Here is a 57,671-nt window from a genome sequence, read left to right as displayed (position 1 = left end):
TTTTACTGACAAAAGGAATTAAAAAATTCATGCCTAGACTGGCTTTATCTTTTACTCGGACATTCGATAAATAACTAATCTGCTCAACCAGTACTTGATAATTTAAATCTGTTTTAGGTAAACCTAATTTTTGTCCATTGGCATCGACGAGTTTATTGCTATCGTAATTTTGAAAGTAGGTTTGAGCATACCAGCCAGGTCCTGCGGGTAATCCGCCATCGAGAAAGCTGGTCATACCTAAGTTTACGGTCGGTAAATCATAGGCATGTGTAACCAAAGGCAAACCCAACAATGTCCCTGCTAAAAAGCCATGTTTAATTAAAGTGCTTTTCATCTTCTTATTTCCTATAAAAAAAATCACGACCGGATTGATCGTGATTGTGGTGAATTAATGTGCTAATTCTGGATGTTCAGTGGCAATGCGATATTTTCCTGCGTGGAATACCAAAGGCTCACCTTGACGTTGTTGGTACTGTTCAATTTGTCCAATAAAAATCAGATGATCTCCGCCTTCATACTGATTGATATTACGACAAACCAAGGTTGCGAGTGCATCGGTCAAAATTGGAACGCCCGCATTACATTGCTGATGTGCAACGCCGGCAAATTTGTCTTCAGCACCTCGAGCGAAATGTCCGGATAACTGATGATGCTCTTGTGCCAACATGTGAATAGCAAAATATTCAGCTTCTACAAAATCAGACAAACTTGGCGCTGTTTTTGAAAGGCTCCACAAAATTAATGGTGGATCTAAAGACAATGAGGAAAAAGAGTTTGCTGTCATTCCTATTTTCCGACCATCTTTACCACGGGTTGTAATCACTGTAACCCCAGTTGCAAACTGACCAAGTAAATTACGAATCTCTCTTGGGTTTTCAGCATTAATCGCTTGTAAGCCTTGAGTTTCAATTGTGTCCATTTCTAAATCTCCCTTTAATGTTTTGCCCTTAAGCCACTTTTGCTGTGGTTTTTGAAGCCAAGAATGCTTGAGCCTGATTTGCATCAAACCACCAAGGAGCAAAAGCACGTGGGTCATCAAAGTTATTGGCCATAATGGAAGCAATGCTCTGGTTTTGGCTTGCGGCTGCTAATAGCTCAACCACATGCGGCTCTGGAGGTACTAACAGACTATTGGTCCAAGCCACCACTTTTTCTGCATAAGCCCAATAACGCTCAAAAGTTTGAACCATCCATTCTTCGTTAAAGCTTTGATTATCATTAGCTAAAATGGCATCGAAATAGATTTTGCTACATTTGGCAGCGTTGTTTGAGCCTTGACCAGTAATTGGATCATTAACAACTAAGGCATCTGCCATACCAAAAATTTGCTTGCCAGAGGGTAATGTCAAAATTGGTTTGCGTACGGTCGGTGGGAAACGTCCTGCCAAATACCCACCTGTATCGGTTAACTCAACATTTGCGCAACGTTCATATTCCCAAGGCACAAATTTCTTCAGTAAGTCCAAACTACATTGCAGGTGCTGTTCAGGTGTTTTGACATCTTGCCAGCAGTCCATTGGCCCGTTTGGAATGCCTTCAAAAACCATGATGTCGCAAGGACCATTCACGGTGAGTGCCGGAAATGAAAAGTATTCACCGACTTCGGGAATAATGTTAAAAGTCACACGAGAGTATGGAGAAATTGGCTTCATATTTTTGACATAGGTCAATGCCAAAGCACGTTGAGGTTTATCAAAAACACTACGTGCATCATCACGCTCAAACTGTTTAACGACTTCACCTTTACCAGCTGCTAGCAGTACAAGTTCATACTCATTTGCGAGTTGTTCTAATTCTTCAATACCCACATCTTGAATGACTAATCGACCGCCACGGCGTTCAAACTCTTCCATCCAATATGGCATTTTGACGCGTTGATCGACCGATTGAGCGTAGCGCTCAAGACGAGCACTCCATTCAAATGCTTTACCACCATTTTCAGGGTTAACTAAAGCTAACCCAATGCCTTCCACCGCTGGACATTGTTCTTCCCAAAAATTTAAACCTAAGTCACGTTCAGTTTGTAAAGCGCTATGAAACATACACTGGCTTGACATGACTTTACCTTGACGGATTTCATCGGCAGTTCGGTTGGTGATCATTGTCACGTCGTAACCTGTATCTAGTAAGCCCAAACCAAGCTGTAAACCAGACTGTCCTGCTCCAACAATTGCAATACGGCGCATAATCTTCTCCATAATTTTCTAAATGTGCTTTTAAAACGCTGAGCTATTCGGCTAAACGTGGAATAGCGGGCTGTGATCCTTCAGGGCCCATTACTGAATATCCGCCATCGACCGCATAATCTGCTCCAGTGACGAAACTCGCAGCGGGTGACAATAAAAACAAAACAACATTGGCGACTTCTTCTGGGTGACCCAAACGGCCTAGCAAGTGATAATCGGCTGCCACGCTATCGGCTTTTTCACGGTTATTGCCACTGACTTCTGCAATCACACGAGACCATGTCCAACCCGGTGAAACTGAATTGACACGAATGCCATCGGCGGCAAAATCCATTGCCATGCTTTGTGTGAGTTGACGTATTGCGGCTTTTGAAACTGGATATAACCAGCGCCCTGTTTGAGCCACTTTGGCAGAAATGGAAGTAAAGTTAACGATTGAACCTTGCTGCTTTTTTAGGTCATTGTAAAAAGCACGGCTCAGTTCAACTGTAGAGACCAAATTAATATCGAGTGCTTGTAACCAGTCCTGACGTGAGGATTTAAAACCGTCATCTAAATATGTACATGCCAAATTGACCAAGTAGCTCACTTCACCTAAATGTTGGTGAATATCCGCTACAGCTTGTTGAATAGCCGCATCACTGGTTAAATCGGTTTGAATAAACATCACATCATGGTTAAAGCTTTCCGCAATCGCTTTGCCTTTGGCATCAATATCTAAAATAGCGACATGAGCACCTGCACTAACTAAGGCTTGCACAACTGCTTTACCGATCAAAGTTGCTCCACCGCTCACCACCGCAACTTTCCCTTTTAAATCTATATTCATTGCAGATACTCCTTAATTGACTGGCTTGCCTTCGCTACTTGACCAAGATGGCATCAAAGTATTTGAAGGAAGATCTTCATCAAGAAGTTTTCGTGCGGTCTCAACGCCTGCAACTGGTAAGCCTGTTGGGTCTAATAAACCAATTTGAACGAGCACTGATGCTTGATCCCAATAAATATGCTCATGGCAAAGCTTTGACCCTCTAAACTGGATCACACCTAGCATTGGAATTTCTACATATTTACCAGTAGGCTTTACACCCGGTAATAACCAGTCAATTTCAGCATCGTGGGTGAAGCTCATAATGAATTCGTCCACCACTTGCGTTGAACCAACCGTACGAGAGATAGACGTGATCTTCATATCTTTCGGGTTTTGATGAACAAAATGGTACTGATAAAAACGGGCAAGCTGGCTGTGGCCTACACCACCCGTTAAGGTAGGAATATGGTTGACATACGGTTCTGCGACCATCGTTGCCATAGTTGCTGGTACGTCACGCGTATCGAACTCATGTCGAATATGTTCTTCCCACAAGGCAACTAAGTCATATTTCGGTCCAATCGTGTCATGTAGTGCTGTTACTGTACGCTCGTGGGCAAAGCGCGCTGAGGGTTTGTGATAATGATTGCTTTTTGGACGTGCAAATGCATGATCGACACCTTCGTAAACAAAGGCTTGTACATTTGAATATTGGCTTGCTGCATCGACAATCGCTTGTCTCGCATCTGGCGGTGTAAATTGGTCCAGTTCTGCAATATGTAAAACCAAACGCCCTTTTACGTTGGCTAACTCATCTAACGCTTTTTCAATGCCTACACCGTAATAACCTACAGCACATGCCACTTCCGAAAGGCGACAGCCTGCAAGATAAGCAAGCTTTCCACCTAAACAATAGCCCACCACACCGAGGCCTGTAGAGGTGTCACATTCTGGTCGCGTTTTTAAAAAAGATAAGCTGTCTTGAATGTCTTCAACACCGGGGTTTTCATCATATTGCTGATAAAGCTCGAAAGCCTTTTGAAAATCTTCTGGTGTGTAACCCAGTTCGATATTAGGTGCTACACGCCAAAATAAATCAGGAACTAAAACGGTATAGCCTTCTTCTGCAAGAAATTCTGCTTTTTCTCGCATGGCTGCATTCACCCCAAAGATTTCCTGACAAAGCACCACTCCAGGTCCTTTTCCTGTTTCTGGTGTTGCTAGATATGCACTGAACTGCTTTCCAGATGCTGTTTTAATTTGAACGGTTTGACCAGCCATAGTGTCAACTCCTGACATTGTTATGGCTTTATCTTCTATCCGAATATTTTTTTAGACTGTCCAAAAGCTGCAAGCACTATCCAATCTGTGCGCAATTATGAAAAAAGATAGCAATGGATAAAACATATAAAAGAATAAAGTTAATTAATTTCAATATCTTAATATAAAAAATAAAAATAATGCTTTTTATCTAATTTGGAAAAAATGGATGAAGATTAGGACTTATTGGATAGTGACTACTGGCTAAAAATAGTTCAATCAAAGTCATGTAATTAGTTTGATTACATAAGAAAAGCTCAGTCATTTTTCTAAATTAAGGCACTTTATTTATGCATCGACCAAAGCCAATTTATGGACACAACAAAACGTTAATGCTCATCAACATTTTATGTTGTAGTGCATTTTCTACTCAGGCTTATTCAGCGGATGAAGAATGGAAATTTACATTAAAAAATGCATATATAGACAGAAATTATGACAACCCAGATGTAAAAAACTCAGGTAGCTGGTCACAATCAGTCTCACTATTTTACAACTCCAATATGCACGACACGCCGTTAGAAATTGGTGGAACTCCGATTCAAATTGGCGCAAATGCTTCAGCACAATATGCGGTTCGCTTAAGCCAAGATAAACACGTTGCAGATACAGTATTACCTTTTGATAAAGCAACTCAGTCCCAAGCACCCGATTATTTAAAATATGGTGCGACATTAAAGTTAGGCTATAACAAGACGCTACTGAGCATTGGTGAATTATGGCTAGATTTACCCGTAACCACTGTAGATGCAAGTCGTCAGCTACTGACCTCTTATTGGGGAACCAATCTTAAGTCTCAATTAAGCGATAAGCTTTTTGCTGAAATTGGTCGAATTGAAAAAGTATCACCACGAAATGAAGAAGATTTTCATAGCTTTTCTTTTACTTCAAAAGGCGTGACTGGCTACTCTGATGGCCTTAACTACATAGACCTGCGCTATCAAATCACTCCTACTTTGAAAGGCGAATATTACTTCGGAAATATGGAGGATTTATATAATAAACATTATGTGGGAATAGACCACATATGGAAAAACTCTAATTTTTCGATCAATTCAAAATTCAAATATTTCAATGCCAAAGATAATGGAAATCTTTTCGACATCGATGCGCAAAATGTAGGTTTATTAGAAACGCTCAAAGTAAAAAATCACAGCTTTGGTTTAGGTTATCAACAAATTATTGGCGAGTCTGCCTACCCACTACCTGATGGTTTCTTGCCTGAAACTTATTTTATTAACTGGAACACGACCGGTTTCTTCAAACAAGATGAAAAGTCTTATCACTTCATCTATGGCTATGACTTTAAAGATCATGTGCCTGGCTTAAATACGACCTTCAAATATGTATATGGCGACCACTTTAAGACAGCAGATGGCTTAAAAAATAAAGAAAGTGAAGCAAACATTATTGTCAATTATGCCCTTCAACAGCCTTTTCTCAAAGGTTTAGCCCTTCAGTACATCTTTATCAATTACGACGTTAAGCATGGAAACGATTTTTCTGAAAACCGTTTCTTTGTTAATTACAGCAGAAAATTTTAATGAGTTAAGGAATACATATGAAAACGATAGATGCAAATTCGGTAATCAACCGCGAAAAACTGTCCCCATTGCAGTGGATGGTTTTTATACTCGGATTTTTTGTCTTCTTCTGTGATGGCTTAGATACAGGAATTATTGGTTTTATTGCTCCCGCATTACTGGATGACTGGGGAATTACCAAACCACAGCTTGCGCCTGTTTTAAGTGCCGCTTTAGTTGGTATGTCAATCGGTGCCATTATTTCAGGGCCATTGTCCGATAAGTTTGGGCGTAAAGGCGTCATTGTTTTTACGAGCCTTTTGTTTTCAATATTTACCATTTTGTGTGGCTTTGCCGACTCGACCCAAGATTTAATGATTTATAGATTTATCACAGGAGTTGGTTTAGGGGCAGCCATGCCAAACATTAGTACCATTGTCTCTGAATATATGCCTGTAAAACGTAAGGCATTCCTAACAGGTCTAGCTGGTTGCGGTTTTATGCTTGGTATTTCTTGTGGCGGTGTGTTGTCAGCTTATCTGTTAGAAAGTTATGGCTGGGCCAAAGTCATTATTATTGGTGGAAGTATTCCCCTCATTTTAGTGGTTGCCTTATTACTTAAATTACCTGAATCAACTCAATACTTAATTACGCGCCAACAACAAGATAAAGCACAACGAATTTTAGAAGATATTCAAGGGCATCCATTCCAAGAACCAGTAAAACTTGTCTTGGCTCAAACAGAAACAGCGTCAGAGGAAAATCCGGTTAAAATCGTTTTAGGAAAATACCTGTGGGGTTCAAGCATGCTTTGGCTGTGCTGCTTTACGAGTCTTTTAGTGTTTTATCTTTTAACAAGCTGGATGCCAACAATTTTAAAAACAGCTGGGTTTACGACGCAACAATTTAGTTTAATTGCAGCTATTTTCCCTTTTGGTGGCGTGATTGGTGCAACCATTATGGGTTGGTACATGGATAAACTGAACCCAACCACAGTGATTAAATACTCTTATTTAATTGCTTTTGGGCTATTCATTGTCGCAGGCTTAGTCAGTTCAAATATTTTCTTATTGGGTATTACCATTTTCTTAATTGGTGCATTACTTGCTGGTGCTCAATCTTCTTTACTACCACTTGCAGCCATTTTCTACCCAGCGGTGTGCCGCGCGGTTGGCGTTTCGTGGATGCATGGTATTGGTCGTATCGGCGCAATTATAGGTGCTTTCTTTGGATCGCTCATTTTCACGTTTAACTTAAGTTTAAGCGGTATTTTCTTTATTCTTGCATTACCAACCTTCATTTCATTTATTGCCCTTAGTCTTAAAGTCATTTATGAAAAATCTAAAAGTAAGCAAGTATTGAATCTTGAAAATAGTATTTAAAATATAGAGATAAATAAAAACCCTGATTGAATTAATTCAATCAGGGTTTTTATTAGTTAAGAGGTTAAATGCTTAAAAAATTTTGCCCTTCGTTTCACTTGGTTTTTCACCAAACTCTTCGCGATATTCTTGAGAAAAACGACTTAAATGATTAAACCCCCAGTCATAAGCAAGCTTAGAAATAGATACTTTTCTATCCGCTCCTGTGGTGCTCAAGATTTTATAAATTTGTTGGAGACGATATTTTTTTAAATACGACATTGGACTGGTGCCGTAGTATTGTTGAAATTCATCATACAATTTTGATTTTGAAACTCCAGCTAGACGTTGCAAGTCTTCTGCACAGATTTCTTCGTGCGCATGTTCAATAATAAAATTCCGCACCTTTCGGATATAGGCTGGTTCATCCTGATGCGAAAGTAACTTTAAACTTTCGGAATAATTATTTTCTTGAGATAAAAGTAAGGCTTTAATTACAAAATTTTCATAGTCTTCAGATAACATCTGCAAACCATAAAAATTGCTATATTGAGATTTTAACTGTAAAAAATTCTGAATATTTTTCCACCATGCACCAATCAGTTGTTCCGAGTCCAGATGCATTTCTGGATTAAAAATGATGGGAGCATCTACCGGTTTGTTCAGTAGATCTGCAAGAACAATTTGCATGCTTCGTTCTGGAATAACCACCTGAAATTTTCGACAATCTTTATCAATAATCAGATCTTGCTGATCGTTATTTGAAACAATAAGTCCTCTGTTTTCATCAGACTGATAATGAGCACCACGAATGTTGAGAGCTTGTCTTCCTTGTATCGGCAAGCTAATGCTATAAGCTTTTAGATTAGAGATGTTAATGGCAACATTTGCACCATAACTGATTGTGCCAATTGCCATTTTTTTATTAGGCAGGCGCATTCCATCATAGTGAAAATCGAGAGTATCTTTGTAAATTGTGTCTAGACGGTGTTCACCACAAATTGTGGACATCAAATTCTGCGCAAATTCGGCTTTGCGTGAATAATGATTGAGTTCCGTCTGTTGGCTGAGTGATATCATATCCTTTTCACCTAGCTAAATAACTTATTGCTTAAAAAGCAACTTGTATGCCAATTAATATCCTTTAATTGACGAATTTTCCTGAAAATATCTAATCAAGAAAGAGAGTAAAGATTACTTTCTCATACTCTATTAGATTTTAAAATTGGAAATAAGTTAAATACCTTTAAAGTATAATTTCATACCTTAACAAACTTATTTTATTGGATTTTTTATAAGCAACTATAGTTGAGATAAATCATTGTTTTGAACACTAAACTTACATATCTTTTTATTCACAAAAAACCGCCTATTAAAAAATAAGCGGCTTTTATAAAACTCTAAATTATTGTGCGGTATAACCACCATCCATAACCACAGCCTGACCCGTTACCCCACCTGCTTTGTCACTCGCAAGGAAAATTGCATAATCAGCAATTTCTTCAACAGATAACAAACGTTTTTGAGGAACCATTGCCAGAATTACATCTTCAAGTGCGCTGTCTAGACTCACATTACGAGTCTTAGCCAAATCTGCAATTTGCCCACGAACCAATGGTGTGTCTACATAACCTGGGCAGAGTGCATTCACTGTAATACCATCTCTTGCACATTCTAATGCGGCAACTTTTGTCAGACCAATTAAACCATGTTTAGCACTGTTATAACCTGCTTTCCCAGCGAAACCAATCAAGCCATTAATTGAAGCCATATTAATAATACGACCCGATTTTTGAGCTTTCATAATTGGAAAAACATGTTTAATGCCAATAAATGAACCAGTGAGCATGACCTGAACTAGCTTTTGAAAAACAGTGGTTGGAAACTCTTCAATAGGTGCAACATGTTGAAAACCAGCATTATTAATTAAGATATCTACAGTGCCAAAGGTCTGTTGAGTGAGTTCAATTGCTTGTTTATAAGCATCTTCGTCAGTTACATCAAATGGTGCAGATAATGCTTCAAAGCCTTGTCCTGTTAACAGTTTTGCCGTTTCTTGGCACTTTTCAGCATTCATATCAGAAATGACAACTTTTGCACCTTCTTGAGCAAATTTCTTGGCAATCTCTAGACCGATACCACTTGCAGAGCCCGTAATAAAGGCTACTTTTCCGTCTAAAAGTTTAGTCATCTATTCACTCCTTAATATTTTTAACTTGTTGGTTTAAACAATACCAGTCACTGTAAAGACCGTAATCACCACAAATACCGCTAACGTTTTAATTACTGTGACTGCAAAAATATCCTTATACGACTGTTTATGGGTTAAACCCGTAACAGCAAGCAAGGTAATGACAGCACCATTATGCGGAAGTGTATCCATACCGCCCGATGCCATTGCAACCACACGGTGCATGACTTCTGGTGGAATACCTGCTGCTAAAATTGCGGCGTTATAGTGTTCAGCCATCGCGCTTAAAGCGATACTCATACCACCAGAAGCTGAACCGGTAATACCTGCTAAAACTGTTGTCGTCACAGCCCCATTCACTAAAGGATTTGTAAAAGTACTGCTCATTGCATGACTAATCAGGGCAAAGCCCGGTAATGACGCAATAATTGCACCGAAACCATATTCAGAAGCTGTATTCATCACTGCTAAAAGTGAGCCACCAATACTGGCATTAATGCCCTCTTTAAAGTTCGTCACTACACGTTGGTAGTCAAATAAAATTGCAGCAATAATTCCGACAATAAGTGCTAAACCAACAGCCCAGATCGCCCCCGTTTTTGCGACATCAACCGCGTAATCGGCTAAACCTACAGTGGCAAAATCAAAGCCATTTGGATACCACTCTTTAATTGCCTTAGACAAATACTTGTTCATTACAGCAACAAGAATGAGAGGTACAAATGCTAAAAACTGACGAGCTGTGCTTCCATTATTTTGCATAGATATATCGGCTTCAATTTCTTGAGACGACGTATTGTCTACTCCAAAACCAGAAAAGCCTTCACCCGCTTTTGCAGCAGCACGACGACGCCACTCCAAATAAGCTAAACCTGCACATAAAACGAAAATAGCGCCAATAATCCCTAAAAATGGGGCGGCATAAATATTGGTACCAAAGAAAGTGGTGGGAATAACGTTCTGGATTTGTGGCGTACCAGGCAATGCATCCATGGTAAATGTGAATGCACCAAGCGCGATAGTTCCAGGAATTAAACGTTTTGGAATATTAGCTTGTCTAAAAAGCTGGTTTGCAAAAGGATAAATTGCAAATACTGCAACAAATAAGCTGACACCGCTATACGTTAAAATTGCACCTAATAACACAACGGTTAAAATCGCTTTTTTTGCCCCAATCCATCTCACAATGGTTCGAGCGATAGATTCGGCAATTCCAGACATTTCAACGACTTTACCGAAAATTGCCCCGAGCAAAAATACAAGAAAGTAATCTTTAATAAAGTTCACCATTTTGGGCATAAAAACACCCGAATAAAATGGTAAAACATTGGCTGGGTTAATGAGTAAAACTGCAAGTAAGGCACAAATTGGTGCCATGAGAATGACAGAAAAGCCCTTGTAAGCTGTGTACATTAACAGCCCAAGCGAAAGTAGAATTACAAATAATTCCCACATATATTCTTTCTCCCTAAAGAATAAATATTAGGTTTAAAATTACCAAAAGATATTTAGGTTATCCCAAACCTATAATGATAAAAATCACAACATCTATACTTGGTAATAGGTAAATGTGCCTAAAATAAAATATCACTAAAATATTTAAAAACAATGTAATTTATTTAAATTTTAAAATATTTATAATTTACATATGGATATGTTGTTTATTTGGTAAAAAGTTATTATTTTTAAAGTTTCATTGTTTTATAAAACTTATTAATTATTGAGTAAATTAAATTAATACCTCTATATTATTTAATAAAGGCAATTAAATAATATATTTTTTAAAATAATTTAATAAATATTTTCGGTGAACTGAGTAATCTATTAGTAAGTAAGAAAAAACCCACTTAATGATGAGTGGGTTCAATTAAAATTTAACATTGCTTGACGGCCTTAGAGGCAGGCTCTTACGCTTTTATTTCATTCGAGTTAGTCTTAAATTAAAGTCAGATGGAAGTAGGATTCGATATTCTATCTCCGCTCCTGGTTTGACTTCCGTTTCTTGAGAAGTGGCAATATTTGGACACATCCCTCCACCTGTTTCTAATCTAAAAATATAATATTTGGGCTCAAGATAAATAGTAGCTATTTCATTTGAACGAATTGAGAATACTTTCTCGTTATTAACATACATATCATGACTACAGCCAGATCCTAAAAAACCTTTATCTCTTAAAAAAGTAACTTTTGCTTGTTCAGGAGTGTGTTTCTTTAAATAGTTCTGATCGTATACTCTCTCATTAGGTACTGGCTTGGCTGTATTTGAACCAACTGGAGCTGTTGAACACCCAATTAAACCCAGAACTAGTCCTAAAAAAATAATCTTTTTCATGAAATTATCCATTTTAATAGTGAGTAAAATTTAACAGTTCAGAAAACGAAAAACCACCCAAAGGTGGCTTTAAACTTAATGATATTTTAGTAGTGAAGAGTAAAAAACTTGGTTAGTGTTAAATTTGTAGTATCACTGATCGGATAAGGCTTACTATTGATTATCAGAGGAAAGAATTTTGCTTTTTTAAGAAATTCATCATTGCCCATAAGTGATTCCTGTAAAAATAAAAATCGGCCTATATAATCAATGGTCTAATGACAATAAATATTAAATCACTATAAGGCGGTTTAATTATTTCCAAAACATTATAAAAAGTGTTTACTCTTCTTCATTTGTTGTCTCTTTTCCTAAGCATGTGTTTTCGATACTGTCACCAAACTTAAGAATCGGAGGTAGTTCATTTTCATCATAAGTTTCTGGAATTGGCCATTCATATGCAAGTTTAGCAATCCGATTCGCTTCTTTCTTATTATAAAAACTCTTTTCAACTTCTATATATCCAAGAAGATCATCGATGAGGTATATCATCTTGCCTAACATGCATAAATGTAAATGCGTAGCGTCTTAATTCCGTACAATATTTTTCATTTTGAGTATATGTAAAGTGCGTATGTAATGCCTCATTTTCAGAAATTGCATAAGCAGCATTTGATAATAATAAACATGTAAGTAATAAAATTAAAATTTTCTTCATCTATTTAATTAACTCTATATCCAATCGTCACTTAACTAAGAAAAGCCCTCTTTAGAGGGCTTATATTTTTAAGTAGAAAAAACTACTCTAATTCAGATCCTATCATTGATTAAATTTGATATTGATCAGCTTTAAGATTTGGTTGATCGACAAGCAATTTAATAAAAGATGGAATTGATGTAGTGTTAAGCAAATACGGGTTAAACTCATCGACATGATGATGAAAAAAGAAATCTTTTATTTTCGTATTTATAGGAGCAAATTTCATACTCCAATGCTTAAACAACCGCTGTTCGGACGGTTCCGAAAAGATGATTTCACAATTCTGATGTCGCGAATCTTTCAAAATTGAATTATAAAATAGTGATTCAACTTGTTCTTTCTCGCCTTCCAAATACTGCAAGAAATATCCATTACCATAGTAAAGTACTCCCGTAATATCATTATAAGAGTTGAATTTGACTGCTTCTGTGAGGATATCAATTAAATCTTGTTTTACTTGACTATGTTCACTATTGGTTTTACTTGCATACATAAACCCTATTAAACTCATAGCGATAACTCGAAGATAGATGTCAGCTAGGCATTCTGACATTTACGCCTATCGCTTACAACCGAACCTATTTAAAACCTTGTATTTCAAGAGTAAAGATTATTATCATTTTGAAAATGACAAACTTTAACAACCAGAAATCTTTTGTAAATTAAAGCCAACTAACAAACTCACAAGAAAGTATCAATTTCAGTAAAATTGAAAATTGTCTTTAATTTGTGGATGTTTAATGGAGAACCATGAAATTATTCTTCAAGACGAACATCATAAACAACTTAAGATTGTCAAAGTTCAGGATGTGCGTTTTGATGTAAATACGCTTAACAATAGTCATCAATGGTTATGGGTATTTGATCATAGTTCAGAGTTTTTCCCATTTGAGTTGTGGGATCAGCTCGACAATGCAACTGTTCATCAAAAGATAAAACTGGGTGAGCAAGTTTTTAAAATTATTAAGATTTTGACAAAGAAAACTAAAGTCAGGCCCTCATGACATATAGCTGTACACATACGATGGAAGCCAAAAAAAGGGTAATTATTCAAGCTTTTTAAATCACTACTTGATTAGCAAGCTAATCATATGGAAATTATTCTTGGAAATGAATTTGTTGATTTTCTTCAGCTATAACAAACCCACTCATTGAGTAGGTTTGTTCAATTAAATTTTGAGACTAAATAGCCTCTATGACGATATATTTTCCTTCATAGAAGACACCTTCGGTACTTGTTTCTTTTAATTTGCAATAAATCGCAATTGGATGTGTCAGTTTTTTATTTTCGTCACTAGGAACATGTGTAATTCCAGATAAAAAATTTGAATTATCATTTTCTAAACTCCACGAGGCACCTCTGTCTTTATGCCATTTGCTATTTGGATATTTAGAATCTAGCCATTCAATACATTGCTTCATTGTTGAAAACTTTTTTGTTTCCTCTTTTTCAATTTTCGATGCTGCACTTACCGAGGCTCCAAATGTTAAGAATAAAGCTCCAATTAAAGTTTTTCTCATAAAATTACCCTTTATCATTAATAATTAAAATTTAAGAGCTTAGGGTATAAAAAAAACCACCCTTAGGTGGATTAGTTTTTGGGAAGAGTTTTGTTAATTTCACTACTGGCAGTTTCTTGAGGTTTTAATAAGTTAAAACTTTCATAGTTCGCTAAAATACAAAAAAGAAGAGCGGCTAGCAAAATTAGGGTTATCTTATTCATTTCATTTTACCTTAGAGATTTTATTTTTTTAATCCCGCAATGGTACATGAAAATACTGTCAAAACCTTAATTGTTAATAATCTACCACAATTTATTACAAAAGTTGTTTGGAATACTTAATTACTTTTCTAAATCACTTGATGGTAATGCAACTGGCGAATAAACAACGATGAGACATAAAAAGCACCCTAGGGTGCTTTTTAAACTTAAATATATTTCAAAGATTTAAATAAAAACTACTGACTTTGCTTAGAAAGCTCAATAATTAACTTTTCCTCGTAGTCATTGAGTACTTTGTCAATATTCTCTACCCATTTCGACTCGTTCGCTACCTGTGCTGATCTAGTTACCTTGCTATAGATTTTAAATGGTGGGCGATTAGGGTGTTTGGCATCTAAAATTTCGGTATCAATTTCAGAATTGATTTTGATTGAGGCAAATCCAGGCTGGAACCATGACCAAAATTTATTAATTTTAATATTGAGTATCAGATCGGCATTGGCTTCATTAGTGGTGTTATTAGCAAGAACTTTATATCCCGACTGCTGCAATGCTTCAGAAACACGTTTATCAACCAAATGCGATACAGTCTCATCCTTTAAAAGGATATCGCCTAAAGCCTTTCCATATCCATTTCTTTTACGAGCAACAGCTCGGGCTTTTTCTTCTACTGTTGCATTAGATTGCTCACCTTTTAAAGATGGAATATCAGCTGATGCGGGTTTATCTTGAAATTTTCGATCATCCTCAACCTTCACTATAATCGATTTGCCTTGTGCTACTATATTTTGGGATTGATTTAGTTTTTGACCTTGAGGTATTTCAATTAAGCCCCTTGATGTTGCACACCCCATTAAACTTAAAGCAATTAAACTTGTAGCCAATATTTTCATCATGAGTTTTTAACCGTTTGTTATAAAGTTCACACAATTTAACAAATTATTTACTAAATGTCACATAAAGAAATACTCAGCTACATGGTTTAAAAATTTATATAATTATTTAAAGACATGTGAATAGCCTTTCCTTCTATTAAACAAATAAATTATTTTTTTATGAAAACTTATTAATATTAGACTAGTTCTCAAGTGTAAATAGCAGAGGTAGAGTTACATCGAAACGAACATGTTTTCCATTTATTTTATAAGGCTTTAATTTAGCTAACTTGACAGCATTCATAGATTTTTCATCAAGCTCTGCTAGCCCACTGCTTCGAGTTAAAACAACCTCTGTAATTACTCCCCATTCATCAGCTTTAACATCTAAAACCACAAGTCTATTTCATCCTGCAAGCTCTGCTCCCGAAATAGTAAGCGATGGAGCTTTTAACCAATAAACTTTAAATGATTCAGGAACCTTATAGTAAGAATTTTTTGAATCAAAATTTGGAGGAGTTTTAACATCTAAATCTAAGTTTCTATTTAACCTTTCTACAGGTTTACTTGCACACCCCAATAAAATAAAGAACAAGCTAGTTAAAATAATCTTTTTCATAAAAGTAACCAATTTAATAATAAGTAAAATTTAAAAGCTCAAAAAAACACTAATGAGTTCTTTATTTTAAATTAATATCAAATAACTATGTTGCCTTAAAGCTAATTGATAAGTTTCTTGCTATTTTTCTAACATCAGTATTTTCAGGCAAAGTAAACGGAATTGATTTTTTAATCGCTCGCTCAATACTTAACTTAAATTCTTTAGAGACTTCATTCAAAAATATTATTTGATTTACCTCACCTTTATCCGTTAATAAAACCCTAACTCTTGCACTAGTTCCCGCTGAGTTAGGAGGAACATCCCAAGCTTTAAAAATTTTTAACTGGTACTCCTTTTTATATCTTTCAGCTTCACTTGAGGTAATAGATGAGGGAAAATTATAAGCAACAGTTTTGCGAATAGGATAAGCTTTTCCATTAACATTTAATGGAAAAAATTTTGCACGTTCACGAAATTCATCAAGCACGAAATTATCTAATTTAATAAGCCCACTACTTTTTTGAATTTCAGATCTAGTTAGAGTTCCGTTCACATCAGCTTCTGTAAAAATAGATACTGATCTATTTTGACCATACAGATCTTCGTCATTTACTTTTATTTCTGGATAGACTTCGAATTCAGGTTCTCTAGATGCTTCTAAGTGGAAGGGTTGTACAAATCTGACTGGATAGAAAACTCCATTTTCTTGATAAGGTGAAAATCTAGCGTTTTCCACTGCGGTTATTAACTTTAAATCTATACTATTAATCCCACTGCTTTGCATCAATTTAATTGCTGTAATTTTACCACTTATATTAGTTTCTGCTGCTATCACAACATTTCTATCATATCCTTGTAGCTCATCATTACTGATGCTAATGCTTGGAGGTTGAATCCACTTAACCTTTTGATATTGCAATTCTCTAAAATTTTCAGCTTCTTGCGCATACGTATTTAGTGCAAAGTAAAATAAAAAGCTTAAGATAAATTTTATTAAAATTTTCATAATAAATTTCATTTAATCCTAATTAATAATCAGCTAATGGAGCTATTCCATACTAAATTTCCATTCGATAAAGACTCGGCCATCCAGACTGCATTCAATCTAGGACAAGAAGACGTATTAACTACATCTTGAGTCTTATGAAAGATATTAAAAGTTAAACAACAGTTTTTTTAGTACGGTGTATTAAATAATGAATCAGAGAACCAAATTGGAGTGTTATTACTAAAGCAAGAAAGCTAGAGAAGATGCTAGTAATATCGTTATTTTTCCTTACAGAAAATAACGCCAGAATGAGTGAAAGAATGATTGATACATAAAGAGCATTTTTATACCTATTTTCAGTTGCTTTAGCCGTGAAAATATAACCTGAAGTAGTCAATGCTACTATTCCAAATAAGGCTATGAAGAAAGGATTCATTATGTTAAGAGCATAGCTTGCACTGAAAGCAACTATCATACCTACAGTACATACACCTAGGAGCATAGCGAAACAATAAAAAAGATATTTTAAGTTCATTTTTTTAAGTTTTAAAGATATTAAAAAATGATTATATAACAATAATATTATACAAATAAAGAGAGTATTAAAATGACATAAAATTTAGATCCAGTCCAATCCCATAATATAAGGAAATATAAAAATATAGTTTTAAATACATTTACTAATAGTTCTCTTAATGAAGTCATTCTAGATAAATTAAGATTATTGATGAAGGTGGACCAGTAGATTATAAAATCACTCTGTCCAAGATGAATGAATATTATACTAGCTTAGCGAAAAGGATTGCTTCAGGTGATTTATCACCTAAAAATTTGATACTATGGCAGAAAATTAGAAAATGGTTTTACAAGTCAATCTGCTTTAATTGGTGAACAGATATCAATAGATGGTGGCCTATATGAAGTAAAATATACACAAGTCACCCCTTCTATTCCTGATGCTTGTGCAATTCCTGGTTACTGGCTAGCTGGGTTATAGATATAATATTATTGATTTGAAGTAAAAACTTTAAAATAAGGAGTTTTTAATATTATTATGAACAATAAATACCCATGCTTATGTTGTAGTTATTTAACCAGAGACGAGCCACCTAATGGTACTTACGATATTTGTCCAGTGTGTTTCTGGGAGGATGATCCAGTTCAGTCAGAAGATCATGAATTTTCAGGTGGCGCAAATGTTCCATCTTTAAACGAATCTCGTAAAAATTTTAAGGAATATGGAGCTATCGATAAACAATTTATTCGATATGTAAGACTACCTTATGAAAATGAAATGATTAAAGAATAAACAATGAAATACGATTTTGAATGCAAATTGAATAGTAGATTTCTCAATAAAGTTCCTATTCCTTATCTCTTTAAATACTATTTCCCCGATAGTTGGCTTCGTCTGCACAGCTTCGCTGATTCAAAAAGATATGCTGATAACTGTACTCAAATGGACATATTGCTTACACATCAAAACCATATTATTGATGACTGTTTAAGTTCTGGATCACCCATTTTTATAGTTTCAGGAAATTCTTTTATAGGTGATTCAAAAATCCCAATCTATGATCAAGTTTCTATGCTTAATTATGATTTTACTGCTGTACCCTCTATAAACTTGCATAAAATTGACCCAGAACATTTTGATGATGGTGAAGATAATGACCTATATTTCACTCCTATGTTCACTGAAACGCTGTGGGAACCTAATATTCATAATGATTTATTAGTCAAAATTGCTAATGATGAAACACGTGCTTTTTTTATTTCTTTTGAGAAGAATGTAATCATCGCGCCTTATGACGGCGGCTTAGATCTTATTATTGAAGATTGCTATTTAAAAAATGAGATAAAAAAGAAATATAGTGAGCTACTTTCAAAACGAGATGATGGGCTTTAAAACTTCTCCGTATACGCATATTTACAATTGTTTTATTTATCCAGTAGCTGAAGATAACTCCCCAAGTTGGAAAATTGCTGAATCCCTAGGGGGAAATTAGTTCCAAAAACTACTAGTAGAAAATTTGAGTTCGTGAGTTATAAAATACCTATCAACTTCTGCACCAGCCTTCCTAACATTTCATCATGTCAACACCTCTGCTAACCTATAAGGTTGTTATCTATAATTTTTTGGCACACTTCAATGACGTTGCCTTTAAGTCATTATCGGCTTTGTAGACCATATTTGAATTGGAGGCACTTAACGTTATTCTAGATTCGAGTATATCTTTGTTTAGAAGCTTCACTTCTAGAGCCATACCATTTTGAATGTAAATCATATTATTTGCATATTTAACTTTGTTGAATACAACATGCCCATTAGTATCGTCACAAAGTATTCCATTGCCATCTGAATCAAGTTTTATTGTTGATATGCTTGGGCCGATCGAAATCGTCCATATACCTGACACTGAAGGTATTGAAGGTTGTACTTCACTAAATTTATTATTAATCATTTGAGTAGCGGGAGTTATACACCCACCTAATAAAACCACCACTCCTAATAAAATTATCTTTTTCATGAAATTATCCATTTTAATAATGAGTAAAATTTAACAGTTCAGAAAATGAAAAACCACCCGAAGGTGGTCTAAGTAATTTATTTAGTATTTATTGCTCTTACATTTCAGTTTTTAAAGTAGGCATTGGCGGTAAAAAATCTGGTTTTATCAGCTGATTCGTATCATAGAGCTCTAAACTCACAGGACCTGCGGCATATGGAGCCAATTCGTAAAGCTGAAAATCAAAGGTCACCCCACCCGACTGGTTGATATAAAAATTTTCACTTACTTTAAAGTCCTCTTTGCTAATAAAGGGCTGCATATCATTTTCTTGGCACCAATATTCGTACTGTTTCCATAAAGCATCTTTAAGCGCATTCATTTTTCCATTCACTACAATATCTTTTAATCCAATGCGTTTTTTGCTTTTCAAGTCAAAAACATAATCTTCAAAAGTTGCTATACCATGTGCTCCGCCAGAATATTCTGAGCTAACTTTTGAAATTTGCACATATTGACCAAACTGTCCATTAAAGCGATAAACCACACTATCTGACCAGTTATTAAGCCCCTCAGCTTGTGTTTGATTTAACTGCTTTTGCTGTTCTGATGCAGGAGTAAGAGCATCTGCATAATTTTTACGGATTTCCTTATCGATTACTTGATCAATCCAGTCAATATTACTTTTAAGTGCAATGGCTTCTTTAGAAGTACATACAATACCCTCGACATCTGGATTAGACCCACAAATTTTGGGTTGTTCAAACTTCACGAGAAAACTGTGCGCTATTATTGCAGGAATTTGATTTTCTTTTGTTTGGGGTTGTTCGGTCGTTTTTATAGTTGAAGCATTTTCTGTTTTTTCTACAGGTTTTTCTTCAGCTTTTTTCACACAGCCACTTAATATGAGTGGCACCAGTACTAAACCAAGAATAGTTTTATTCATTAATTTTACCCTTACATAATCTCATTTATCTTTTAAATTAAGTTTTAATGAATTTAAAATTCACAAATATTTTAATTGAATTAAGACCAGCTTTATATTGAGATATAGTTTTTTTGAAAAACAGTATTTATTTAATCTTTGTTATTCAATAGAATACCCTTATAAAGTCTTGATAAGAAAACAAAATATGATGTGGATTAAATTTGTATTGTACCCTCTGGGCATGTTTCTACTGTGGCAAATTATTTTTATAATCGAACGACTATCTTTAGAATATCTAAAGGTACCACAAGTCATTGTGGGTATACTTTCGCTCATCATAAATTGCGGTATGCAAATTTTGATTGGATATAAAATTCCTCAATTAGCACCAAAATATAAATTTGTAGCGAGTGTTACATACATCATCATCTTCACCTTTCTATTAGCAATTTATTCAACAACTATTTTATTAGAAGGCTTAAAAGTTGCTCCTCAAGTAATTTGGTTAGGTCATTTATTTTTCCATGGAGTTGGAATGGCTCTATTCTTTGCAAACAACAGAGATGAATTTTGTTGGGAAAATTTACTAAAGTAGTTGAGTCGCTTGTCTGCTCATTCCTTTTTCTTAATTTTTTGTCAAAAAACATCTTATTAGACAAATTTTCGTATAAATTACAGCACTAGGCTGGAACTGTAATCTAAAGGAACGAAATGACGCTTAAACAACTAAAAGCTTTTTTGGCCCTTGCTCGTACCCTCAACTATGCCAATGCCTCTTTAGATTTACATCTTAGCCAGTCCGCTTTAAGTCTCACTATCAAAAGTCTAGAAGAAGAATTAGGTGGGAAACTATTTAACCGTAATACACGCCGTGTTGAACTTACTCAGGAAGGTAAATCACTTATTCCCTATGCAAAAAAATTAATTGCCAATTGGGATGAAATGGAAAATGATGTTAAACAAAGGTTTAAGCTTAATCGTGGAACCTTAAGTATTGCCTCTATGCCATTTGTGACTCATGCAATTTTGCCTAAAGTCATTCATGAGTTTTTGAGCCTCCACCCTAATCTTAATTTTTCAATTCATGATATTCCTAATGAAACCATCATTGAAAAAGTACAGGATGGTATTTTTGAACTTGGTATTTGCTTTGAACCAGATCTCACCGAAGGCTTAGAGTTTAAACCGCTTTTTGAAGAAGATTTTTTAGCTCTATTACCAAAGACTCATCCCCTTGCCCAAGCCTCATCAATTACTTGGCAACAGCTTTGTTCTAACCCATTTGTCACTTTGCAAAAACCTTCAATTGTTCGTTATTTGGTTGAGCAAAATTGTTTACGAAATAATATAACGCTCGATTTAAAGGTTGAATGTCACCAAATTTCATCACTTTCAAGTTTTGTTGCTTATGGAATTGGGGTAAGTGCAATTCCAAGACATTTTGCGTCTCACATTGATAAAGAACATAATGTTTTAATTGAGCTACAAGACGAAGCTATTCATAAAACAGTTGGAATTGTCTATAAAAAGAACTTTGAAATTTCAAATATTTCAGCTCAATTTATTGAGGCATTGCTTCAATATAAATTTTAAAAAATTAAATACTGTATTTTAGGATGAACTAAGCTTACGGCTAAGGTGAATTTCTTAATTATTATAAATTTCAATGCTATGAAATGATTTTTTTAAGATTTTTTGCTTTTGTGCTTCTTATCTTTTGTTGTTAATTTGATGCGATTCATTGATTATACTTATTAATCCTTTTAAAAAATTAACTTCTATAACATAAAACTAGATGCTAAAACTAAAACCACTAAGGGATATAGGAAAACAATAGAATGAATAAAGTTTATGCCAATGCAGAGGCAGCACTGAAAGATGTTATTTCAGATAATCAAACACTTGCCGTTGGCGGTTTTGGTTTATGCGGAATTCCTGAAAAACTGATTGTTGCAGTTAAACAAAGTGGTGTAACTGGTCTCACTTGTATTTCTAATAACGCAGGTATAGATGACTTTGGCTTAGGTATTTTGCTTCAAACCAAACAGATTAAAAAAATGATCTCTTCTTATGTTGGAGAAAACAAAGAATTTGAGCGTCAGTATTTAAATGGTGAACTTGATGTAGAGCTTACCCCACAAGGTACTTTAGCTGAAAAGTTACGTGCTGGTGGTGCTGGAATTCCCGCGTTTTATACTCAAACTGGCGTAGGTACACTGATTGCTGAAGGTAAAGAAGAACGTACCTTTAAAGGCAAAAACTACATTTTAGAAGAATCTTTAACAGCCGATATAGCACTTGTCAAAGCATATAAAGCCGATAAAGCGGGTAATTTGGTTTTCCGTAAAACTGCTCAGAACTTTAACCCTGAATGTGCAATGGCTGGAAAAATTACAATTGCTGAAGTTGAACAGGTTGTTGAAATTGGTGAATTGGATCCGGATGAGATCCATTTAGCGGGTATCTATGTAAATCGCATTGTACTTAATGCATCACCTGAAAAACGCATTGAGCATAAAACTTTAAGCACGGAGGCAGTATAAAATGGCTTGGTCACGCAATGAAATGGCACAACGTGCTGCAAAAGAACTTGAAGATGGTTTTTATGTCAATTTGGGTATTGGCTTACCTACCCTAGTTGCCAACTATATTCCTGAAAATATTAATGTTTGGCTTCAGTCTGAGAACGGTTTATTGGGTATTGGCGAGTTTCCAACTGAAGAAACTGTTGATGCCGATTTAATTAATGCAGGCAAACAAACGGTTACTGCTCGCCCTGGCGCTGCTTTTTTCTCAAGCTCAGCGTCATTTGCCATGATCCGTGGCGGCCATGTAAACATTGCAATTTTAGGTGCAATGGAAGTTTCCGAAAATGGTGACTTGGCTAACTGGATGATCCCAGGCAAGAAAGTAAAAGGTATGGGCGGCGCAATGGATTTAGTTGTTGGTGTCCAAAAAGTTGTAGTTCTTATGGAACATTGTGCAAAAGACGGTACACCAAAAATTGTGAAAAACTGTAGTTTACCTTTAACCGGTAAAGGCGTGGTTCACCGCGTAATCACTGACTTAGGTGTAATGGACATTACCCCACAAGGTGTTGAACTGATTGAACTTGCTAAAGATGTCACTCTAGAACAGATTCAAGCTGTTACAGGCGTCGATTTCTATAAAACCTTAGTTGCTTAAATTTTAATTTTTAGTTAGCCAGACAAGACTTAAGTTAGAAAGTGAGCTTAAGTCTTAGCTCTTTTAAGCACCGGATGTGCTGTCAACGAATAAGAACGAGAAGGATTTTTTCAGCTATGGAAAAACAGCAAGGAATTTTTGAAAGATTTGCCCTTCGGATTAGTGACTGGTCTGAAAAGTGGTTTCCAGACTCATATATTTTTGCACTACTCGGCGTCATTATTGTCTCTATTGCCGCTTTGGGTATTGGTGCTCCAATCCAAGATGTAGCGACGTCATTTGGTAATGGTTTTTGGAGTCTTATTCCATTTACTTTGCAAATGACCATGCTAATTATTGTGGGTTATGTCGTTTCCGTATCTAAGCCCGTAAAATTCCTGATTCAAAAAATGGCGCGTATTCCAAATTCTGGACGTGGTGCTATTGTTTTGGTTGCGACCGTCAGCTTGTTAATTTCGCTGGTCAATTGGGCGGTAAGTACCATCCTTACTGCACTTTTGGTGATCGCATTGGCAAAACGTAAAGAACTCAATATGGATTATCGTGCTGCCGCAGCGGCTGCGATTATTGGTATGGGTGCAACTTGGGCGTTGGGAATTAGTTCGTCAGCAGCACAGCTTCAAGCGAATAAAAGCAGTTTGCCTGAGTCGATTTATAATTTGACCGGTGTTATTCCATTTACAGAAACGATCTTTCTTTGGCAATCAATTGCGATGACCATTATTCTGGTGATTGTTTCAATCGCAATCGCGTATTGGTCAGCTCCAAAAGGTGATAACGTTAAAACGATTGATAGTTTTAATGTGCAATTTGAAGAAGAAAAGCCACATGAAGAGAAATCTACCCGTCCGGGTGATTGGTTAGAAAACTCGCCTATTTTAACGATTATTGTGGTGGCTTTAGGTCTAATCTGGATGTTTTTTGAATTTTCAAAAAGTAATCCAATCATTGCCATTTCAAGTCTAAACACCTACAACTTTGTCTTTTTAATGCTAGGTCTAGCATTACATGGAACGCCACGAAACTTTTTAAATGCTGTTGCAAAGGCAGTTCCAGCTGTATCAGGCATTTTAATCCAGTTCCCGTTGTACGGAAGTATCGCTTTTATTATGACGCAAGCTTTAAACAGTCAAGATTTATCGCTGTCGCACTATGTTGCCGAGTTTTTCGTCTCTATCGCTTCAAAAGAAACCTTTGCGATTGTGATGGGAATTTACTCTGCCATACTCGGGTTCTTTGTACCTTCTGGCGGTGGAAAATGGATCATTGAAGCCCCGTATGTGATGCAAGCGGCAAATGATTTAAAAGTTCATTTGGGTTGGTCAGTACAAATTTATAACGCAGCTGAAGCTTTACCAAACTTAATCAATCCATTCTTCATGCTTCCAATGTTGGGCATTTTAAAACTAAAAGCAAAAGATGTGATTGGTTTTACAGTCACTCAGCTCGTCGTGCATTTTCCTTTAGTTTTATTTTTATTGTGGTTCTTTGGAAGAACGCTTAGCTATACCCCACCTACTTTTTAATTTACTGGCGCCTTTAGTTTCGGCTAGAGGCAAATTTAGCAAATACATCAATAAGAGATATTAAGATGAGTTCAATTGTTATAGTTTCGGGTAGTCGTACTGCAATGGGTGGTTTTCAGGGCAGTTTATCTTCTTTAACTGCTCCAGAGCTTGGTGCAGCAGTAATCCGTGAATCGATTAAACGTGCAGGTGTTGCACCAGACCAAGTAGATGAAGTTATTTTTGGTTGCGTACTGAGCGCAGGTATAGGCCAAGGTCCCGCTCGTCAGGCTATGCGTAAAGCTGGTGTGCCCGATCATGTAGGAGCAGTCACCATTAATAAACTGTGTGGCTCTGCAATGAAAGCTGTGTTAATGGCATCAGATACCTTAAAAGCTGGTAGTGCCAACATTATTGTTGCGGGTGGCATGGAATCTATGACCAATGCGCCTTATATTTTGCCGAAAGCTCGCGGTGGTTACCGTATGGGACATGGCGAAATTAAAGACCACATGTTTTTAGATGGCCTTGAAGATGCTGAAACAGGCCGATTAATGGGCTCTTTTGCTCAAGACATGGCAAACACCAAAGGCTTTACACGTGAACAAATGGATAATTTCGCGATTGCTTCACTTAAAAAAGCGCAAACTGCAATTACAGAAGGTTACTTCAAAGAAGAAATTGTTCCTGTTGAAGTAAAAACACGTAAAGGTGTTGAAGTTGTTGATCAAGATGAACAACCATTAAAAGCGAATCTTGAAAAAATCCCAACTTTACGTCCTGCTTTTAGTAAAGACGGTACAATTACAGCGGCTAACTCAAGCTCAATTTCTGATGGCGCTGCTGCATTAGTACTCACCACTGAAGAATATGCTCAGTCTCATGGTTTAAATACTTTAGCAAAAATTGTGGCGACTTCTAGTCATTCACAGCATCCAAGCGAGTTTACAATTGCTCCAATTAGTGCGATTCAAAAAGTACTTGAGCGTGCTGGTTGGTCTGTTGACGAAGTAGATGCTTGGGAAATTAATGAAGCTTTTGCAATGGTCGCAATGGCGCCAATTCATGAGCTAGGCATTGATGAAGCAAAAGTAAACGTACATGGCGGAGCATGTGCTTTAGGACATCCAATTGGCGCAACTGGTTCAAGAATTATCCTTTCTCTTATCTATGCTTTAAAACGCCTAGGTAAAAAGAAAGGTGTTGCTGCGCTATGTATTGGTGGTGGTGAAGCTACAGCGGTCGCAATTGAAATCTAAAAATCAAACCACACAGAAGATGTAGGAGTTTTTCTTACATCTTCTTTTTTTAGACTTTAAAAAGTTCATAACAGGTTTGGCGGAACCATTTATGGCTACTTTTATGATGACAAGACATATGCCAATGTTGTTTAACATCATAAGTTGGGAAGTCGAGAGGTGCCGGTAAAATCTGTAAATTTTCTCTGACTAATAAGACTTGGCTCAAATAATACGGTACGGTTGCGATCGCATCTGTTTCTTGAACGACTAGGCCCACCCCTAGATAACTGGGTAGGCGAATCAAGATATTCCTATCTAATCCTTTGTTCTGTAATTCATTTTTAATGTGGTAGTGACCGATTCCTGCATCAATATCGATATGATATTCCCGCATATAATCATCTAAAGTAAAATTATTTGGATCTAAACGAGGATGGCTCTTAGAGCTAATCACCACATAATGTTGTTTGAAAAACTTTTGTTGATAAAAGCCTTCTTCTAATTGAGGTAAAAAACCAATTGCAAGGTCAATTTCACCATTTGCCATTTGATAACTGGTTTCTGGAGTAATCGGCCGAATATTCAAACGAATTAAAGGAGCTTTCTCTTTTAAATAGTTTGTTAATTGCGGCAATAAGACCAGATGAGATACATCCGTCATCGCAATAGTAAAAAGTTGATCCGAAGTAAGTGGGTCAAAATTCACACTAAAATTATTAATACTTTCAACTTTATCAATCACTTCACTAATGAGTGGAAAGATTTCTTTAGCTAATTCAGTTGGAATCATCTCATTCCCAACACGAATAAAAAGTGGATCATTAAAATGCTGACGGATTTTGTTCAGTCCATTACTAACACTCGGTTGGGTAAGACCAATAGCATCAGCAGCCATTGAAACGCTTTTAAACCGATAAATATGATAAAAAATATTTAGTAATCTACTATCTAGATCAAACAAAATTGTCTCCGTCTGGATCAAATAATCCATTCAAAAGGAATGAAAGCAGGTACAGCATATATAAAAATGCTCACTAGATTTCTGAATTATTGATATATGGTCTAAATTAACAAAGAATCTAGACCATGAGCAATGCTTTATAAAGCCTTTCGTCATAAAGACAAAGGTATGGGCGCTTTAATTGATTACTTTGTATATAACTTTGCTGAATACAGCCCATAATTATAAATTTTAATCAGGCTGAGTTTGGAAGCCCTTCCAGATTTGTTGGACTGCTTTGTTATCACTCAAATTATTTTTAAAAATGTAAATATCTTGAGGAAGACAATATTCATGATGATCCAACATGACCAGTTTTCCGTTAGCAAGATCTTCCTCTACATTAATTTTTGGAATCCATGCCACCCCTAGGCCTTGCAATACCAGCTCTTTCAAATTAGTTGCATTATCAGTCTCGTATAAGGTTTTATAAATTAGTTTACCTTCAATCAGTTGGTCGACCAATTTTCGCAAATAAGCGTGTTTACTGTAAGCAAGCAATGAAAAATTATTTTGAATTGTATGCTTAGGCGTATGGTCGGCTTCAGTAGCTGATACAGGAACAATCTCTGTTTCCGCAATCTTGATCCCGCTTAAAATATCATCACCCACACGATTAATATGAGATCGGTCTGCATAACAAATCATAAAATCACAGGCACCTTCTTTTAAAAGAGATAAACCCTCACCACTATTGGTCGCTACAATTTCGATTTTTAAATCACGCATAAACGTTGGGAATTTTTTCAAAAAAGTCGTTAAAAAACCAGAAGCTAATGAATGAACAACACAAAAACGAATAGTAGATTCGGTTTCATTTTTAATATTTTTAATCAGCTTAGCGGTCTCTTCCACCTGCTTTTCAATATTTTTAGACATAACCAGCATAATCCGCCCAATGTCTGTAAATTCAATATTATTTTTATTATTTCTAATAATAACTTCAGCTCCTATCATCTCTTCTAATTGCTGAATTCTACGCGTAAAAGCAGATTGACTAATAAATCGCTTTTCGGCTGCCTTTGAAATAGAACGCTCACGCTCTAATGTCAAAAGATCTTCTACCCAACGTACTTCTAAGTTCATTTTATGCATTCCCTTTTTATATTTATGTCCTTAATTTGTCTTGTTGGGAAGCTGGATAAATAGCTGAATAGATGAATGAAAAATATAAAACATGGGAGTACCTGCAAAAATGCGATGGAAGAATGGCAAGGCCAAACGATAAAAGTATGTATTTAATAATTCTGACATAGAAAAGAGTGTAAGAGAATAAAAGACTTTGATTTAACTCATCAACTCATACAAATATAAAATTATTGCAGTAAAAATTATTTTAAATCAATAATTAAATTAAACATAACCTAAGTAAATGAACACTTTAATCTTAATAAAAAATAAAAATAATCTTATGTTTTCATCATGTTTTTAATTTTGATAAAAAAAGTCCGTACCTTGGGGAAGAATACGGACTGTAAAACTAAAATGTTACTATTTTGATTATTTCAGGATTTAAGCTTTCTGACCTAATAAAATCATTCAAATCAGAAGATATATTTGCAGTATAATTCAACTAAATAAACCTGACTATTCTACTAAAGTATCTATCCGAGATTGAGCTGAAACAAATTTCTAATATTCACCAATGAGATAATATAGCTTTCTTGAAATTTCAACCATCATATTAGAAGTATATTGAGTGATTTCAAAAACTTGCTTTTTCTGTGGGTTAAACACCATATTATCTTTTTCATCGCTAAAAAAGATATAAGTGGTGTATTTGTCCATTTGATGGATATGCTCTTTTAAGCTTACTTTTTCCCCAGAATTGGGATCATAGGCGATAAACTTCATTCTCATGAATTTTGTCTCTATACATAAGGTCTTTTACCTAAAGTTTAATAAAATTTAGGTAAAACAATATTTTGATGGATAATGTAAAATAGTTAGGCTGAGTAACCGTGGCTATTTATAAGATATTGCTACGATACTATTTGCCTTGTTTACAGAGGTTTCCGCAGAGGCAATAGATTGCTCGGCTTCTTTAAGCAGACGAGAAGTTTTTGACTCTCTCTTCTCTTCACCCTGAAAAAGTACATAGTATGTAAAACTACCCAAAATAATTAATGCAGCTGTGACTTTTAACATAAACTTAAAACTAGGATTTTTTCGTATTATAGTGATTTTTATGTGAAATGCATCACATTTTTATATAAATTTGTTAGATAAACTACACTCTCTGTGCTGTAAACCTTATTAATTTACTTGATATTTCACTTAAATTAATGAATCTATAATTTCGTATTCGGTCATTTTTTAATTACATGGCCATTTTGTTCATCAAAGATTTTTTATTTTTAAATTTAGAAAAGAAGAAAACTGATATGCAAAAAATGCATAATTAACTTGATAAATGCATTAGAAGTGAAGCATTTCGAAATCTAATATGAATTATCTACTCTACTAATTCGAAGTTTAATGATGAACGCTGAAATTACCACCCGTATTGAGAAGGATCTTATTGGTTATAGAGAAATCAACAATAATGATTATTACGGAGTTCAAACATTACGTGCTCTAGAAAACTTTAACTTAACCCAAAGCAAAGTTGGAAATTTCCCTCATTTAATTAAAGCATTAGCAATGGTAAAACTTGCTTGTGCTGAAGCGAATCATAATCTTAAAAGCTTAGATCAAACTAAATTTGAAGCAATTGAATACAGTTGTAATCAACTTATTCGTGGTAATTTTCACGATCAATTCCCAATCGATATGTTGCAAGGTGGTGCTGGTACTTCAACCAATATGAATGCAAATGAAGTATTGGCGAATGTTGCTTTAGAATATATGGGACATGCAAAAGGCCAATATCAATATTTACACCCTAATAATGATATCAACATGTCACAGTCTACAAATGACGTGTACCCTACTGCAATTCGTTTAGGCTTATTATTAAATTTAGACGAATTGAATCTCCCTTTTAATAACTTAATTTTAAGTTTCCGTAACAAGTCTCAAGAGTTTGCTCACATCTTAAAAATGGGTCGTACTCAGTTGCAAGATGCTGTACCAATGACATTGGGTCAAGAGTTCGGTGCTTTCGCTGTAACTTTGCAAAAAGACCTTGAGCAAATTAATACGCTTATTCCAAATGTTTTAGCTTATATGAACCTTGGTGGCACAGCGATTGGTACGGGCATTACCACTGAATATAATTACCGTGAACTTGCGATTCAAGCACTTGCAAAAATCTCTGGTAAAAAAATTAAATCATCTCCTGACTTAATCGAAGCAACTTCAGATATGGGTGATTTCGTTCTTTTATCTGGTTTATTAAAGCGTACCGCAACTAAACTTTCAAAAATTGCTAATGACTTGCGCTTACTTTCAAGTGGTCCACGTACTGGTATCAATGAAATTAATTTAGAAGCACGTCAACCTGGTAGTTCGATCATGCCGGGTAAAGTAAATCCAGTTATTCCTGAAGCAATGAACCTTGCTTGCTTCCAGATTATTGCAAATGATTTGGCTGTAACTTTAGCTGCTGAAGCTGGTCAACTACAGTTGAATGCAATGGAACCACTTATTGCATTCAAACTATTTGAATCTATGGATTTGCTTGGTAACGCGATGGCAATGTTCCAAAGTAAATGTATTGATACGATTACGGCGAACCCTGAGCATTGCAAAGCTTTAGTTGAAAACTCAATTGGGATTGTGACTGCACTTAACCCATATTTAGGTTATGAAACTACAACTCGTATTGCTAAAACTGCAAACGAAACTGGACAAAGTGTATTGGCATTAGTTCAGAACGAAGGCTTATTATCAGCACAAGTGCTTGATGATATCTTGTCGATTAATAATATGGTTAAACCAAAAATGTCGGCTTAATTCCTGAAATAAAAAAGGAGCTTTTATAAGCTCCTTTTTTATTTGTCTTATAAATTTTAAAAATTAAAAGTTGTAGAGAATTGAGCTGTACGAGGATTACCCAAGAATAGATAGTCATCCCCCATGAATGGACCAACGTCACGCCAATATTTCTTATTAAATAAGTTGTCAATATTGAATCTAAACGTCGTGTCATGCCCAGCAAAATTTGTTTTATAGGCAGCACCAATATTAAAGACGCTATATCCACCTACTTTTGCAGTTGCCTCTTTGTTTGCATATTTACTACTACTATATTGCATGCCACTTAACAGTCTTAAACCTTCAACTGAAGGTACTTTATAAGATAACTGAGCAGTTGCCCGTAATTTTGGTACATTTTGAGTTTGGTGGCCTCTATAACTGTCAGTATCAACATCAACAAGGCGAGATTTGGTATAGGTGATTCCTGAGCTTACGTCAACTGTATCAGTTAAGGCACCAGTCAAGCCTAATTCAATACCTTGATTGTGTTGTTTACCTTGTTCAACAAAATCGAAAGATCCATCGGCATTGACTTTACTGTATTGATTATCCTGTTTTAAATCAAAGATAGCCGCCGTTAGTAAGAAATTTTGAACTTGTTGCTTAACACCAACTTCAAATTGTTCAGAGTTTCTAGGTGCTAAAATTTCAAGAGCATTATTAGCAAACCAAGGTGCTTCACCACCGTCCGATAAACCTTTGGCATATGAAGCATACAAATTAGTCGTAACACTTGGACTATACATGAGTGCTAATTGCGGTAAAAACTTATTTAGGTCTGTATCTCGGCTTTGTTGTCCATCTGAATTATAAGCCTGTTCATCAAGGTGAATAAGTTTTCCACCCAGTAAAGTTGACCATTGCTCGTTAAATTGAACTCGGTCAGATATCGTGAAAGCAGTCTGATCACTTTCTAGAGCTTTGTAACGATCGCCTGGACTTTCCGATGATGGACTGTAGTCAATCGTATCTTGATAGATATTGCCTGTTCCTACCGCTACATTCAGAGGCGTATGGTGCTTTAAGGTCTTATAAGTACGTTGTAGTTCCAAAGCAACTTGATGTTGAATGTTGGCAGTGTTGAATTGTCCATTTAGCCCAGCAGCAAATTGATTAGTAATACGTGTGTCATCTGGGCTACGGAAATCGTAAATATCATAATTACCGTGTTTATCAAAAGTATTACCTAAACCAGTAACTTCACAATTATCGTTATAACATCCCCATGGGAAAGCACTATTATCATCAATCACAACACGGCTTTGCGATGCGCTTAAGCTGCCATTCCACTGATCGTTAAAGGCATATTGATATTTCAAGCTTGCATTTACGCTGTTATTTACAACAGGTTTGCTCCAAGACTGATACCCCAACAAACGGTCTTCATCAACATTTGTTGGTACTTGTCCATCAAGCAGTTGATACCCCGGAACTGAGCGTTGGCTTTGATGCTGAGCTTCAATATCAAACAGTAGTTTAGAGCGATCATTAATTTTCCAATCTAAAGCAACTGAACCAAACTCACGTTTACCATTTGCATGATCGACATTTGGGTGAATACTTTCATGGGCTAAATTAATTCGATATCCAAATTTATCATTCAAAAAGCCGCCTACATCTGTTGCAAGTGTATAACCACCTTCTGAATTTGCATCGACGGTAACACTCTTAACATCGGCAGGTCGTTTGGTTACATAGTTGACAACACCACCTGGAGTCGACATTCCACTTTGAATTGCAGAAATCCCTTTTAAAATTTCTACTCGCTCTTTGTTTTCTAAAGCAACGTTTTGTTCACCACGAATGTTATGGCCGTTAATAAGATAACTTGAACCTAAATCGAGCGAAAAACCACGAGCTACGAAATTAGGGTAATAACCAATTGCAGCATAGCCATCTCCTAACGATGAATCATTCTTAACAACATCAGTCAGTGTTTTTGCGTGCTGATCGGCCATGCGTTCAGATGTAATTGTTGTGATAGATGCAGGAATCTTTTTTATATCGCCTGTTTGAAAACCAGATAAATCAACTTTTTTTGAGGAATATAAATCGTCAGTGTTTTGGGTAGCATTCACGGTAATTGTAGGTAGTTGAGAAACCTCCGCCTCATTTGCATAGACAACAGACGTCATCAGTGCAATAGATGATGCTAATGCTGTTTTAGAACATGTAATGAAGTGAAGATTTAATGAGTGTCTGTCCATTGAATAACTACCTGCCCATACCGTGCATAATATAAGTATGCTAAAAGTCGGAGATCTTCCATATTTTTTAGCCTCGAAAGAATACAGTGACACATATCGAGAAACAACAAATTATGTAATTTTCAGATCAAGTAAATTTTGTGTAATAAAGCGTCATCATTATATGAATTTCATTTATTTTCTTTGAAATTGGTACTATAACTTTTTAAGTATTACCAAATAGTCAAAATAAAACTAAGCTCAAAATAGGCTTAAAACCAAGGAGGAATACAATAAAGAATATGGTTGATAAATTAGATGTCTGATTTTAAATAAAGTTTATGGTGTATTGATCAACTCATTAAATTAAGTAAATGTTCGATAATCGGCAAAAATATCCTTAAATCGAACAAAAGATCATACAATCACTAGAATGGAAATTTAAAATTATAAAAAATGCATGGAGAGGAATTCTAAGGTAAGTACTCAGGATTGAGTGATATTTAAAAACTCTTGCGATTTCCTGCTCAGTACACCTAAAAATTTCTATTTTTTTCTGCTAACTGACGGAATATATATGACATACACTAAGGAAGAAAAACGTAGCAGAATACGCGGTATTGTTGGTGCGGCCTCTGGTAACCTTGTTGAATGGTTTGACTTTTATATCTATGCAGTCTTTGCTACTTATTTTACACAAGCCTTAACTGCACCCGACATGGATAGTTCGACCAAAGCTATTTATGTTTGGGGTGTATTTGCTGCAAGTTTTTTCATGCGTCCTATTGGTAGTTGGATATTCGGGCGCATTGCAGATCGACATGGTCGAAAAAAATCAATGGTCATTTCTATTTGCTTAATGGCCTTGAGTTCCTTCTTATTTGCTGCTCTGCCTACTTACGATCAAGTCGGATTATTTGCTCCTTTTCTTTTACTCGTTGTGCGCTTACTTCAAGGTTTATCAGTCGGTGGTGAATATGGTGCCGTAGCAACCTACATGAGTGAATTAGGCTTAAAAGGTCAACGTGGTTTTTACTCCTCTTTTCAATACGTCACACTCTCTGGTGGTCAATTACTGGCAAGTTTGCTCGGCGTAATTTTATTAGCATTTTTAAGTGAGCAACAATTACATGACGGCGGATGGCGTATTCCGTTTGTTATTGGTGGTTTTGCTGCAATTTTATCTTTACTTGCTCGTAGTCGTTTGGAAGAAACCCTTTCTCATCAAGACAGTGAACGTGAAGAATCTGGTAGCTTAAGAGAACTCTTTAAAAAACATTGGAAGACCTTTTTATTGGTGGTTGGTTATACCTCTGCGGGTTCATTAACTTTCTATGTTGAAACTGTTTATTCAAAAACCTATTTAACTAACTTAGGTATGGATGGAAAAACCGTTGGTTATATTATGACCTTCGCGTTATTTGCCTATATGTGTGCTCAACCTGTATTTGGTTCAATTTCCGACCGCATTGGGCGACGTTCTTCAATGCTGGCATTTAGCTTATTATCTGCAATTTTTATCTATCCAATTATGGCAATTGGAATGCCTAATTATATAGATTCACCGATTATCATTACCTTGCTACTCATTTTTATGATGATGATCTTGAGCTTCTATACATCAATTAGTGGCTTAGTCAAAGCAGAGATGTTCCCTCCTCATGTGCGTGCACTAGGTGTAGGGTTCTCTTATGCGGTAGGTAATGCCATTTTTGGTGGATCGGCCCCTTCAGTTGCACTACAGTTTAAAGCTGCTGGAATTGAAAACACCTTCTTCATCTATGTCATTGTTATGCTCATTATCTGTTTCTTGTGTAGCCTTGCGCTTCCGAAAAAACCAGATTATTTAGAACATGACCATTAATTAAAGGAGATGCCTTTTGTCCCAAGCAAAAGGCATCTTTAACACTTAACAAACTCTTTTAAGAAAACCCAAGGATAAATTCCTTTGTCATGCCCATCACTAAAACAGATTTGGGCACCATACCCTTGATCAAACATTGCGGTAATTTCAACTTCCTGCTGTTCAATTTTTATTTGTTTTATACGTTTTGATCTACAAAAACCGCAAGGACAAATTTCTCTAAGATGTTGGTGGCTCAAGCATAGGCTTGAACCATCATTCCAAATAAAATGAACTTGTTTATTTATAGTATCTACACGGATATCAGGTCTGGTTTGCATACTTCACCTCACCAATTTGATTTAATCCAATACGAATAGCTTTTCGTACTTCAGGATCAGAATCATGTTGATGCTGCTCTAATAGCATTTGAGCTTCTCGTGTGCCAATTTCCCCAAGTGCTAAAGCTACCTCTTTACGTAAATTGCTAATATCATGTTTAAAATTAGCTGCCAAATCTGCAACTGCCAAACTCGATTTTAACAATCCCAAACTGCGTACAGCTGCTATTTGTACTTGCCAGTAAGGATCCACTAATGCCTTAATTAAGGGTGCTTCCAGTTCGGAAATACGTAATTTCCCAATAGTTAATGCAGACTCCACTCTTAACTGCCAACTTTCAGCATTTAGTGAATGATTAAGTGCTTGAATCACATCAATTGATAATTTTTTACTATAAGCCAAACCACCTGTTGCAATACGTCGTACTTCGTCATCTATATCTGTTTCAACAATTTTTGCCAATATTGCAATGGCTTGATCTTGTTGCAACCAGCTTAAAGCACTCACAGCTTCACGGCGTACAAGAGTATTTTGATGCTGGACCAAAGCTGATATTTCTGCAAAGAATTGCTGCGCTCGTAAAGGTTTTAAAGCGCGTAAGATTGCACTTAGTACAAAAGTGTCTTGATGCTGTAAATATGGTGCAAGTACATCAGCTGATGCAGCTTCTTTGATTTCACTCAAACTCTGGCTCGCTGTGAGACGCACATTAAGATCTGAATCACTTAAAGCCTGAGCCAATACCTCCAAGCTGACGTGATCTTCCCAACTTTCTAATTTTTTTGCGGCCTCTTCACGCACTAAGGCTGACGAGTCATGTTGCAGTGCTGTATGTAACCAAGGTAGTAGATCTGGATTTTCTTCGTCACCGATGTTCATTAAAGTAACAAAACGAACCTTCTCATCTGGATGGTTCAACTGACCAAGAAATTCTTGATTATATTCATCTTGGTCATCTAAAGTTTGATAAAAACTCATTCGTATTCCTTGATTTGTGCTTTCTTTCCAAGCCCTAAAGGGTTTAAGCGGCTTAACTCTTCTTGTTGAGTGGCTTCCTTTAAAGTTTGCATGCAATGTTTTTTAATGGTTGTAAATTCCCTACTCGTAACAAGTTCGATATCACGTGGACGTTCAAAATCAAGGTTGATTTCCTCAATAATTCGGCCCGGTCTATGGCTCATAATCAGTACTCGATCTGCCAGAAAAAGTGCTTCATCAATATCATGGGTAATGAATAAAACCGAAGTTTGAATTTCTTGCCAAATGTCGAGCAATAGCATTTGCATCTTCAAACGGGTTTGCGCATCTAACGCACCAAAAGGTTCATCCATTAATAAGATGCGAGGTTCGTTAATAAGTACTCGTGCAATTTCAACTCTTTGCTGCATACCACCTGAAAGTTCAGCTGGAAATTTCTGCTCAAAACCTTTGAGCCCCACCAGATCAACCATTTTCTTTGCCTGATCTATACGGTTTTGTTTACCCACTCCCTTCATTTTTAAGCCGAAAGCAATATTTTCAAGCACACTTTTCCATGGAAATAACGTATGTTGCTGGAACACTAACCCTCTGTCTGGATGCGGTTCCAGAATAGATTCATTATCGACCGTTAAAGCCCCTGAACTAATGGGTAAATGCCCTGCCAAAGCACCTAGTAATGTTGATTTTCCACAACCTGAAGGACCAAGTAGACAAATAAACTCACCAGGTTGTATTTCGAAATTAACCCGATCTAATGCTTGAAAGCGACTTTTGCCTTGTCCTAAATGTAGAGATAGGTTTTGAATGCGCACATGGCCATGTTTAATCGACATTTTAAGACTTCCTCAGTTGATACCAAGGGGTAAATCGGCTTCCAATCACACGAACTAAGGAACTACTGAACATACCCAACGCTCCAATCAGCACCATGCCAACCACAATATTGCTGTAATTTTGCAAGGTGAATGACTCCCATGTGAAGTATCCAATTCCATGTTGACCAGAGATCATTTCAGCGGTGACCAAACAGAACCAACACGTGCCCATTCCAATGGATAAACCAGTAATAATGTTTGGTAATGCCCCTGGAATAACGACTTCATAAATAATGGCAAGATCAGAAGCCCCTAAACTTTTTGCCGATGCAATTAATCTTGGGTCAACTGCGCCAACGCCATGTACGGTGTTTAATAAAATTGGAAATAATGCACCAATAAAAGTAATAAAAATCATGGATGCCTCTGACGATGGAAAAATCAGAATCGCCAAAGGAATCCATGCAACTGCTGGAATCGGGCGTAAAACCTCTAATGGGGGCATTAAAAATGTAGCGAGTTTTTGATAACGCCCTGCCAACAAACCAATGCCTACACCAATTAGAGCAGCCAAAACAGAACCAACCACTACTCGAAAGACACTAGATTCGACATGTTCAAACGCAGTGCTGAGTTGAAAAAAAGACCACAGCGCATGGATGACATCTAAAGGCGTCGGTACATTGCTAAAGTTCACAATACCTAAGTTTATTTTAAGCTGAGCCAGCCCCTGCCAAATTACTATCCAGAAAGCTATAGAGGCAAAAGCGATGACGTAATTTTTAAAATGTGTCTTATATGCTCCCAACTGCTGAAAAAATTTAATCAAAAATGTACTTTGGTTTTTAGGTTTTGTTTGGACTAAACTACTCATTTGTCACCTCCTAATCATTAGCTAAGACAACACATCAGCTCTGTGTTACAAGCTGAATAGCTTTAAAGTCATATACTTTTCCGCCTTGTTGTTTAGCCCATTTTTCAGCATCATCTTTTAATAAAAAGGCCTGAATTTGTCCTGCTTTATCTGTGGCATACCATGCTAGATTGGCAAGCAACTTAATATCGGACTGATGATCTTGGCTATAAACCACACGCACCGTTTTTCCTGCCGCTTGAATTATCTTTAAATCGGAAAAAGCATGCTCAGGTGTTTCATAGCTACGAACCTTTTCCTCACCCTTTACCCAAATTTGAGTCACACGATTAAATGTTTTGATGGGTTGGCCCGTTAAAGCATCATTTGCAACCAAAGGTGATTTTGCATAGTCAGCGAGTTGCTGGCTGTAATTTAGCCCAGAAGCCTGAAATGCATCTTTAATATATTGATCATCAATAAATTTATTTACATCGAGAGTGCCATCGTTTTTGCCTAGAACTTTTAAAGTGTCAACTGCAATTTGAGTTGCTTTTCGATATTCAGGTTTCCAAGTCAAGTCACGGGTTTGTAGACCTAATGGACCATGAAACAGATAGACCACCTCGGCAGGAATACCTGTTTTTTCAGAAATAAATTCACTATATTTTTCAGGTTGTTCTCGAATCAGACGATTTGCTTCAATAGTTGCTTGTAAATAAGCTTTTATGACTTCTGGATGTTGCTCTGCATAATCCTTACTGGCAAGTGAACCATGAAATGTCGGTGATTTTGCTTGTGAACCATCATAGATTTTTTTGGCAAAACCTTGGTAGGCAAATAACTCTCCAAAGGGTACAAAGTCAGCATGCGCAGCAATCTTATGACTTTTTAATGCAGGCCCTGCAACTTCAGGAGCCTGAGCAATCACTTTAATGTCTTTATCAAGTTGCCAGCCCTCAGCTTGAATGGCACGAAGTAACAGTCCATGAGCAGTTGAGGCAAAAGGTACAGAAATAGTCTGTCCCTTTAATTCTTTCAGTGAAGTTACATTTGAGTCAATTGGAACAACAATCGCATTACCGCTACCATTAATACTGCCTGACAATGGCGCTAAAAATATGCTTTCTTTTCCAGCCTTTTTAAAAGCCGCTAAATTATTTACAGCAGGAAAGTCGGCCATTGCTCCCAAATCTAGACGCCCAGCTACCATCTCACTGGTTAGTGGTGCACCAGAGGTAAAGTTTTTCCATTGAATGTCATATTTAACGTGTTTATATTCACCATCTTTGGGTAAATATTTTGGTAATAAATTTAACTCACGAACAAGTAATCCACCCGTTGCACAGTTAATGGTTGTGTCTTGCGTACCAATCGCTACACGAACAGTTTCTGTTTTACTGCCGCACCCCAAAGTGCCAAGTACAATGGCACCAATTAAGCTACTGAGTAATAGTTTTCTATTGATCAATTTATTTTGTCTCATGTTGAGTATTCCAAATTAATTATTTGAGTAGGTATGGGATATTTACTTTGACAGCATCCGTGGGGCAGTCTTTTTCACAAGGCATGCAATACCAACACTCATCAAATTGCATATAAGCTTTTTGAGTTAGAGGATCGATTGCCAATAAGTCCATTGGACAAACATCAACACAGACTGTGCATCCTTTATCTGCAATGCATTTATCTTCATCGATAATGACGGGTGCGACAGTACGGTGCTGAACTTCTTTAAAAATAAAAGCCATGATTTAAATTCCTGATTTATTTAATCTGCAAGTGCAACATCTTTTTGAATGCGTAAACGGTCATAAGACACAGCTTCATCTTGATTAATTGGAACCACATAAGGTTCGATTGTTTTTTTGAAACTGGTCATGTTGCCGTGTTCATCTTTTTTCAAATGTGCGTGACAGAACCAATCCGAGTTATTTTTTTGAGGGAAATCTGCTCGGTAGTGATAAAGTCCCCAACGGCTTTCTTCTCTAAAAAGTGAGGCTCTGGCTGCCATTTCCGCACAATCTCGGATAAAAGAAACTTCGGCAGCGCGCATCAATTCATGGGGGTTTCTTGCAGAGATTCGAGCAATATCCTGTTTGATTTCTTCAAAACGTTTCAGGCCAATTTCCATTTTTTGGCGAGTTTTGGGTGGCTGCAAATAGTCATTTACAAAACGGCGCAGCTTATATTCCACTTGCTCGGCGGGTAAGCCCTCGGAACAGTCAAGTGGCGCAAAGATTCGTGCTTTCTCTGCTTCTATTTCAGTTTGGTTTAATTCGCTATCTTCAATTGCATTCACGTATTGCGCGGCATTTACACCCGCAAACCATCCGTAGGTAAATGCACCAAGCATATAGTTATGAGGTACAGCTGCCATATCGCCAGCGCTATATAAACCTTTAACTGAAGTTTCGGCTTTTTCATTGACCCATACACCAGAAGCACTGTGTCCACTACAAAAACCAATTTCTGAAATATGCATTTCCACCATATCTTGACGATAATTGGTTCCTCGGCCTTCATGAAAACGACCGCGACTTGGGCGCTCATTGGTATGCAAAATCTCTTCAATGGTCTGAATCGTTTCTTCAGCCAGATGATCTACTTTTAAATAAACCGGACCATTACCACTTTCCAGCTCTTGATAAAACTCCCACATCATTTGACCACTCCAGTAGTCGCACTCAATGAAACGTTCACCTTTACTATTGGCGGTATATCCACCCAATGGGCCTGTCACATAGGCACAAGCTGGACCGTTATAATCTTTAATCAGCGGATTAATTTGGAAGCATTCTAAATTGGCAAGTTCTGCACCTGCATGATATGCCATGGCATAACCATCGCCTGCATTGGTTGGGTTTTCATAAGTTCCCATTAAATAGCCTGAAGCTGGTAAACCTAAACGCCCTGCTGCACCACAACATAAAATGGCAGCTTTAGTTTTAATGACATAAAAATCACCACTACGGCAGTCAAAGCCAAGTACACCATTGATTGCACCCTGCTCATTTTTTAAAAGCTTCGTAGTCACAATTCGGTTGTTAATTTTAACTTGAGCACGCTTTAACTGACGATATAAAACCTTTTTTACATCATGGCCTTCCGGCATTGGTAAAACATAGGCACCCATGTGATGTACTTTTTTTACTGCAAATTCACCAGTTTCATCTTTTTCAAATTTAATCCCCCATTGATCGAGCTGTTGAATCGTTTTGAAACTATGCTTTGCATAAGCGTATACAGTGGTCTGGTTAACTACCCCATCATTGGCAATCGTAATTTCTTTAGTGTATTGCTCTGGTGTTGCGTACCCCGGAATGATGGCATTATTAAGCCCATCCATACCCATTGAAATAGCACCGCTACGTTTTACATTCGCTTTTTCGATCAGTAAGACTTTTAAATTAGGGTTTTCTTGTTTTGCTTTAATTGCTGCCATTGGCCCAGCAGTTCCACCACCAATAACCACAATATCAAACTCAAGATATTTAGTTTCCATTGAATATTCCTTATTTTTATTTCTGTTATTAACGATGAATACGTAAACGGTACTGGAAGGTATCGCCTGAAAAATAGAGATATTCATAGTCAATCGGTTGCCCGTTTGCATCGTGAGTCAAACGTTCGACCCGTAATACCGGAGTTCCGAGTTCGACTTGCAGCAAAGCCGATAATTCTTCATCTGCTACGGTTGCATCAATACTTAAATCAGCATGCCCTAAAGGAATGTCACACTCTTCTTCTAGGGCCTTGAAAATATCGGTAGTACGTAAATCAATCGCTTTTTCTTTAAGTTTCAAACCAATGTGTTCTGGTAAATAGGTCAATTCATAAGAAACGGGTTGTCGGTTAAGTAAGCGTACCCGTTGAATTTCATACACATTTGCTTTAACAGGTAACTTTAATTTCGGTACAACATGCATCGGGATCTGCTTAAGCTCAGCCGAGATGACACGGTTTAAAATTTCGTGACCAGCAGATGACATTGCTTCTGCAAAACCCTGCAAACTTGAAATGTTCTGAAAGGTTTTTGGCTTACTTACAAAAGTCCCTTTACCCGGAACTTTAAAAATATAACCTTCTAACTGTAATTGGTTGAGTGCTTGGCGAACTGTAATTCGACTCACACCGAACTGTTCAGCAAACTCATTTTCAGATGGAATTTGGCTAAGAACAGCATATTCACCATTTACAATTTTATTGAGAATGAGTTCCCTTAATTGATCGTAAAGAGGCTTATGATTTTTTTGATCTTGGGGTAGCTGGCTCACGACTTGCAACCTGTTATAACAACTTGAGCAAATAATGTTTAAAATGTTTCCTCTTTGGAAATAATTTAAAGCGATAACTTTAGTTTAAAAAATAATTTCTATTAATTTCAAAGTATTGATATATACAAAAACGTAAGATTGAAGAAATTATCATCAAAAGTACATCTGGCTTTGCTATGCTGTTAAAAATAATTTGGCCTTTCTAAAGCAGATATTTTTATAAATTAAGTTCTATTTTGAAGAGATGGACATGCAAGAAAAAGAACAAATCATCGCAGATGGGCCAGTAAAAAATGTCAGTTTCTGGCAAGCTTTTTTATTTTGGTTGAAGTTAGGTTTTATTAGTTTTGGAGGGCCAGCTGGACAAATTGCTGTGATGCATCAGGAACTAGTTGAACAAAAACGTTGGATTTCTGAGAAAAGATTTTTACACGCGCTTAACTACTGCATGTTATTGCCTGGTCCTGAAGCACAGCAATTGGCAACTTATATTGGTTGGCTTATGCACAGAACGGCTGGAGGATTAGTTGCAGGTATTCTATTTGTATTGCCCTCTTTATTTATCTTAATTGGATTGTCTTGGGTTTATATAAAATTTGGAGATGTTCCGGTTATTGCCGGAATTTTTTATGGGATTAAACCTGCCGTAACTGCAATTGTTTTTCATGCAACTTATCGAATAGGTAGCCGCTCACTTAAAAATAAGTTTTTATGGGGAGTTGCAATTGCTGCTTTCTTTGCCATTTTTGTTTTAAAACTTCCATTCCCTCTTATTGTTTTATCGGCAGGTATTGCAGGCTGTTTAGCGAGTAAAAAATACCCAGAATTTTTTTCTTCAGTAGCTGGACATAAAGCCAGTCAAAAAGATTATGGTCGAGCATTTATTGATGATGATACACCCACACCAGAGCATGCTAAATTCCAATGGTCGCGTTTAGCTAGACTTATTTTTGTGGCTATCGGCTTATGGTTATTACCCATCTTAGCTTTAGGTTCATATTTTGGATGGCACCACTCTTATACTCAAATGGCATGGTTTTTTACTAAAGCTGCACTGCTTACGTTTGGTGGTGCATATGCCGTTTTACCTTATGTGTATCAAGGTGCAGTTAATAGCTTTGGGTGGCTTTCACCTACTCAAATGATTGATGGACTCGCTTTAGGTGAAACCACACCGGGTCCACTGATTATGGTTGTTGCTTTTGTTGGTTTTTTAGGCGGTGTAAATCATGCACTACTTGGCTCTGAGCATCTATTCTTTGCTGGTGCATTAGGTGCTGTCATTGTCACTTGGTTTACTTTTCTCTTTTCATTTGTATTTATTTTTGCTGGTGCGCCCATCATTGAATCTACACACAATGAAATTAAGTTTACGGCGCCACTCACTGCGATTACCGCGGCTGTGGTCGGTGTGATTTTAAATCTAGCATTATTTTTTAGTTACCATGTTTTGTGGCCACACGGTTTTTCTGGTCACTTTGATGTTGTTGCGGCTTTAATTACCATTGCAGCATTTATTGCTTTGTTCCGTTTTGAAATTAATGTGTTATACGTGATTTTTACATCTGCCCTTATTGGCTTGTCGGTTTATCTTTTATAGAAAATTAACCATGAGTCCTTTAACGCAACTGTGAAGGACTCATGCCATAAAACTGTTTAAAACGATGGCTCAAATGGCTTGCTGAACTAAAGCCACATACCAATGCAATGTCTTGTAAAGAAAAGTGTGAAGACTGAATTAGTCCTTTTGCCTTGGTTAAACGTCTTTGCATGACGTATTGGTGAGGTGCCATATTCATGGATTGTTTAAACATATGGGCAAAATGGTATTCGCTTAAATTCACAACATTTGCCAAATCTGACAAAGTCAGAGCTTGATCGAGATGATCTTCAATCCATTCTTGAATATATTTGAGCTTATGAGGCGCAAGTCCGCCTTTAATAGTAGGCTGTTGCCATTTAACATTGCTATATCTTCGAATTAAATGATTTAGCAATAAACTTGCTGTGGTACTCATTTGCAAATGGTTTGACGAGTCTTGCCAGTCACAATCTAACAAGAAGAACTGATATAGCGCTCGAATCCGTTCGTCGTCATTGAATACAACTTCGTTTAGTTCAATTTGATTAGGCTCTTTGTCCCATATTTTTTCAGCAACATCACGCAAATGTTGGTCGGTATAATACAAGTGAACGAATTTGAGCCCACCTCGTATATCCCAAGTCGACTCCTGATGTTCAGGTAATAAACAAAAGCGACCCGGCCCACCGCCATTTTTCCAGCCCACAGGTGTTTTTTGATAGCTTTCATAGCCATCTTGAATATAGAGACTCAAAGTATGATGGTCGCTACAGACACTTACACGATCTTGCTGATTAGACCAAAATGCAAGTTGCATATTTTCATCAAGCACCACGGTTTCGTGAAGCTTGGCTTTAGATTGCTGTAGCTGTTCTAAAGTTTGATAGGCCATGCAAAATTAAAACGAATATCATTGAGCTTAAGTTAAACATATTCAGTAAAATTGAGCTAGTTTAGATCTATAAAAAACGCAAGATCTTGCATGTACAACACAAGAATATATACGTGAAAAATGAAGCATTCCTCGATACTTAAGCTTGGTAATCGAGGATGAAGTTATGAATATTTTACTCTATGTTGCGGTGGTGTTGATTTGGGGAACAACATGGATTGGAATTGCCGTTCAGAGCCATTATGCAACACCCGTTGTCGCAATTTTATGGCGTTTTGCCATTTCAGCCTTATTACTTTGGGTTGTTTTACTATTTTCAGGAAAATTACAGCGAATTGCTTTAAAAGATCACTTGTTCTGTATGTTGCAAGGCCTTTGTGTTTTCGGCCTAAACTTTATTTGTTTTTATACCGCTGTTAAATATGTAAATAGCGGTTTAGAGTCTGTTATTTTTTCGATGGCTGTTTTCTTTAATGCCATTAATGCGCTTATCTTTTTTAAGCAAAAACCTTCCCCAAACTTTGCTCCAGCTGCACTTTTAGGACTTGGTGGTATTGTTTTACTCTTTTGGCATGACCTCATTAATAGCCAGTTTAATGCGCAGTTATTAATGGGAATTGGGTTATGTGCAATAGGTACTTACGGTTTTTCTTTAGGGAATATGATTAGTGTTAGACACCAGAAACGTGGTTTAAATATTTTTTCAACAAACTGTTATGCCATGACCTATGGTGCATTGGTGATGTTAAGTCTGGCTTTATTTACTGGACAAGATCTAATGCCTCCGATGAATTTCCCATTTTTAAGTTCGGCACTTTATTTAGCTGTATTTGGCACGGTAATTGGCTTCTCTGCTTATTTTTCATTGGTTGGGAGAATTGGCGCTTCAAAAGCAGCATATAGCACCTTACTTTTCCCTTTAGTCGCGCTTTCTGTTTCTACCTTCTTTGAAGGATATGTATGGACCCTAAACGCTCTATTCGGAATTTTATTAATCTTACTCGGCAACTACTTAATGTTTAGTAAGTTTGAAATTGGAAAAAAGTTATTTAATACTCAAAAAAGTTGTGAGAAGCAGGCTTAAAAGCCTGCTTTTTTTATAAATCATGATTAATTTTAGCAGCCCGTTTTCAGCATTAGCTCGAGATCTTTTAAAGCCGCGGCTGCTATGGCTAAGGGCGCAGATGCTCCTCCACTTACAACAAGTTCCCCCATTTCTTGCGTTAGCACCCGAATGCATTTATTGGAACCTTGAAGATGGGCAAAAGGATGATTTGCTGGAACTAATCGTAATTCAACACCTGTTTGAATTTGCTGATTTTCAATATGAATAAAACCCACCAGACGAGGAATTAGATCTTCTTTTTTCCAATCATGAATATGATCGACAGTAACATGGCTGATTCCTTGTCTTGGAATATCTTGAATTTTTACATCAGCTCCCAAAACGGTATTTGCCAATATCGTAATTTTAGCAGTGGTATCCCATCCATCTACATCAAAAGAACTATTAGGTTCGGCAATACCTTTTGCTTGAGCTTTTTCAAGAGATTCTGCAAATGTACATTCATGTTGCAACATATCATTTAAAATAAAATTTGTGGTTCCAGTAAAAACACCTTCTATTTCTAAAATCTGACAGCCAGCCAAGTTATATTCAAACAAATCAACTGTTGGTAAAGCCGCAGCCGTCGCACCGCTAAAAAATAATTTTTTATTGTGTTGATGCGCCAAGTTAATTAATTTTTTACCTTCTACGACTAAAGCACCTTTAGATACTGCTATCGCATTCATGTTATGTGTTAGAGCATAATTTAAATAAAATAGGCCCTTTCCACCTGTCACATAGTCACTTGGGCCAGTCTCAATAATGACATCCGCCTGAACCTGTTCTAAAAACCTTTGCTCAGTTAAACCAGCTTGATATTGTGTTTTATCTAGGTACTTTGAAGCTTGTAAACCATGTTGGTCAATTAAACCTGAAGATGAATTACAGACACCCACTAAACGGGTATCAATTTGATATTTTTGTTTATAGTATGTCGATCGATTTAAAAGAAGCTCTGCAATTTGTTGCCCAATCCGTCCAAAACCACAAATTGCCACGTTGACTCGCTTCATATCGTTTTCTCAAAAATTTAAATGGTTTAAATCCAAAAATTTCCAAAGTTAATGTTAAGGCTTCATTTGGAAATTTTGTATTTATAAAGGTAAGTTAAAATACTATATCACTTAGATATTTGTGAGATTAACAATCTTAACTACCATATAAATTGCGACAGCAAAAACCATTAAAGCAAAGACTTTTTGTACAATTGCAGCCGGAATGAAACGAATGGCTCGGCGGCCTAACAACATACCGAATGCACATGCGAGTGCAAACGCACTGGTAATGCCTACTGGATAGTGAAAACCCTCTGCAATATGCATCACAATACTTATTCCACTAATGAGAAAAATAATCATAAGAGAGGTGGCAACAATACTATGCATGTCGAGATTAGTGACTTTTCTAAGTGCAGGTACGATCACAAAACCACCGCCAACGCCTAACATTCCAGTTAAAAGCCCAGCAATAATCCCGATACTCGCAAGAACACTTCCCGTTTTAAAATTCCAGATGAAACGCCCCGTACTTGGGTTAACCTGACACGGTGGGTTGTGGAAATCCGAAACTCGGTTGCTGATGAGTCGATAGCCTACTGTAAACATGACTAAGCTAAACATGAGCATGAGCCAAACAGGAGAAATCGTGTTGGCTATTAAAATTCCGATATGTGCTATAGGTGCGCCAATAATGGCAATCCAGATTGCAGCACGATAACGAACCATCTTTTTAAATAGCCCTTCAATCGTTCCAATCAGTGTAGACAGCGCAACTGCCAATAAACCAATAGGTGCTGCTTGAGCTACACTCCAGCCTTGGCTTGTCATTAGTGCAGGTACAGCAAGAATACCGCCACCAGCGCCAGTTAGACCAAGTAAAAAGCCAATCACAATGCCTTCAACGACAAGTAATAACATATCAGAAGCCTAAAATTTCATGTTTTTCATTTGCAATGAACTACTGTGTTTACTCGAACCTAGTTCTCGCCTTCTTCGAAGCTTTAGCCGCTTCTCAGGAAAAAGCGTTGCTTTTCTTATCCTCTTCCACTCGAACACAGCTTTCGTCTTCTTGCGAAGCTTCAATCGCTTCTCAGGGTAAAGCGTTGCTTTACTTATCCTCTTCCGCTCAAGCACAGCTTTCGCCTTGCGCTCGTACAAAGCGTTGCTTTGTTTAACCTTGCTCAGGTTTGACCATCCATTCGCGGCCTTTGAGCATGCCTTGCCAATAAATCGGTGGCAAAATTCGCTCTTTAAGTAACCAAGCCAAGCGAGATGGTTTCTGCCCATCAATCACCCATTTGGGAAAACTTGGAAGCAGCTTGCCACCGTAGCCAAACTCAGCCAGAACGATTTTTCCACGCTCTACAGTCAGTGGACATGAACCATAACCGTTATACTCACAAAAGTTCTGCTCACCTTTTAGTTTCGCAAGAACATTCACAGCGACTATTGGAGCTTGTGCACGTGCTGCCGCAGCAGTCTTGGCATTAGGCGCATTCATCACGTCGCCTACAGCAAAAATATTGGCATGCTCGGTGTGTTGTAAGGTTTGCGGGTTAACACTCACCCATCCAGCTTCATCTGTTAGAGTACTGGCACGAATGAAATCAGGCGCTTGTTGCGGTGGAACAACATGCAACATGTCAAAATCGCTTTCTACCAGTTCCGCATTTTCATCGTTCACTACCTTAAACCAAGCCTTCTTCGCAGGCCCATCTACTTTGACAAGTTGATGGTTAAAGTGCAGTTCAGAACCATATTTTTCGACATATTGCATCAGTGCAGGTACATATTCTTTCACACCAAATAAAACACCGCCGGTGTTATAAAAATGGATAGAAATATCTTTAAGTTTGCCGTGCTTTAACCAATAGTCGGCTGAAAGATACATTGCTTTTTGAGGAGCACCCGCACATTTAATCGGCATAGGTGGTTGGGTAAAGATCGCCTTTCCACCGTTTAGTTGTTGTACCAGTTCCCATGTATACGGCGCTAAGTCATATCGATAGTTAGAGGTCACCCCATTTTTACCAAGGGTTTCGACTAAACCTTCAATCCCATGCCAATTCAGTTTTAAACCGGGACATACGACCAACGCTTTATATTGAATGGGTTGGCATCCTTCCAGAATAACCTGATTGTGCTCAGGGTCGAATCCGGCAACAGCAGCTTTCATCCATTTAACTTTTGATGGAATCACACTTGCCATTGAGCGTGCTGTTACTTGCGGCTTAAAAATACCAGCCCCTACCATGGTCCAGCCGGGTTGATAATAATGCGTATCTGCTGGATCAATAATGACAATATCTAAGTTCGGTTCACGGCATAAGAGACTAGACGCTACAGAAATTCCAGCTGCACCAGCCCCCACAATCACAACGCTATAGCAAGGAATCGTTGCTGGTTCATGATCACGTTTTAAAATACGTGGCACTAAGCCTTTCAAGTTAAAACCAAGTTTGTTACCTGTTTCGACTAAAAGGGCTGCATTTGAAGGATCAACTTCCGCTAAAGCCCATAGACTGATGGCACGCATGCCAGAGCGGCAATACGCTAAAACAGGTTTCTGAGTATTGTGGTAAAACTGCTTAAACTCGGTAACTTGCTGATCGGTAATTTTGCCACTTGTCACTGGTTGATAAATTACATTTAGGCCATGTCGCTGAGCTGCTTCTTCAATTTCAATCACATTGGGTTGGTCTACACCTTCTCCATCTGGACGGTTACATATCAGAGTTTTTATCCCCTGATCCGCAATTTTTGCGACTTCATCAGCAGTGATTTGACCAGCAACATAAAAATCTTGATTAATTCGTTTGAGTTCCATATTGCCACCCTAAGATTGCGAAGTTGAGCCACAGGCTTGATTAGCTGGTAATGCTTTATCGATCTGTTTTGGATATGGCAGATTTAAATCAACCATTAATTTAATAAAATCTTCACGGGAGCGTTTTTGGCCTAAACGTGAGTTATATAAACGTTCATTAGCAATAGTCGAAGATAAACGTCCTTTATAATCATGTCCCGGATAAACAATTGTATCGTCCGGCAAACTGAAAAGTTGTTTATGAATACTGTCATAGAGCGTTCCAGCATTACCCTCTTGGAAGTCAGTTCGACCACAACCATCAATTAACAATGCATCCCCAGTGAAAACCATGTTTCCAACCAGATAACTCGTACAAGCATTGGTATGACCTGGTGTATAACGCGCTTCAATACTAAGGTTGCCCAATTTAAGCGTGCAACCATCTGTGATTAAAATATCTCCGCAATTTACACCTGAATTTCGGTGTAAAACTGATTTGCAATGAAAGCGTTCACGCAGCAAATTCGCAGCCGTAATATGGTCTGCATGAACATGTGTATCTAAGGTATAGATGAGTGTAAATTGATGCTGCTCTAATTCTTTTGTATAAATCTCTATATCTGATGCAACTGGGTCAATTAAAACAGCCTCTCGTGTTTCTTCACACCCAAGCATATATGTATAAGTCGAACTTTCCTGCTCAAAAAACTGCTTAAAGAACATGATTTATACCCTAATAATTTATTTCTTTCCTATATTTTGCAAATAAGATGCCAATTATTTTAATTTAAATAATAAATATAAAAATCAAATATTTAAGCCAATAATTGAATTTAAGTCCGGAAAATAAACACTACTTGATGTTTCTATGCAACTTTAGTATGTTTCAATGAAACAATGGTGAAACACAGACAATGGCAAAGTTAAATTTTGAATCAGAACAAGATTTTTTTATTTTATTTGAGCAATTAAAAGCTTTATTCCCAAATGCGAGTCTGTTTTTAGCAGACACAACGACTCACGCAATTCACTATAAATTTAATACAGATGACATTTCCGTTGAGAGCATGGCAGCGCTTACTCAAGATCATCACAATCAATATCTTGAAATTAATACACATAAAATTAAAAAGCGATTTATCTATCAAGAGCATGATATTTATATTAGCGAAAACCATTTTATTGGGAAGTTACATATTTTACAGCCAGTTGGCACAGAAGATGATATTGCTGATCAAGTGCAATTAACAGAGCAGTTACAAGACTTAGCCAAGGTTTTTAATAGTTGCTCACCAGAAATGGCCCGCATGTTTTCAATTATTCAAAGAGTGGCAATTACTGAGTTTCCAGTGCTCGTCCGAGGCGAATCTGGTAGTGGTAAAGAACTGGTGGCAAAGGCTATTCATGATTATAGCCAACGTAAGAACAAAATTTTTGTAGCCATTAACTGTGCTGCTCTAAATGCAAATATTTTAGAAAGCGAACTATTTGGGCATGTTAAAGGCGCTTTTACTGGAGCAATTCGCGACCATAAAGGTGTATTTGAACGTGCCGCCGGCGGAACCCTTTTTCTTGATGAAATTGCCGAGATCCCTTTAGAGCTACAAGCTAAATTATTACGGATACTAGAGACAGGTGAATTTACACCGGTCGGTGGTGAAAAACCTATTCAGGCCAATGTGCGCATTATTACAGCAACGCACAAAGCTTTACGTGAGGAAGCTAAGGCTGGGCGTTTCCGCCACGATCTACTCTATCGTTTACGCGTGATTCCAATTTTTATACCGCCTCTTAGAGAACGTAAAGTCGATATTCCACTCATTGTCGATCAGATTTTAAAAGAAAGCTCCACGCAACTCGACACAATGCCTCATCAAGTCAATCAAAAAGCCATGCAAGTTTTGCTTAACTATGATTGGCCAGGGAATGTTCGCGAGCTTAAAAACACATTGCTTTATGCTTTAACAATGGCAAATGGTAAAGATGAAATTGAAGTCGAAGACTTACCGAATGAACTCTTAAATGCTGAGGATTACGTTAAATTACCAGAGACAAATACGGAGCTTAGTCCAGAAAATGTGCAAGCAGCTTTGGAAAAATATAACCACAACCTGAATATGGTCGCTAATATTTTTGGAATTAGCCGCACTACGCTTTGGCGATATAGACAAAAACATAAGCTTTAGGTAGGTATTTATCTGATCTAAGGCGTATCATACAGCACTTGGTTAGGTCCGTTAGTTCAAAGGCTTTCTATGATTGTTCGCGATAAAAACAGCGTTTTTAAACTCTTATTTGCATGGAAAGGAACAGTTCTACCCAAAGTTTTACCAGCATTGAGTTTTGTTGTTCTTATTTCAGCATGTGTAGTCTGGCTTTCTTATTATCATTGGATTCAAATCCCTACCGTTCCCGCAATTGGATTTACCATCTTTGGTGTGATTCTTTCAATTTGTACCGGTTTTAGAAATAACGCGTGTTATGACCGTTGGTGGGAAGGACGCAAGTTATGGGGCGCTTTAATTGCAAATGCAAGGCATATTGTCAGAGATAGTCATGTTCTATCCAATGAACAACGTGAAAATTTAATTCATCAGGTCTTAATTTTTAGTAATTTATTGCGCGACCGTTTGCGCCAACAAACAGCAGAGCCAACGAAATTTCTTGAACATGCTTATTTAAATAACTCTTCACTCGATTATCTAAATGAGCATATTAACGCGCCTCAGTTTGTACTCGAAAATATTCAAAAAGATTTAGTCAAAGCGTTAAAAGATGGCGAAATTAGTGACATTATCTACAGCACATTGACACGTCATATTGTTGAGCTAGGTAATATTCAAGCAGGTTGTGACCGAATTGCTGGTACACCTTTGCCCTATTCATATTCAGTACTTTTACATCGCGCTGTTTACTGTTTCTGTTTCATATTGCCTTTTAGTCTTGAAGCAGCTTTAGGTATTTGGACACCACTTATTGTTGGCTTAATTGCCTACATGTTTTTAGGGTTAGATGCCTTAAGTGCCCAAATTGAAGAACCTTTTGGTTTACAAGAAAATGATTTACCGCTTGATTCAATTGTTCGTTTGATTGAACGAGAGTCTTTAAGCTCTTTAGGGCAGCCATTACCCCCTATTATTGAAGCCCAAAATAACAATTTACTTTAATAAAAAGAGCGAATTATCGCTCTTTTTATTGGTTTAAATGTCTACTTATGGCTGTACGATAATCTTAACGGCGGACTCATTGTTATGAATTAAGGTTTCAAAACCTTGTGAAATCAAATCATCAAGTTGAATACGCTGGGTAATAAATGGTTCCAGATTTATTTTACCTTCTTCAACCAGCTTAATGGTTTCCTGATGATCATTCACATAGGCAATTGTTCCTCGTACATCAAGCTCTTTCATCACCACACTATGGACATTAATAGATGCTGGATGGCTCCAAATCGAAACAATAACAATAACGCCTGTAGGTTTCACAGCCGCAACCAAAGTATCTAAAACTTTGTTCACGCTACTACATTCAAACGCAACATCGACTCCGTCACCCTTGGTGATTTTCATGACCTCAGAAACAACATCAACCTCTGATGGATCTAAAATATAATCTGCAACTCCCGACTCTTTGGCTTTTTCTTTACGTTTTGCACTCAGCTCGGTAATGATGACGGTAAGCCCTTTCGCTTTTAAAATTGCTGAAAGCAATAAACCAATTGGGCCAGCACCACCAACCAGAGCAATATCACCAGCTTTTGCCCCACTTCTTACATAGGCATGATGACCAACCGATAACGGTTCAATCAAGGCCGCCTGATCTAATGGAATTTTATTGGAAATGGGATGCACCCAACGGCGTTTAACCGCAATTTTTTCCGACAAACCACCACCACGACCACCTAAACCAATAAAGTTCATGTTTTTTGAAAGATGATAGTTGTCTCCCGGCCCCGTTGGTACATCATCTGCCACAATATAAGGCTCTACGACCACATGTTGACCGACTTCAATATCATCAACACCTTCACCGACTGCATATACAACACCAGAGAACTCATGTCCCATGGTGATTGGCGCAGATTCGCCTGAAATAGGGTGAGGATGTCCACACGGTGGAATAAAAATCGGTCCTTCCATAAATTCATGCAAATCTGTACCACAAATTCCACACCAAGCCACCTGAATACCTACAGTGCCGGGAGTGACTTCTGGTTCTGGGATATCCTCAATACGGATATCGCCTCTGTCATAAAAACGCGCTGCTTTCATTATTATCCCCCTCAAATCAGGATGTTGTTTTAGCGATAGACAATTCCGCCGTCCGTTAAAATCGATTGACCCGTAATGTAATCTGAATCTTCACTTGCCAGAAAAGCAACTAATGCAGCGACATCCTCTGGTGTTTGGGCTCTACCTAAAGCAATGCCTTCTACATATTTTTTATAGGTCTCACCTATAGCCGCACCGGTAATTTCAGCAAACCGTTTATCGATTTCAACCCACATGTCAGTTCCGACAATTCCGGGACAATAGCCGTTTACCGTAATACCGTGACTGGCATATTCTTTTGCAGCGGCTTGGGTAAGCGCACGAACTGCAAACTTGGTAGCAGAATAAATACCCAACAGAGCAAACCCATCATGGCCTGCAATTGAGCAAGCATTAATGATTTTGCCTTTATGTTGGCGTTGCTTAAATTTTGTAGCAGCAGCCTGTATGCCCCACAGTACACCGCCAATATTGATATCAACGATTTTGTGAAACTCATCTGGTGTTGTATCAGCAATAGCCTGAACCTGAGCAATTCCAGCATTATTAATCATGATGTCAAAGCCACCAAGCGTCTGCTCAGCATGATTAATCGCAGCATAAACTTGCTCTCGGTCACTGACATCGGCAATAAACGTACTGGCATTTACGCCTAAAGCTTGAATCTCTTGCTGTACAGCATTGAGTCGATCTTGTTTCATATCGACCAATGCAATGTGTACACCATCTTGCGCCAAGCGCAGGGCAATCCCACGGCCAATGCCTTGAGCTGCCCCTGTCACTAACGCGACTTTATTTTTTAATCCCTTAACCATTTTCAACTCCTGTAAATGCAGAATTTCTACATATGAATCGCTCGTTGCATTGAAGCCAAAATGGATTCATGCATGGCTTCTGATAAAGTTGGATGTGGGAAAATCACTTGAGCTAGACTTTCATCAGTTGCTTCTAGATATTTAGCAATTGCGAAACCTTGAATATGCTCGGTCACTTCATGGCCCACCATGTGTGCACCAAGTAGCTCGCCCGTTTCTGCATGTATGACAGTTTTAACGAAACCTGACGCATCTCCAATTGCCAAAGCTTTGCCATTCGCAGTTAAAGAAAACTTGCCGATTCGGACAGGTAGGTTCTGCGCTTTTGCTGCACTTTCAGTCAGACCAATGCTAGCCACTTGTGGATGAGTAAAAATGCAACCCGGAATTTGGCTACGGTCGAGTGAATGCACGTTTGCTACGCCAGCAATTTTTTCAACACATATCATTGCTTCATGGCTTGCTTTGTGGGCAAGACACGGCGCACCTGCTACATCACCAATTGCGTAGAGGCCTACAACATTGGTTTTACAATAATCATCAATTGCCACAAAACCTTGCGGGTTCAGTTCTACACCTAAACGTTCCAATCCTAGTCCCGCAGTATTAGGCTGTACACCAATTGCCGAAAGCACACGGTCAAAAACGACTGTTTGAACATCATTTGCCGTTTCAATTACACAGTGAACTTGCCCATTTTCAATTTGAATACTTTGGACAACAGCATCCGTTAGGACCTTCATTCCTTTTTGTTCAAATTGTTTTCTAACAAATTGAGCAACTTCTGCATCTTCGGTCGGTAGAATCTGCTTAGCTAAATCAATAAGCGTGACCTGACACCCCAAGTCTTGATAGAGGCTGGCAAACTCACTACCAATTGCACCCGAACCAACGACGAGTAAGCTTTTTGGCAGTTCTTCTGGAATAAGCGCTTCTTTATAGCTCCAGACATATGTTCCATCGACAAGAAGCTGAGGAACATGTCGAGCTTTAGCTCCAGTTGCCAAAATAATATGTGGGGCGCTCAAAGCCTGACTATTACCTTGAGTATCGGTCACTTCAAGTTTTTCTTTCGCTGTAAGTTGAGCACGACCATTAAACACAGTCACTTGATTCTTTTTTAGCAAGTAATCAATGCCCTGTACCAACTGTGCTGAAACTTGTCGGCTATGTTGCACAAGCTTTTGAATATCAAAATCGAGTTGGGATACCTGAAAACCAAACTGTGCTGCATTTTTAAATTGAGTTGCCAACTCTGCGCCAGCCAATAGAGCTTTGGTTGGAATACACCCCCAATTCAGGCATATTCCGCCCAAATGTTGCTCTTCTACAATTGCGGTTTTTAGCCCGAGCTGGGCTGCACGAATTGCAGCCACATATCCACCCGGTCCCGCACCAATCACAATCAAATCGAATTGAGTTTCTGACATGCGGGTTCTCCTACACCAAAATTAAAGCAGGGTTTTCAACAAACTGCTTAAAGCTGGCCAAGAACTTTGCACCTACAGCACCGTCAATGACTCGGTGATCACATGACAATGTCGCTGTGACAATTTCACGAACCACTACATTTCCATTTTCAACGACAGCACGTGGTTCTGAAGCACCCAATGCCATAATTGCGCCTTGCGGTGGATTAATGATGGCATCGAACTGTTTAACGCCTAACATTCCTAAATTTGAAATGCTAAAGCTGCCTCCCTGAAATTCGTCAGGTTGTAACTTTCCAATCTTGGCACGCGTTGCCAAATCACGCATGTCCTCGGAAATCTGTGCTAAAGACTTCTGATTGGCGGCTTTCACAATTGGTGTAATTAAACCGTTTGGAATCGCCACAGCCACTGAAATATCGGCTTGTGAAAATTGCAGAATCGATTGTGTAGCTTCATCAAATTGAACATTCACTTCAGGTACTTTAATGAGTGCTGCTGCTGCCGCTTTAATCAGCATGTCATTAATAGATAGCTTCACCTGTGGAACAGTCTCATTAATCTGCTTACGTAAATTTTGAAGTGCTTCTACGTTTAGATCGACTACAAGACGGAAATGTGGCGCATTACGTTTTGCCGCTTGCAAGCGTGAGGCAATCGCTTTACGCATACCATTCATCGCGACTGTGATGATTGTCGATTGTGGTTGAGCAACAGCACACTGAGTAGACTGTTCACTTCCCACCGTTGAGTTATTACGGTTGTAAACCGCTTCAACATCTTCTTTGCAAACGCGGCCTCTGGTACCTGAAACACGGCAGTCATTGAGGTTAATACCCCATTGTTTTGCCAAACGGCGTGCAACAGGTGTTGCCAAAACACGGCTATCATCGGCAGTAGATTTAACCACTTTAGCTTGATGTTGCTGTTTAACATCAGGCCACTGGCCTCCAGCAGCTTGCACAGCCTTCTGGATGTCTTGAACACTAATACGCCCTTCACGACCAGAACCCGTCACTTTTGCCAAATTAACATTATGCTTTTCAGCAAGTTTCAAGGCATGTGGAGTTGCAAAAAGCTTATTAGATGCTTGATAGCCTTGTAATGACTCGGATACATCGTAACCACCTTTAGCTGCTTTTACAGGAGCTGAAGTACTTGTTGCGACAGTCTTTGGTTGTTCCGCTTTTTCAACAGCAGGTGCAGATGTTTCCGCTTTACTTTGTTCTGAAGATGTTTCAGGTGCTTTAGCTGCTGAACCACCTAGTGATGTAATAAAATTTTCAATTTCTGCATCAGAAACTTGGCTTTCAGCACATACAGCAATAAGACCACCTACAGGTAAAGTATCACCGTCTTTTGCTAAGATTTTACGCAGTGTTCCCGCAAAAGGTGCTTCTAACACATTGACGATTTTTGTGGTTTCAATTTCACAAATTTCATCGCCCTTATTAAAGCTATCACCCTCTTTAATCAACCATTGGGCGATCGTGCCCTCTTCCATGGATAATCCCCATTTCGGGATCT

Annotated in this window: 57 protein-coding genes and 1 pseudogene (2 of these 58 cut by a window edge); 17 read left to right on the top strand and 41 right to left on the bottom strand. The window is 37.4% G+C overall.

The features are described 5' to 3' along the window. The 5 genes in view from ACLBWE_RS01415 to ACLBWE_RS01395 are tightly spaced (at most 54 nt apart) and all read right to left on the bottom strand, a layout consistent with a single transcriptional unit that may run on beyond the window. A protein-coding gene (locus tag ACLBWE_RS01415; protein WP_447600684.1) for a SphA family protein crosses the window boundary here: on the bottom strand, nt 1–334 show its 5' portion. It extends 614 nt beyond the left edge of the window; only the first 334 of its 948 coding nucleotides appear in the window; the start codon lies at nt 332–334; the stop codon falls past the left edge of the window. Between the two features lie 54 nt (nt 335–388). Beyond that, nucleotides 389–919, bottom strand: a complete 531-nt coding sequence (locus ACLBWE_RS01410) for a flavin reductase family protein (protein ID WP_447600682.1) — start codon at nt 917–919, stop codon at nt 389–391. A 28-nt stretch (nt 920–947) separates the two neighbouring features. After that, nucleotides 948–2,186 carry a styrene monooxygenase/indole monooxygenase family protein gene (locus tag ACLBWE_RS01405; RefSeq protein ID WP_447600680.1) on the bottom strand — a complete coding sequence of 413 codons (1,239 nt, stop codon included), beginning with the start codon at nt 2,184–2,186 and terminating at the stop codon, nt 948–950. A 43-nt stretch (nt 2,187–2,229) separates the two neighbouring features. Continuing rightward, a complete protein-coding gene (locus ACLBWE_RS01400) occupies nt 2,230–3,015 on the bottom strand; it encodes an SDR family oxidoreductase (protein WP_005047192.1) in 786 nt (261 codons plus the stop codon). A gap of 12 nt (nt 3,016–3,027) precedes the next feature. Then, nucleotides 3,028–4,278 (bottom strand): dienelactone hydrolase family protein, encoded by a 1,251-nt coding sequence (locus ACLBWE_RS01395; RefSeq protein WP_447600678.1) that lies wholly within the window; start codon nt 4,276–4,278, stop codon nt 3,028–3,030. Between the two features lie 371 nt (nt 4,279–4,649). On the opposite strand from ACLBWE_RS01395, the gene ACLBWE_RS01390 reads away from it, so the two are divergent. Together ACLBWE_RS01390 and ACLBWE_RS01385 are read left to right on the top strand one after the other, a co-directional pair. Further along, on the top strand, nt 4,650–5,861 hold the full coding sequence (locus ACLBWE_RS01390) for an OprD family outer membrane porin (protein ID WP_447600965.1): 1,212 nt from the start codon (nt 4,650–4,652) through the stop codon (nt 5,859–5,861). Between the two features lie 17 nt (nt 5,862–5,878). Then, nucleotides 5,879–7,222 carry an MFS transporter gene (locus tag ACLBWE_RS01385; RefSeq protein ID WP_447600676.1) on the top strand — a complete coding sequence of 448 codons (1,344 nt, stop codon included), beginning with the start codon at nt 5,879–5,881 and terminating at the stop codon, nt 7,220–7,222. 72 nt (nt 7,223–7,294) lie between these two features. On the opposite strand, the gene ACLBWE_RS01380 is transcribed toward ACLBWE_RS01385, so the two are convergent. The 6 genes from ACLBWE_RS01380 to ACLBWE_RS01355 all read right to left on the bottom strand — a co-directional run bounded on the left by ACLBWE_RS01380 (nt 7,295) and on the right by ACLBWE_RS01355 (nt 12,974). Next, complete coding sequence (locus tag ACLBWE_RS01380) at nt 7,295–8,281, bottom strand: AraC family transcriptional regulator (RefSeq protein WP_003651695.1); 987 nt, start codon at nt 8,279–8,281, stop codon at nt 7,295–7,297. Between the two features lie 325 nt (nt 8,282–8,606). Continuing rightward, entirely contained in the window at nt 8,607–9,392 is a 786-nt protein-coding gene (locus tag ACLBWE_RS01375) for a 3-hydroxybutyrate dehydrogenase (protein ID WP_447600673.1), read from the bottom strand. 33 nt (nt 9,393–9,425) lie between these two features. Beyond that, complete coding sequence (locus tag ACLBWE_RS01370; RefSeq protein ID WP_447600671.1) at nt 9,426–10,847, bottom strand: GntP family permease; 1,422 nt, start codon at nt 10,845–10,847, stop codon at nt 9,426–9,428. Nucleotides 10,848–11,307: 460 nt separating this feature from the next. Then, a complete protein-coding gene (locus tag ACLBWE_RS01365; RefSeq protein WP_045432460.1) occupies nt 11,308–11,724 on the bottom strand; it encodes a hypothetical protein in 417 nt (138 codons plus the stop codon). 321 nt (nt 11,725–12,045) lie between these two features. Next, complete coding sequence (locus tag ACLBWE_RS01360; RefSeq protein ID WP_045432463.1) at nt 12,046–12,267, bottom strand: hypothetical protein; 222 nt, start codon at nt 12,265–12,267, stop codon at nt 12,046–12,048. Nucleotides 12,268–12,530: 263 nt separating this feature from the next. Then, entirely contained in the window at nt 12,531–12,974 is a 444-nt protein-coding gene (locus tag ACLBWE_RS01355) for a BLUF domain-containing protein (RefSeq protein ID WP_447600963.1), read from the bottom strand. A gap of 229 nt (nt 12,975–13,203) precedes the next feature. On the opposite strand from ACLBWE_RS01355, the gene ACLBWE_RS01350 reads away from it, so the two are divergent. After that, nucleotides 13,204–13,467, top strand: coding sequence for a hypothetical protein (locus tag ACLBWE_RS01350; protein WP_198078539.1), 264 nt, complete (start codon nt 13,204–13,206; stop codon nt 13,465–13,467). 178 nt (nt 13,468–13,645) lie between these two features. On the opposite strand, the gene ACLBWE_RS01345 is transcribed toward ACLBWE_RS01350, so the two are convergent. The 6 genes from ACLBWE_RS01345 to ACLBWE_RS01320 all read right to left on the bottom strand — a co-directional run bounded on the left by ACLBWE_RS01345 (nt 13,646) and on the right by ACLBWE_RS01320 (nt 17,153). Further along, entirely contained in the window at nt 13,646–13,984 is a 339-nt protein-coding gene (locus ACLBWE_RS01345; protein ID WP_045432469.1) for a hypothetical protein, read from the bottom strand. A gap of 439 nt (nt 13,985–14,423) precedes the next feature. Further along, nucleotides 14,424–15,083 carry a flagellar biosynthesis protein gene (locus ACLBWE_RS01340; RefSeq protein ID WP_447600668.1) on the bottom strand — a complete coding sequence of 220 codons (660 nt, stop codon included), beginning with the start codon at nt 15,081–15,083 and terminating at the stop codon, nt 14,424–14,426. A 181-nt stretch (nt 15,084–15,264) separates the two neighbouring features. Continuing rightward, on the bottom strand, nt 15,265–15,459 hold the full coding sequence (locus tag ACLBWE_RS01335; protein WP_447600666.1) for an energy transducer TonB: 195 nt from the start codon (nt 15,457–15,459) through the stop codon (nt 15,265–15,267). A gap of 9 nt (nt 15,460–15,468) precedes the next feature. Beyond that, nucleotides 15,469–15,681, bottom strand: a complete 213-nt coding sequence (locus tag ACLBWE_RS01330; protein WP_447600664.1) for a hypothetical protein — start codon at nt 15,679–15,681, stop codon at nt 15,469–15,471. A gap of 85 nt (nt 15,682–15,766) precedes the next feature. Beyond that, nucleotides 15,767–16,681, bottom strand: a complete 915-nt coding sequence (locus ACLBWE_RS01325; RefSeq protein WP_347018300.1) for a hypothetical protein — start codon at nt 16,679–16,681, stop codon at nt 15,767–15,769. A gap of 142 nt (nt 16,682–16,823) precedes the next feature. Beyond that, entirely contained in the window at nt 16,824–17,153 is a 330-nt protein-coding gene (locus ACLBWE_RS01320; RefSeq protein ID WP_447600662.1) for a hypothetical protein, read from the bottom strand. Nucleotides 17,154–17,705: 552 nt separating this feature from the next. Here ACLBWE_RS01320 and ACLBWE_RS01315 point away from each other — a divergent pair. Both ACLBWE_RS01315 and ACLBWE_RS01310 read left to right on the top strand, forming a co-directional pair. After that, on the top strand, nt 17,706–17,960 hold the full coding sequence (locus ACLBWE_RS01315) for a CPCC family cysteine-rich protein (RefSeq protein ID WP_447600660.1): 255 nt from the start codon (nt 17,706–17,708) through the stop codon (nt 17,958–17,960). Nucleotides 17,961–17,963: 3 nt separating this feature from the next. Further along, nucleotides 17,964–18,560, top strand: a complete 597-nt coding sequence (locus ACLBWE_RS01310) for a DUF3885 domain-containing protein (RefSeq protein WP_447600658.1) — start codon at nt 17,964–17,966, stop codon at nt 18,558–18,560. Nucleotides 18,561–18,780: 220 nt separating this feature from the next. Here the strand turns inward: ACLBWE_RS01310 and ACLBWE_RS01305 are convergent, their stop codons facing one another. Then, nucleotides 18,781–19,182: a J517_1871 family lipoprotein gene (locus ACLBWE_RS01305; RefSeq protein ID WP_447600656.1), complete on the bottom strand. Its 402-nt coding sequence runs from the start codon at nt 19,180–19,182 to the stop codon at nt 18,781–18,783. Nucleotides 19,183–19,279: 97 nt separating this feature from the next. After that, nucleotides 19,280–20,107: an RsiV family protein gene (locus ACLBWE_RS01300; protein ID WP_426453748.1), complete on the bottom strand. Its 828-nt coding sequence runs from the start codon at nt 20,105–20,107 to the stop codon at nt 19,280–19,282. 187 nt (nt 20,108–20,294) lie between these two features. Between ACLBWE_RS01300 and ACLBWE_RS01295 the strand changes: the two genes are divergently transcribed. From ACLBWE_RS01295 to ACLBWE_RS01270, 6 genes are all read left to right on the top strand, one after another. Beyond that, on the top strand, nt 20,295–20,684 hold the full coding sequence (locus tag ACLBWE_RS01295; protein WP_447600653.1) for a hypothetical protein: 390 nt from the start codon (nt 20,295–20,297) through the stop codon (nt 20,682–20,684). A 116-nt stretch (nt 20,685–20,800) separates the two neighbouring features. Next, complete coding sequence (locus ACLBWE_RS01290) at nt 20,801–21,682, top strand: LysR family transcriptional regulator (RefSeq protein WP_151744254.1); 882 nt, start codon at nt 20,801–20,803, stop codon at nt 21,680–21,682. Between the two features lie 245 nt (nt 21,683–21,927). Then, nucleotides 21,928–22,632, top strand: coding sequence for a CoA transferase subunit A (locus ACLBWE_RS01285; protein WP_447600651.1), 705 nt, complete (start codon nt 21,928–21,930; stop codon nt 22,630–22,632). Between the two features lies 1 nt (nt 22,633). Then, nucleotides 22,634–23,275, top strand: a complete 642-nt coding sequence (locus tag ACLBWE_RS01280) for a 3-oxoacid CoA-transferase subunit B (protein ID WP_035357598.1) — start codon at nt 22,634–22,636, stop codon at nt 23,273–23,275. A gap of 116 nt (nt 23,276–23,391) precedes the next feature. Further along, nucleotides 23,392–24,801 carry a short-chain fatty acid transporter gene (locus ACLBWE_RS01275; RefSeq protein WP_198308057.1) on the top strand — a complete coding sequence of 470 codons (1,410 nt, stop codon included), beginning with the start codon at nt 23,392–23,394 and terminating at the stop codon, nt 24,799–24,801. Nucleotides 24,802–24,866: 65 nt separating this feature from the next. Then, nucleotides 24,867–26,039: a thiolase family protein gene (locus ACLBWE_RS01270; RefSeq protein ID WP_375038466.1), complete on the top strand. Its 1,173-nt coding sequence runs from the start codon at nt 24,867–24,869 to the stop codon at nt 26,037–26,039. A 49-nt stretch (nt 26,040–26,088) separates the two neighbouring features. Here the strand turns inward: ACLBWE_RS01270 and ACLBWE_RS01265 are convergent, their stop codons facing one another. From ACLBWE_RS01265 to ACLBWE_RS01250, 4 genes are all read right to left on the bottom strand, one after another. Then, a complete protein-coding gene (locus ACLBWE_RS01265; protein WP_003651675.1) occupies nt 26,089–26,982 on the bottom strand; it encodes a LysR family transcriptional regulator in 894 nt (297 codons plus the stop codon). A 231-nt stretch (nt 26,983–27,213) separates the two neighbouring features. Continuing rightward, complete coding sequence (locus tag ACLBWE_RS01260; RefSeq protein WP_004642755.1) at nt 27,214–28,107, bottom strand: LysR substrate-binding domain-containing protein; 894 nt, start codon at nt 28,105–28,107, stop codon at nt 27,214–27,216. Nucleotides 28,108–28,653: 546 nt separating this feature from the next. Continuing rightward, nucleotides 28,654–28,875: a hypothetical protein gene (locus ACLBWE_RS01255; protein ID WP_080028261.1), complete on the bottom strand. Its 222-nt coding sequence runs from the start codon at nt 28,873–28,875 to the stop codon at nt 28,654–28,656. 111 nt (nt 28,876–28,986) lie between these two features. Beyond that, nucleotides 28,987–29,169 carry a hypothetical protein gene (locus ACLBWE_RS01250; protein ID WP_004642753.1) on the bottom strand — a complete coding sequence of 61 codons (183 nt, stop codon included), beginning with the start codon at nt 29,167–29,169 and terminating at the stop codon, nt 28,987–28,989. A gap of 330 nt (nt 29,170–29,499) precedes the next feature. Here ACLBWE_RS01250 and ACLBWE_RS01245 point away from each other — a divergent pair, with 330 nt between their 5' ends. After that, nucleotides 29,500–30,918, top strand: a complete 1,419-nt coding sequence (locus ACLBWE_RS01245; RefSeq protein ID WP_080758426.1) for an aspartate ammonia-lyase — start codon at nt 29,500–29,502, stop codon at nt 30,916–30,918. A gap of 56 nt (nt 30,919–30,974) precedes the next feature. Here the strand turns inward: ACLBWE_RS01245 and ACLBWE_RS01240 are convergent. Then, nucleotides 30,975–33,177: pseudogene (locus tag ACLBWE_RS01240) on the bottom strand (TonB-dependent siderophore receptor). Between the two features lie 528 nt (nt 33,178–33,705). On the opposite strand from ACLBWE_RS01240, the gene ACLBWE_RS01235 reads away from it, so the two are divergent. Next, a complete protein-coding gene (locus tag ACLBWE_RS01235) occupies nt 33,706–34,992 on the top strand; it encodes an MFS transporter (protein WP_447600646.1) in 1,287 nt (428 codons plus the stop codon). Between the two features lie 38 nt (nt 34,993–35,030). Here ACLBWE_RS01235 and ACLBWE_RS01230 read toward each other — a convergent pair whose 3' ends face one another. From ACLBWE_RS01230 to ACLBWE_RS01195, 8 genes are read right to left on the bottom strand one after another with little or no spacing between them, the layout of a single operon-like run. Then, entirely contained in the window at nt 35,031–35,312 is a 282-nt protein-coding gene (locus tag ACLBWE_RS01230) for a DUF971 domain-containing protein (protein WP_447600644.1), read from the bottom strand. Then, nucleotides 35,296–36,291, bottom strand: coding sequence for a HEAT repeat domain-containing protein (locus ACLBWE_RS01225; protein WP_447600642.1), 996 nt, complete (start codon nt 36,289–36,291; stop codon nt 35,296–35,298). Before ACLBWE_RS01225 ends, ACLBWE_RS01230 begins: the two co-directional genes overlap by 17 nt. Beyond that, the gene (locus ACLBWE_RS01220; protein ID WP_447600640.1) at nt 36,288–37,127 is read right to left on the bottom strand and encodes an ABC transporter ATP-binding protein; all 840 of its coding nucleotides are present in this window, start codon (nt 37,125–37,127) and stop codon (nt 36,288–36,290) included. Before ACLBWE_RS01220 ends, ACLBWE_RS01225 begins: the two co-directional genes overlap by 4 nt. 1 nt (nt 37,128) lies before the next feature. Further along, entirely contained in the window at nt 37,129–37,983 is an 855-nt protein-coding gene (locus tag ACLBWE_RS01215) for an ABC transporter permease (protein ID WP_447600638.1), read from the bottom strand. A 34-nt stretch (nt 37,984–38,017) separates the two neighbouring features. After that, nucleotides 38,018–39,448 carry an ABC transporter substrate-binding protein gene (locus tag ACLBWE_RS01210; protein ID WP_447600636.1) on the bottom strand — a complete coding sequence of 477 codons (1,431 nt, stop codon included), beginning with the start codon at nt 39,446–39,448 and terminating at the stop codon, nt 38,018–38,020. Nucleotides 39,449–39,467: 19 nt separating this feature from the next. Further along, a complete protein-coding gene (locus tag ACLBWE_RS01205; RefSeq protein WP_056479873.1) occupies nt 39,468–39,713 on the bottom strand; it encodes a 4Fe-4S dicluster domain-containing protein in 246 nt (81 codons plus the stop codon). Between the two features lie 20 nt (nt 39,714–39,733). After that, complete coding sequence (locus tag ACLBWE_RS01200) at nt 39,734–41,467, bottom strand: fumarate reductase/succinate dehydrogenase flavoprotein subunit (RefSeq protein WP_447600633.1); 1,734 nt, start codon at nt 41,465–41,467, stop codon at nt 39,734–39,736. Nucleotides 41,468–41,495: 28 nt separating this feature from the next. Further along, nucleotides 41,496–42,239, bottom strand: a complete 744-nt coding sequence (locus ACLBWE_RS01195) for a GntR family transcriptional regulator (protein WP_447600631.1) — start codon at nt 42,237–42,239, stop codon at nt 41,496–41,498. Nucleotides 42,240–42,489: 250 nt separating this feature from the next. On the opposite strand from ACLBWE_RS01195, the gene chrA reads away from it, so the two are divergent. Next, nucleotides 42,490–43,839, top strand: coding sequence for a chromate efflux transporter (chrA, locus tag ACLBWE_RS01190; RefSeq protein WP_447600629.1), 1,350 nt, complete (start codon nt 42,490–42,492; stop codon nt 43,837–43,839). Nucleotides 43,840–43,858: 19 nt separating this feature from the next. Here the strand turns inward: chrA and ACLBWE_RS01185 are convergent, their stop codons facing one another. Next, nucleotides 43,859–44,713 carry a helix-turn-helix domain-containing protein gene (locus ACLBWE_RS01185; RefSeq protein ID WP_198495863.1) on the bottom strand — a complete coding sequence of 285 codons (855 nt, stop codon included), beginning with the start codon at nt 44,711–44,713 and terminating at the stop codon, nt 43,859–43,861. A gap of 166 nt (nt 44,714–44,879) precedes the next feature. Between ACLBWE_RS01185 and ACLBWE_RS01180 the strand changes: the two genes are divergently transcribed. Then, nucleotides 44,880–45,797 carry a DMT family transporter gene (locus tag ACLBWE_RS01180; protein ID WP_447600626.1) on the top strand — a complete coding sequence of 306 codons (918 nt, stop codon included), beginning with the start codon at nt 44,880–44,882 and terminating at the stop codon, nt 45,795–45,797. Between the two features lie 32 nt (nt 45,798–45,829). Here the strand turns inward: ACLBWE_RS01180 and ACLBWE_RS01175 are convergent, their stop codons facing one another. The 4 genes from ACLBWE_RS01175 to ACLBWE_RS01160 form a co-directional block, all read right to left on the bottom strand. Further along, on the bottom strand, nt 45,830–46,834 hold the full coding sequence (locus tag ACLBWE_RS01175) for a homoserine dehydrogenase (RefSeq protein ID WP_447600624.1): 1,005 nt from the start codon (nt 46,832–46,834) through the stop codon (nt 45,830–45,832). A 111-nt stretch (nt 46,835–46,945) separates the two neighbouring features. Continuing rightward, on the bottom strand, nt 46,946–47,737 hold the full coding sequence (locus ACLBWE_RS01170; protein WP_447600622.1) for a sulfite exporter TauE/SafE family protein: 792 nt from the start codon (nt 47,735–47,737) through the stop codon (nt 46,946–46,948). A gap of 253 nt (nt 47,738–47,990) precedes the next feature. Then, nucleotides 47,991–49,646, bottom strand: a complete 1,656-nt coding sequence (locus tag ACLBWE_RS01165; protein WP_447600620.1) for a TIGR01244 family sulfur transferase — start codon at nt 49,644–49,646, stop codon at nt 47,991–47,993. Nucleotides 49,647–49,655: 9 nt separating this feature from the next. Next, on the bottom strand, nt 49,656–50,351 hold the full coding sequence (locus ACLBWE_RS01160; protein ID WP_447600618.1) for an MBL fold metallo-hydrolase: 696 nt from the start codon (nt 50,349–50,351) through the stop codon (nt 49,656–49,658). Between the two features lie 191 nt (nt 50,352–50,542). Here ACLBWE_RS01160 and ACLBWE_RS01155 point away from each other — a divergent pair, with 191 nt between their 5' ends. Next, the gene (locus ACLBWE_RS01155; protein WP_447600616.1) at nt 50,543–51,814 is read left to right on the top strand and encodes a sigma-54 interaction domain-containing protein; all 1,272 of its coding nucleotides are present in this window, start codon (nt 50,543–50,545) and stop codon (nt 51,812–51,814) included. A gap of 69 nt (nt 51,815–51,883) precedes the next feature. Beyond that, nucleotides 51,884–52,795 carry a bestrophin family protein gene (locus ACLBWE_RS01150; protein WP_348949310.1) on the top strand — a complete coding sequence of 304 codons (912 nt, stop codon included), beginning with the start codon at nt 51,884–51,886 and terminating at the stop codon, nt 52,793–52,795. A 45-nt stretch (nt 52,796–52,840) separates the two neighbouring features. Here the strand turns inward: ACLBWE_RS01150 and ACLBWE_RS01145 are convergent, their stop codons facing one another. The 4 genes in view from ACLBWE_RS01145 to ACLBWE_RS01130 are tightly spaced (at most 29 nt apart) and all read right to left on the bottom strand, a layout consistent with a single transcriptional unit that may run on beyond the window. Continuing rightward, entirely contained in the window at nt 52,841–53,899 is a 1,059-nt protein-coding gene (locus tag ACLBWE_RS01145) for a 2,3-butanediol dehydrogenase (RefSeq protein ID WP_447600614.1), read from the bottom strand. 29 nt (nt 53,900–53,928) lie between these two features. Beyond that, entirely contained in the window at nt 53,929–54,714 is a 786-nt protein-coding gene (locus ACLBWE_RS01140) for an acetoin reductase (RefSeq protein ID WP_447600612.1), read from the bottom strand. Between the two features lie 26 nt (nt 54,715–54,740). After that, on the bottom strand, nt 54,741–56,144 hold the full coding sequence (gene lpdA, locus ACLBWE_RS01135) for a dihydrolipoyl dehydrogenase (RefSeq protein ID WP_447600610.1): 1,404 nt from the start codon (nt 56,142–56,144) through the stop codon (nt 54,741–54,743). A 10-nt stretch (nt 56,145–56,154) separates the two neighbouring features. Continuing rightward, on the bottom strand, nt 56,155–57,671 hold the 3' portion of the coding sequence (locus ACLBWE_RS01130; protein WP_447600608.1) for a 2-oxo acid dehydrogenase subunit E2. 22 nt of this gene lie beyond the right edge of the window; only the last 1,517 of its 1,539 coding nucleotides appear in the window; its start codon lies beyond the right edge, outside the window; its stop codon occupies nt 56,155–56,157.

Source organism: Acinetobacter sp. M5A5_2a, from assembly GCF_053345265.1.
Note: the sequence above shows the minus strand (reverse complement) of the source record. Positions and strands in the feature narration are given on the sequence as shown.

Bases quoted from the DNA above. Each gene is read 5' to 3' on its own strand.
- ACLBWE_RS01410 (WP_447600682.1), bottom strand. From the start codon at position 919: ATGGACACAATTGAAACTCAAGGCTTACAAGCGATTAATGCTGAAAAC.
- ACLBWE_RS01405 (WP_447600680.1), bottom strand. From the start codon at position 2,186: ATGCGCCGTATTGCAATTGTTGGAGCAGGACAGTCTGGTTTACAGCTT.
- ACLBWE_RS01400 (WP_005047192.1), bottom strand. From the start codon at position 3,015: ATGAATATAGATTTAAAAGGGAAAGTTGCGGTGGTGAGCGGTGGAGCA.
- ACLBWE_RS01395 (WP_447600678.1), bottom strand. From the start codon at position 4,278: ATGGCTGGTCAAACCGTTCAAATTAAAACAGCATCTGGAAAGCAGTTC.
- ACLBWE_RS01390 (WP_447600965.1), top strand. From the start codon at position 4,650: ATGCTCATCAACATTTTATGTTGTAGTGCATTTTCTACTCAGGCTTAT.
- ACLBWE_RS01385 (WP_447600676.1), top strand. From the start codon at position 5,879: ATGAAAACGATAGATGCAAATTCGGTAATCAACCGCGAAAAACTGTCC.
- ACLBWE_RS01380 (WP_003651695.1), bottom strand. From the start codon at position 8,281: ATGATATCACTCAGCCAACAGACGGAACTCAATCATTATTCACGCAAA.
- ACLBWE_RS01375 (WP_447600673.1), bottom strand. From the start codon at position 9,392: ATGACTAAACTTTTAGACGGAAAAGTAGCCTTTATTACGGGCTCTGCA.
- ACLBWE_RS01370 (WP_447600671.1), bottom strand. From the start codon at position 10,847: ATGTGGGAATTATTTGTAATTCTACTTTCGCTTGGGCTGTTAATGTAC.
- ACLBWE_RS01365 (WP_045432460.1), bottom strand. From the start codon at position 11,724: ATGAAAAAGATTATTTTTTTAGGACTAGTTCTGGGTTTAATTGGGTGT.
- ACLBWE_RS01360 (WP_045432463.1), bottom strand. From the start codon at position 12,267: ATGTTAGGCAAGATGATATACCTCATCGATGATCTTCTTGGATATATA.
- ACLBWE_RS01355 (WP_447600963.1), bottom strand. From the start codon at position 12,974: ATGAGTTTAATAGGGTTTATGTATGCAAGTAAAACCAATAGTGAACAT.
- ACLBWE_RS01350 (WP_198078539.1), top strand. From the start codon at position 13,204: ATGGAGAACCATGAAATTATTCTTCAAGACGAACATCATAAACAACTT.
- ACLBWE_RS01345 (WP_045432469.1), bottom strand. From the start codon at position 13,984: ATGAGAAAAACTTTAATTGGAGCTTTATTCTTAACATTTGGAGCCTCG.
- ACLBWE_RS01340 (WP_447600668.1), bottom strand. From the start codon at position 15,083: ATGATGAAAATATTGGCTACAAGTTTAATTGCTTTAAGTTTAATGGGG.
- ACLBWE_RS01330 (WP_447600664.1), bottom strand. From the start codon at position 15,681: ATGAAAAAGATTATTTTAACTAGCTTGTTCTTTATTTTATTGGGGTGT.
- ACLBWE_RS01325 (WP_347018300.1), bottom strand. From the start codon at position 16,681: ATGAAATTTATTATGAAAATTTTAATAAAATTTATCTTAAGCTTTTTA.
- ACLBWE_RS01320 (WP_447600662.1), bottom strand. From the start codon at position 17,153: ATGCTCCTAGGTGTATGTACTGTAGGTATGATAGTTGCTTTCAGTGCA.
- ACLBWE_RS01315 (WP_447600660.1), top strand. From the start codon at position 17,706: ATGAACAATAAATACCCATGCTTATGTTGTAGTTATTTAACCAGAGAC.
- ACLBWE_RS01310 (WP_447600658.1), top strand. From the start codon at position 17,964: ATGAAATACGATTTTGAATGCAAATTGAATAGTAGATTTCTCAATAAA.
- ACLBWE_RS01305 (WP_447600656.1), bottom strand. From the start codon at position 19,182: ATGAAAAAGATAATTTTATTAGGAGTGGTGGTTTTATTAGGTGGGTGT.
- ACLBWE_RS01300 (WP_426453748.1), bottom strand. From the start codon at position 20,107: ATGAATAAAACTATTCTTGGTTTAGTACTGGTGCCACTCATATTAAGT.
- ACLBWE_RS01295 (WP_447600653.1), top strand. From the start codon at position 20,295: ATGATGTGGATTAAATTTGTATTGTACCCTCTGGGCATGTTTCTACTG.
- ACLBWE_RS01290 (WP_151744254.1), top strand. From the start codon at position 20,801: ATGACGCTTAAACAACTAAAAGCTTTTTTGGCCCTTGCTCGTACCCTC.
- ACLBWE_RS01285 (WP_447600651.1), top strand. From the start codon at position 21,928: ATGAATAAAGTTTATGCCAATGCAGAGGCAGCACTGAAAGATGTTATT.
- ACLBWE_RS01280 (WP_035357598.1), top strand. From the start codon at position 22,634: ATGGCTTGGTCACGCAATGAAATGGCACAACGTGCTGCAAAAGAACTT.
- ACLBWE_RS01275 (WP_198308057.1), top strand. From the start codon at position 23,392: ATGGAAAAACAGCAAGGAATTTTTGAAAGATTTGCCCTTCGGATTAGT.
- ACLBWE_RS01270 (WP_375038466.1), top strand. From the start codon at position 24,867: ATGAGTTCAATTGTTATAGTTTCGGGTAGTCGTACTGCAATGGGTGGT.
- ACLBWE_RS01260 (WP_004642755.1), bottom strand. From the start codon at position 28,107: ATGAACTTAGAAGTACGTTGGGTAGAAGATCTTTTGACATTAGAGCGT.
- ACLBWE_RS01255 (WP_080028261.1), bottom strand. From the start codon at position 28,875: ATGAAGTTTATCGCCTATGATCCCAATTCTGGGGAAAAAGTAAGCTTA.
- ACLBWE_RS01250 (WP_004642753.1), bottom strand. From the start codon at position 29,169: ATGTTAAAAGTCACAGCTGCATTAATTATTTTGGGTAGTTTTACATAC.
- ACLBWE_RS01245 (WP_080758426.1), top strand. From the start codon at position 29,500: ATGATGAACGCTGAAATTACCACCCGTATTGAGAAGGATCTTATTGGT.
- ACLBWE_RS01235 (WP_447600646.1), top strand. From the start codon at position 33,706: ATGACATACACTAAGGAAGAAAAACGTAGCAGAATACGCGGTATTGTT.
- ACLBWE_RS01230 (WP_447600644.1), bottom strand. From the start codon at position 35,312: ATGCAAACCAGACCTGATATCCGTGTAGATACTATAAATAAACAAGTT.
- ACLBWE_RS01225 (WP_447600642.1), bottom strand. From the start codon at position 36,291: ATGAGTTTTTATCAAACTTTAGATGACCAAGATGAATATAATCAAGAA.
- ACLBWE_RS01220 (WP_447600640.1), bottom strand. From the start codon at position 37,127: ATGTCGATTAAACATGGCCATGTGCGCATTCAAAACCTATCTCTACAT.
- ACLBWE_RS01215 (WP_447600638.1), bottom strand. From the start codon at position 37,983: ATGAGTAGTTTAGTCCAAACAAAACCTAAAAACCAAAGTACATTTTTG.
- ACLBWE_RS01210 (WP_447600636.1), bottom strand. From the start codon at position 39,448: ATGAGACAAAATAAATTGATCAATAGAAAACTATTACTCAGTAGCTTA.
- ACLBWE_RS01205 (WP_056479873.1), bottom strand. From the start codon at position 39,713: ATGGCTTTTATTTTTAAAGAAGTTCAGCACCGTACTGTCGCACCCGTC.
- ACLBWE_RS01200 (WP_447600633.1), bottom strand. From the start codon at position 41,467: ATGGAAACTAAATATCTTGAGTTTGATATTGTGGTTATTGGTGGTGGA.
- chrA (WP_447600629.1), top strand. From the start codon at position 42,490: ATGCAAGAAAAAGAACAAATCATCGCAGATGGGCCAGTAAAAAATGTC.
- ACLBWE_RS01185 (WP_198495863.1), bottom strand. From the start codon at position 44,713: ATGGCCTATCAAACTTTAGAACAGCTACAGCAATCTAAAGCCAAGCTT.
- ACLBWE_RS01180 (WP_447600626.1), top strand. From the start codon at position 44,880: ATGAATATTTTACTCTATGTTGCGGTGGTGTTGATTTGGGGAACAACA.
- ACLBWE_RS01175 (WP_447600624.1), bottom strand. From the start codon at position 46,834: ATGAAGCGAGTCAACGTGGCAATTTGTGGTTTTGGACGGATTGGGCAA.
- ACLBWE_RS01170 (WP_447600622.1), bottom strand. From the start codon at position 47,737: ATGTTATTACTTGTCGTTGAAGGCATTGTGATTGGCTTTTTACTTGGT.
- ACLBWE_RS01165 (WP_447600620.1), bottom strand. From the start codon at position 49,646: ATGGAACTCAAACGAATTAATCAAGATTTTTATGTTGCTGGTCAAATC.
- ACLBWE_RS01160 (WP_447600618.1), bottom strand. From the start codon at position 50,351: ATGTTCTTTAAGCAGTTTTTTGAGCAGGAAAGTTCGACTTATACATAT.
- ACLBWE_RS01155 (WP_447600616.1), top strand. From the start codon at position 50,543: ATGGCAAAGTTAAATTTTGAATCAGAACAAGATTTTTTTATTTTATTT.
- ACLBWE_RS01150 (WP_348949310.1), top strand. From the start codon at position 51,884: ATGATTGTTCGCGATAAAAACAGCGTTTTTAAACTCTTATTTGCATGG.
- ACLBWE_RS01145 (WP_447600614.1), bottom strand. From the start codon at position 53,899: ATGAAAGCAGCGCGTTTTTATGACAGAGGCGATATCCGTATTGAGGAT.
- ACLBWE_RS01140 (WP_447600612.1), bottom strand. From the start codon at position 54,714: ATGGTTAAGGGATTAAAAAATAAAGTCGCGTTAGTGACAGGGGCAGCT.
- lpdA (WP_447600610.1), bottom strand. From the start codon at position 56,144: ATGTCAGAAACTCAATTCGATTTGATTGTGATTGGTGCGGGACCGGGT.